The sequence below is a fragment of the Mesorhizobium sp. WSM4313 genome (genome assembly GCF_002294725.1).
Classification (GTDB): Bacteria; Pseudomonadota; Alphaproteobacteria; order Rhizobiales; family Rhizobiaceae; genus Mesorhizobium.
The window spans coordinates 168,899-214,471 of sequence record NZ_NSFT01000010.1; the positions used below are offsets into that span (position 1 = coordinate 168,899).

Sequence of the window (45,573 nt, forward strand, 5' to 3'; positions counted from 1 at the left end):
ATGCCGGCGGACCCATCTCGGAGTTCTCGGGGCCCTTCCCCGAACAACCAAAGATGGAGCCTGAAAGGACAAATCATGGGAAAGCTCGACGGTAAGGTTGCAGTCGTCACGGGTGGATCGAGCGGCATGGCGCTGGCGAGCGCCAAGCGGTTCGTTGAAGAAGGCGCCTATGTCTTCATCACGGGTCGGAAACAACAGGCGCTCGATGAGGCTGTCAAGGCGATTGGCCGGAACGTAACCGGCGTGCGCGGCGACGCGGCCAATCTCGACGATCTCGACCGCCTGTTCGACACGGTGAAACGGGAAAAGGGCAAGATCGACGTCCTGTATGCGAGCGCCGGCATGGGCGAAGCCGTCCCGCTGGGCGAGATTACCGAGCAGCATTTCGATGCGACCTTCGGCCTGAATACGCGCGGCACGCTGTTCACGGTGCAAAAGGCGTTGCCGCTGTTCAACGATGGCGGCTCTATCTTCATGACCGGATCAGTTGCTTCGCTGAAAGGTTTCCCCGGCTACAGCGTGTATGCGGCGAGCAAGGCAGCGTTGCATGCATTCGCCCGCGGGTGGCTCAACGAGCTGAAGGGCAGGAATATCCGGGTGAACGTGCTGCACCCGGGGCCGATCGCCACACCGATGCAGGACCAAGTTCTCACCGAGGAGGCGAAGCGGATGTTCGAGTCCCTGATCCCGCGGGGAAAGATGGGGCGTCCTGAGGAAATTGCGGCGGCCGCGCTGTTTCTGGCGTCAGACGATTCGAGCTTCGTGAATGGGCTGGAGCTGTCTGTCGACGGCGGCTTCTCGGCGATCTGAAAGGCCGGGAAATCCAATATCAACACGGATCGGAGAAGCATTGTGAGCTATGCAATTGTAGGATTCGGTGCGGTAGGCCAGGCCCTCGCCCGCGCCTTCGCCCGCAAGAACATCGGCGTGACCGTCGCGAGCCGCCAGCCGCCCGAGGCATTGGCGCCGCAGGCTCGAGCGATTGGACCCACGGTAGTCGCCAAGTCGCTGCGGGAAGCACTCGAGGCCGACACAATCATCTTGGCGGTCCCTTTCGGGGAGCATCGCGAGGTTGCGAAGGGCCTGCCGAGCTGGAACGGCAAGACGGTCATCGACGCGATGAATGCGTTTCCTGTACCTGAAGAGCTGGACAGCCTCCCGTCCTCCGCCTTCGTGGCGAAGTCATTCACCGGCGCCAAGTTCGTGAAAGGCTTCAATCACCTCATTGCGGCCACCCTGGCTGCCGATCCGGTCGTCGAGGGCGGCCACCGGGTGGTCTTCCTGTCGAGCGACGACGAGGACGCGACCGCTCCCGTAGCGGCCTTGGCCAAACAACTCGGGTTCGCACCGGTCAAGCTGGGAAGGCTCAACGAGGGCGGCGCGCTGGTGCACGCACGCGGCCGCATCTGGGGCCGGCTCATCTTCCAGGATTTGTTCAAGAAGGAGCAGTAATCGGTGTACGACCGTGTGATTTGGCCCGAGAAGCACGACCCCAAAACGTCGGCGATCTATGCGCTCAACGACATCGACGTGAAAGCGCCCCCAGAAGTGGTATGGAAGCTGCTGGTCGATGCTGAGAACTGGTCGAGCTACTTTCCTCCTGAAGACCAGGTCAAAATCCTGAGCGGCGAAAGGGAATTGGCGCGCGGGACCAATACAGCCGAGTGACCGTCGGATTCCCGATGAGCCTGGTTGTTACGGAGTGCGAGCCCTTCCGCCGACTTGCGTGGGCAACGACTGTCGATGGTGATGACACCGGCTCGAGCGCGTACCATGGCTGGGTCATCACTCCCACGGATGATGGCTGCCACGTGCTGACCGAGGAAACGCAACAGGGGCCTTGGTTCCTTGAAGAACTCGGGCGCAAGCATCCTGGTGGGCTCTATCGCTATCACCAGGAATGGATCGAACGCCTCGCCGGCGCGGCGGAGGCGAAAGTAGAAGTCAAGGCAGGTTAACCTGCGGGTCCTTAGGCTTGGGCTGCCCAGCGCCTCAGCACATTGAGCGGACAGAGAAACATTGTGCGCCTTCGAGCGCTTCATCCGCTCCTTGGGGACTGTCCACACCGCGGGCCCTTCCAAGGAAGGCAGCCAGTTCGACGAGGTCTAGCCCGGTCACCAAGTCGCTGGCCGGCTCAGATCTCGAGCAGCGCATAGGGCCGGCCCGTCGGCTTCGCGACGTGCATGGCGACATTGTAGACTTTCGCGCCGCCGGGAGTTTGACCTTCGAAGGTGCCTCGATGCGCGTGACCGTGCACGACGGCGCTCACCTTGAACCGGTCGATCGTTTCGGCCAGCCGGGAAGAGCCGAGGAACGGGAAGATTTCAGGCGGCTCGCCAGCGACCGTTTCCACGATCGGGGCGTAGTGAAGCACAACAAGTGTCCGCTTGGCGCGGACTTGCCGCATGGCATTTTCCAGCCGCATCGCCTCGCTGACGCTCTCGGCCACCATGGCCTTGATTGCCGGCTCACCGAAGGACCCGAGCATCCTCGAGCCGAACCCGCCAACAAAACCTTTGACGCCGACAAAGCCAACTTCCATCAGTTCTGTCGCCTGTCCGTCGAGGAGGTAAACGCCGGCCTGGCGAAGTGTCGCCGCTATCTGCTCGGCGCAACCAGATTCGTAGTCGTGGTTGCCGAGCACCGCGACCACGGGAATCGAGCAGGCCCGGAGATCCTCCGCCAAAAGCTCGGCCTCCTTCGGCTTACCGAGATTGGTGAGGTCGCCGGTAAGCACCAGGACGTCGGCTTCGCGCGAAACCTCGCCGAACAGGTCGCGATGGGAGGTCTGGGCATCTTCCTGAACGTGCAGATCGCCCACCGCGGCGACTTTGATTTTGCCGTTTCCGCTCGTTTTGCTTGCCCTGCTTTGTTCAGCCATCGTGAAATTCTCCAACGCCGCCGACACCGGCAAAGCCCCATTCCTTGACATCGATCTCGTAGTCGACCTGCGACAGCAGTCGACCGCGGCAGATCTTCATCCTCGGTGAAGGCAATTGCCGCTGCCTGGCGAGCCGGTCGAGCAGATCGTCAAGCAACCAGTCGGGAATGCGGTCGCGTTCGCTGGGATAGATCCAGCGGAAATTCAGCAACTGCATCAGCAGCACCTCCCAGTGAATGTCGAGATAAGACAGCAGCCTTTGCCAGTCGATCTGCTCATGTGCCTTGAGGATGGTATGGGCGATATCGGCGCCGTCGTGCCGTCCCCTGTCCTGGATGAAGCATTTCGACCAGATAAGTTCCGTAGGTCCGATGATCCTGACGCGGCTGCCCAGCAGCTCGACCTGCCGGGCATGCTCCAGCCACTGGTCCTCGACCTGCATGGTGCCGTTGGCGGAAGCAAAGATCACGTCGAAGAAATGCGGACCTTCGAAGACCTTCCCCAGCCAGCGATCGTCCTCGATCACGACGGCGTAGCCGATATCCTTGAAATGGGCGAGGATGCGCGGACAATCGCCTGCCTTGCAGAAGATATCGAGGTCCTTGGTCTGGCGCACGACGCCGGTATAGGCGCTCACCGCATATGTCCCGGCAACCAGAAAAGGAATGTCGGTGGCGGCGAGCTCGCGGATCGCGTGCGTATAGAAAGCTTCCGCCTCCGCGCTCTTCAGCGTCGGCTCCGCCTTGGCGTCGATCACAGGCAGCGTCGCCAGCACGCCCGGCAACTCGTCATCGGCCATCGACCGTTGCTCCGAGCTCAAATCTTCATCCGGGATGTAAACAGCAACCTGACCGGCTGGTTCCGTCGCCGGCGACTGTGGGTGAGCCTCACCTCAGTCCCCTTGCTTGCGGTATAGGCGCTCGGTTGCACGATCGCTCTCGCGGCGTTCGGCCGGTCCTCGGTGCCGGCGAGTCAAAAGAGCATAAACGAGCACGAGCAGGAGAATAATCGGCCCGCCGATCACGACGAAGGCCCACAGATCGATGCCGAACATGGCTTTTCCTTCCCGGTTGGAGGCGGTCGGTCGTCCGGCTAACCGAGTTGGCGGCCAAATGTTCCGCCCGCCGTCCCTGCGAGGCGACAGTCAAGCCGATCTCGTTTCACGGCCGTACCCTTGCTCGACGAGACGGAACGTAGCGGTCGCGTCCATGTTTACTGAAGAAGCGCGCTTTCCATGGAGAATGGGATCGCTAAAGGCCTTCCGCAGGCATTGCGGAGCCAATTGAAAGCCCGGTCTGCTTATCCTCGTTGGTGACACAGGAGCGCAGACCGGGCCTGCCTCGGTGAGGGAACTAAGGCCGCCGCAGTCTGCGCCACGATCGGTCGCGCCGCCTTAACATAGGTTGTTGTCGCAAACGCCGATTGAAGGATGATGCCGTGTCCGATCACCGTTTCAGCGGCAAAGCGGCCATGCGCTATCGCAGCAAACGTTTTCGCAAACCGGTCGTGGTGCAGCCAGGTCGCATCGACCGTGACCGCGTCGTCGTGTCGGTGCTGGATGCGGCTGACGTGCTTTTGCACGATTGGCCCAAGCCTCATTTGAGGACACGGCACCGCGCGATCCAGGCCTGCCTTGCGGTGTTGCGCAATCAGGAGCCGCCAAGGGTCACACGCCAGGCTTTCATCGCTGCTGCCGAGGACGCCAGAATATTGCTTGGCGACCAGAGCTGAGATCAGACGCATCCCGGGTCCGCCATGGGCGAGCCGAGATTTTGCCCGCCCCGATCTGAGCCAGCAGCCCAGCGGGATCGTTCCAGCAAAAAGGCGGCTCCCCGCGATGGCCATGCCGTTTCTCCGATCAGGCGCTCGGTACGCCGGCGGGTGCGAGGGGGGACTCCCGAACCGCACCGAGCCGCATGTTCCGTGCAGCGGCCGACGGAACGTTTACCGGCGGACGTTGTTCTTCAACCAGGAGGAACGGTGATGGCCGACGACAAGAACAAGCGCGATTTCCGCGACCGCGACCGCGTATCGGGCGATGAGGAATATGAGGTCGCGTATTTCGCACGGAAATTCCAGCTGACGATGCCCGAAGCCCGGGAGCTTATTCGCAAACACGGCAATGACCGCGCGACGCTGGAGCGCGAAGCCAAGGCGCTTGGTTCCCGTTAAGCCGGAATCACCTGGCGCGGATGCGTCTGGCTGAAGCCGCCGGCGAAGGGAATGCGCGCGCAAAGCCAGTGTGATTGACCGAAGCGCCAACGCCTCCAGACGTGTCGTTGTAGCGCTTCAAAGAATTTCCACCTCCCTCTCATGGGTTAATGCGCGACCGCGAGACCGGGAGCATTCGTTGGCTGCAAGAGAAATAAAGCGCGGCTTAGGGAGGTGCGGCGTGATCAAATATCATCCTGTCCGTCTGAACGAACTCATCGAGCACTATATGGAAACGCGTTCCTCGCACCGCTCGCCGGTGTCGGTGGCCGCGGCCACGCGGGCCATCCTGACTGTCATGCCGGATTGCTCGATAGAGTCTCCTCAATTGAGCAACATGATCGCGCGGTCGGCCGTCAAGCACGGACACGCCGTCAGCTTCGATTGATGTCGGTCTAATCCGGCGAGGATCTCTCAAGGGGCCGCAAGGCCGGCGCGCCATGTCCAGCGGGTGACGCGCCGGATTGGTCGGCAGTGGGCTTGTCCAGCTGGGATTGGCAACACGAGAGGGGCGCGGCTGCGTCGTAGCCGGTGGCGGACACGCGCGGCAGCCGCTTCTCAGCGCTTGGCTCACGACGCATGATCAATCGGCGGCTCCGGCCGTCGAGATCGGTCATGCCCATTTCGACGCGATCTTGACCAGGCGCTTCCAAGGCCTCGTGGCTGGCCGCGACGGGATCAATAGCCGTGAAACCGAGCGCGAAAATCGCGGCTGTGGTATCCTGCTCAGGAAAATACGCGTCTCCAGGATGGTGCGCGAGCATCGGCGACTTTCTCGTCGATATGCGCTTCCTGCGCGCAGTCGTCCGCGGCAAATGGAGATTAACATAGGTAAGGTCGTTGCCCGGTCGTTCTGTGTATCACGGACAAGAAGGATAAGGATGAGGCGGCCTCTGATCCGGAAGCTCGAGAAGTTCACGCGGCTCTCGCAAGCCGACAAGGACATGCTGCTCAGAATAGCGGCGCAACGGGTTCGGCGTTTCGCTGCCCGCGAGGATATCATCCACGAGGGCGAGAAGCCCGAATTCATCAATCTGATCAGTGAGGGCTGGGCCTGCCGCTACAAGACCCTCCAAGACGGCCGCAGGCAGATCATCGCATTTTTTCTGCCTGGGGACCTGTGCGATCTGAATGTCTTCGTCCTGAAGGAAATGGACCATTCTATCGGCGCCATCACGCCGGTCGTGGTGTCGGAAATTTCGCGCACGGCCTTCGACGAGATGATGATCGGGCATCCGCGCATCACCCAGGCACTGTGGTGGGAATCGCTCGTCGCAGCGGCGATACAGCGCGAGTGGACGGTCAACCTCGGGCAGCGCGATGCACTGGAACGCATGGCACATTTATTGTGCGAGCTGTTCATCCGGCTGGAGGCCGCCGGCTGCACGAGCAATAGCAGTTGCGAGTTCCCGTTGACGCAGACGGAACTGGGCGAGACGCTGGGCATGTCGACGGTTCATGTGAATCGCACGCTGCAGGAGCTGCGCGCCTCGAACCTCATCGTGCTGAAGGACAGGACGCTGACCATTCCCAACCTTAAGGCATTGCAGGACGTCGCGCTGTTCAATCCCAATTATCTGCATCTCGATCGCGAAGGCAGGCATCTCGATGCCAATGAAGAGTGATGTCAAAGGGTCCGCCCAAAGAGCCGCTTGAACGCAGCCTGGCCGAGGTCCAGACGGCCCTGCACGAGCATGCGAGTGCCGAAGCCGGGCTGCGCGCAAGCGAGGAGAACCTGCAGGATTTCGGAGAGGCCGCCTCGGACGTGCTTTGGATTCGCAACGCCGAGACGCTGCAGTGGGAATATCTGAGCCCGGCTTTCGACGCCATTTACGGCATGAGCCGTGAAAAGGCTCTGGCCGGCGACAACTTCGCCAGCTGGATCGACCTTGTCCTGCCTGAAGACCGCGAGCATGTGCTGGCCCAGATCGAGCGCATTCGCGACGGTGAAAGCGTCACCTTCGAATACCGGATATGCCGGCCGGCCGACAATGAGATACGCTGGCTGCGCAACGCCGATTTTCCGTTGCGCGATGAAGCGGGAAAGGTCGCCCAGATCGGGGGCATCGGTCACGACATCACGCGTCAGAAGGAATGCGAGGAACAACACCAGGCCCGCTTCGCCGAATTGCAGCATCACGTGCGCAACACGCTGGCCGTCATCCGCTCGATCGTGCGGCGCACGATGGAGAGGAGCGAATCCCTGGACGAAGCCGCGGCCCATCTGGAAGGCCGCATCAACGCCTTCGCCCGGGTCCAGGCGGCCATCACACGCCGCCCGTCGATCGGTATCAGTCTGGCATTGATGGTGGCGGAAGAATTGCGTGCTGCGGGCGGCCGGGAAGGCGAGAACCTGACGATCGACGGTCCGCCCGTGACGCTTGCGCCCAAGGCCGCCGAGACAATGGGACTGGCCATCCACGAGTTAGCGACCAACGCCCTGAAATACGGAGCACTGTCTAGCCGCGCGGGCCGTATCGACATCCAATGGCAGCTGGAAGAGGACCTGCTCCATTTCAAATGGATGGAGAGCGGATCCCACGATTTCAAACCCGTCGAGCGGCGCGGCTTCGGCTTGGAGGTTCTGGAGGGCACCTTGCCATACGAACTCGGAGCGACGGTGGACTTGCGGCTCGCTCCGAGCGGGCTCAATTTCACGGCTGCCATCCCGCTTGAGGCCATCGGCGGCCAGTAGCACGACCACCACGGCTGTCGGCGACATGGTTGCCGCCCTTTCGAGATTATGCGCGATGACCCGTCAGCTGCTTCTCAAAAAGCGAGCCTCGTCCTCGTCCCTTTGCCGGCCGCCAAGCACTCCCGCAACGGCCGCGATGAAGGCGCCGATCACCAGCGACAATGCGCCAACCAGAGCAGTGGTGGCGCTTGCCTTGCGGGCCTTGTCGGCGGCCGCCTTGGCTTTGTTCTTGGCTTCCTCGACGCTAGCGAGGACCTCGTCCACCCGCTTCTGCGCATCGGCCTGTGGAAGGCCCGTCCGCGATGCCACCAGGCGGGCGAGATATGCCTTGTCATTCGCGCTCATTTCGCCGTTCGCAGCGCTGATTGCCAGTATGCGTGTTGCCTGCCCAGCGGCATCGGCATTGTTCTGCGGCGTGCCGGCCGGTGGTGTTGCAGCGGCTGCGTTATCGGCCGGCCGGAACAACGCGTCGACGAAATATCCAGCCAAATCATTGGCGGATGGCGACTGCGCCGACGAGGCCTGCGAAGTTGCACCGGCTGCGGCGCCGCTCAACAAGCCGGTCGTCGCCTGGGCGCCAGTGCCGACAATTCCCGAGATCGCCGTACCAAGGACGGTGGCCACCAGCAAGGTGGCAAGCGCCCAGGCCAGGAACCCGTGCGCGGTATCGCGGAAATACACCTCATCGGTATGAACGTTGACCCACTTGGTGCGAAGCCGTCCGGCAACATAGCCGCCAAGCGCGGATGACAGCCACTGCACTATGACCAGCCAGACCGCGGTCGACACGGCGAAAGTCGTCAGCGAAGCGCCGCCCCAGGGCGACATCATCGTCAGACCAAGCCCGGAACCGACGAGCATGAGGACGAGCGTCAGAGTGGCCGCGGCAAAAGCGCCCGCCACGATGGGTCCCCAATTGACGGCAGACGAAGATGTTTCGACCGCGGCTTCGTCGACCGCGGAAAAGGCATTGGTCATTGTCCGCTCCTACCGCGCGAAAAGCATCAAAAGGATAATGATCGGAATCGGAACGCCGAGCAGCCAGAGTAGAATACCTCGTCCCATTTGTTCCTCCTGCAAGTAATCTTCAGTGCTTGTAGGTAATTCCCGGATTCGGCTTTCGTTCCACCCGCGAGCAGAGCTCCGCGGCAAAGGCCGGTTTCGCCTCGACTCCGAGCTCTTGATTGAAGCAAAGGCCCGTCTCCGTTGTAAAAAAGGGCCGATCCTCATCGACGAATTCACCGGCTCCTCTCTTGCCCGCTGACCGGGCTCGCCATGGTCGATCGATCAGAAACCCGCCCGGCCAGAGCTGGCGGATTCCATTTTGGCCTTTTGAAACGCCACAAAGTCTGTCGCGGAACAAAGGCCGGGAATAGCGGTTCGGGCCCCATCAAACAGCAGGGAGCCTTCAGCCATGAGCTTGCGTATGTTGCTCGTTCCATCGACGGCCGTCGCGTTGATGCTTGCCTTTCCGGCCTTCGCGGCCGACGACGCGCAGACCTTCGTCGACAAGGCTGCCATCGGCGGGATGTTCGAAGTGGATTCCAGCAAGATCGCGCAAGACAATGCGAGGGATCAGCAGATCAAGGATTTCGCCAAGCGGATGATCACCGACCACGGCGCGGCGAACGCCAAACTGCAGAAGATCGCCGCCGAGCAGAAATTGCAGGTACCGACGCGATCCGATGCGGAGCATAAGAGCGATCTGGAACGGTTGCAGAGCACGACAGCCTCGCTGGATCAGCCTTACGTGGAGATGCAGCGCAAGGCACATGCGGACGCGGTCGGCCTGTTCGAGGCCTACGCCAAGGATGGAGACAATCCCGCGCTCAAATCTTTCGCGGCGGAAACCCTGCCGACACTGAAAATGCATCAGGACATGATCGAGAAGATCGCCCGCGCCAGCGCGAGCATGCCGGCGGTCAAATCGGCATCGACACCCAAACCACCCGCTCCGGTTCCCGGCGCAAACAGCTTCACCGAGGCGCAGGCGAAGAAGCGCATCCAGGATGCCGGCTATGCGGACGTGTCAGCGCTCGCCAAGGACGAGCAGGGCATCTGGCGTGGCCAGGCGACGAAGGACGGCAAGGGCACCTCCGTTGCACTCGACTATCAGGGCAACGTCTTCGCCGGCCAATAATAGACAGGAGAACCGACATGCAAACGATCACCGCGCTGTTCGACGACTATGACGACGCCGCTGACGCGGTAGGCGTGCTGGAATCCATCGGCGTCCCGTCATCTGACATCAGCATCATGGCCAACAATGCCCGCGGCTGGTATCGAAACACGCAATCGCCAGCCGCCGAGGATGCCGCCAGCGGCGCCGGTATCGGCGCGGTCGTGGGCGGCGCCGGAGGCTTGGCAACAGGCCTGGGCGCCATGGCGATACCGGGCGTCGGGCCGGTCGTCGCGGCCGGCTGGCTGGCGTCGACAGCCGCGGGCGCCGTCGCCGGAGCGATTGTGGGCGGCGCGGCTGGCGGCATTATCGGCAGCCTGACCGATGCCGGCGTGCCGGAGGAAGACGCGCATGTCTATGCCGAAGGCGTCCGCCGCGGCGGCACGCTGGTGACGGCTCGCGTCGAGGACGACCTCGCTTCGGAAGCCCGGGAAGTCCTTCACAGCTCCGCGTCGGTCAACGTCGCCGACCGCCGCAGCGAATATGAAGCGGGCGGGTGGGCAGCCTTCGATCCGGCTGCCGGCAGTTATTCGGCTGAGGATGTCGAGCGGGAAGCGGCGCGCCGAAGGACGACCTAACCTCGCCGTCGGCGGCCACAACAGACGCAAAGCCAGCCAGGAGTTCGACATGAGACGGGTGCTTCTGCCACTGATATTGGCTGCGGTGGTCCTGGTGCTCTGTTATTGGGCCTTCGTCTATGTCGGCACAGGCTGGCAAACAGCGCCAGTCAAACGGGCACCCGAGCAAAACCAGGGCGGGAACGCGCCGCAGGATACCTCGCCGGCCGCCGGCATCACGAAGAATCCGCAGGATGCCAGCAAGATGCCGGGGGCTCAGTGACAGTTCGAGCGCGATATCCGTTCTTTCCTGGAGGCCTATTCGCGCGCGATGAATTTGTTGAAGCGGCTGATGGTACCCTCCGCGGTCATGTCCTGGTGGACGAACGCCAAATTGTCGTCGTCCAGCACTTTGAAGAAGTCTTCCCATTCGATCGGTCTCAGATCTTCGTCGCCTGCGCCGAAATCGACCCGCAGGATCGCGCCCTTCCCCGCCCCGGCGACGACGGCAGGCCTGCCCTCGCGCGCCTCGATCCAAGCTCGGATCACTTCGTGATTTGAGGTCGTCATAGCCTCGCTCATTGCGGCCTCCTGGTTGACAGTTCCCGCTATCTCAGAGGAACCCGAAGATATCCCGCTTGTTCCCCTGCGCCCGGTTCGGGAGCCACGCGGCGATCCAGACGAAGAAGGCCCGCTGCCTGCATGCGGCAACGGGCCATGGGCCTGATGGGACCCTGGATCGCTAGAGGGAGGGCGATCGGCTTTCGAACCGGCAGGCGACAGAAATGTTCCGGAGAAAGTTCCACGTTTCCAGGGCGTCGGGTACTGGGAAAACTTTCTTCGGCATTTTCGGTGTCGCCTCGCGCCCGCTGAAATGATGTTGCCGAACGGCAATCGGGATGAATGTTTCAGCCGGCGGAGCGGGCATGCCCTGGCTTGGCTATCTTGGACCTTCATCCGATTCTTCCCCTGCCCCGGTCGCTTGGGAACTGTCCGATTTTAGCCGCGAGAACGCACGAACCGGCGCTTGCCTCGGTGCCGGGGCTCGAGATTTTCGGCGCCACCATCGCGGCAGAAACTCGGCAATCAGGCTTTGAATTATGCCTTTCATCCGATCGCCTCATGGAAGGTTTGGAGACGAACAACTCCCGGCCATGATTGTTCCGCATCGTTGCGATCGGAACGTCCAGGTCGACAATCAATTCGGGCGGGCTTTGCGCGTCCGCAACGCTATCGCGGCGTCGAGCTTACGCGCCAGTGCCAACATTCGAGACGGTGCATTCTCGCATCTCAGCGCCTCCAACGCGACGCTCATCTCACGCTCCGGCGTCGTCATCTTGGAGGGTTCCTCCCCAGATCTGAGCACTTGACGAGCCTTGCGTGTCACGGCCGTTCCCCTAACATGGGTTAATGCCTGCCCCACTAACCCACTGATGGGAAAAAGGTTCCTGTCCCGCCAGTCTGCTGGACCGACGAGCTTTCCTCTCGGGGCAGCTGTCCCGAATATCGTCGGCGCAGCCTATTGCCTGCCGAAGCTTATCAGGAAGCTCGCCAGCGCCTCTCGGGTCTGCTCAGGCGCCTCGCGGGTCGGAAAGTGGCCGACGCCCGGCAGAAGCTCACGTTCGTAGCTTGCCGAGAAATACTCCTCCTTGCCTTCGGACGAACCCGGCAGAACGACGCGGTCGTCATCGCCATGAAGGACCAGTGTCGGCACCGAGATGACCTCCGCCTCAACCTGCTTGCGCGCGAGTTCAGCGTAGCGCGGATCGGGATCCGCCTCCCCCCAGCGCACGCGATAGGAATGCAGCGTCACATCCGGCCAGTCCGGATTTTTGAAGGACTTCGCCACACGGTCAAACAGCGCGTCGTCAAACCAGCGTGGCGGGCTCCAGCTGTCCCACTGGAATCGCGCGAAGGAGTGGCCGTGCTGTCGCACGAACTGCTCGCCACGCTCGGTCGCCATGAACCACTGGTACCAGAAGGCCCTCGCCTGCTCCAAAGGCGGCGTCGGAAGCGAGCCGGGTTGCCATCCCAGCGAAAGCGCCGCGCAGCATCTTATCCTCTGCGGAAAGACGGAGGCGAGCAGGTAGGCGATGCGTGCCCCCCAGTCGTGGCCGACAACCGCGAACCGTTCGAGGCCGATGGCATCGGCAAAGTCGAGCGCGTCCTGCGCCATGGCGACGATCTCGCCTGAGCGCATCGTTTCGCCGGAGTGGAACACGGTTCCTCCAAACCCGCGCAGCCATGGCGCGAAGGTGCGAAAGCCCGCGGCATGAAGAAATGGCGACACGTCCGCAAAAGTGGTTGCATCATCGGGCCAGCCATGAAGGAGCAGCACGGGCGCTCCGTCCACGGATCCGCCGCTCACATAGGCGACCCGCAGCAGCGGCGTGTCGCAGAAAACAGGCTCTTCCACAGATCCTCCTCAGAGCAGCACATGGCAGTGGCCGCCACAACCCCTTGCAATCGGGTTTGTTCCTTGTGACCGCCGGCCCGGCCCGATCCGACGAGGGAACCAACCGTGGTCTTGCCGGTTCGGAAGCCAACAGCGGAGCCTCGCCATGCCCAACGCAGCCGAAATCCTCGTCGACACCCTGATTGCCTGGAACGTCGAAGTCGTGTTCGGCCTGCCCGGCGACGGCATCAATGGCGTCATGGAGGCGCTGCGCAAAAACCGGGACAGGATATCCTTCGTCCAGGTGCGGCATGAGGAATCGGCCGCTTTCATGGCTTGCGCCTACGCCAAATGGACAGGCAAGCTCGGCGTATGCCTCGCAACGTCGGGGCCCGGCGGTACTCACCTTCTCACCGGCCTCTACGACGCCAAGCTCGACCAGGCGCCGGTGCTGGCAATTACCGGCATGCAGTTCCATGACCTGATCGAGACATTCACCCAACAGGATGTCGATCTCACCCGCGTCTTCAACGACGTCAGCGTCTACAACGTCCAGGTCTCGGACGCGGCGCATATGGAGAACGTGGCCAGCCTCGCCTGCCGCACCGCGCTCGCCCGCAGGGGCGTCGCCCATCTTTCAATCGCCAGCGATATCCAGGAACAGCCCGCCGACGCGGCCAAGCGATCCAAGCGCAACCGGCCGGCGCACACGCCGCAGGGCATGTTCGCTCCTCATTGCGTCGCGCAAGACAGGGAGTTGGACAAGGCCGCGGCCACTCTCAACGACGCAGCGCGCGTGGCGATCCTCGCGGGACGCGGAGCGATTGGCGCGGCAGCCGAGCTTGAAGAATCGGCGCGGCTGTTGCAGGCGCCGGTCGTCAAGGCGCTGCTGGGCAAGGCGGTGCTGCCGGACGACCATCCTTACACCACTGGCGGCATTGGCATTCTGGGCACCTTGCCATCGCAGGAGGCGATGGAAACATGCGACGCCGTCCTCATTGTCGGCTCGACCTTTCCCTACATCGAGTACTACCCCCGGCCGGGCAAGGCGCGTGGCGTCCAGATCGATTGCGATGCGCAGCGCATCGGCCTGCGCTTTCCGGTCGAAGCCGGTCTGGTCGGCGATGCGGCGGAGACCTTGCGCGCCCTCAACAAGCGGCTGAAGCAGAAAGCTGACGGCGAGTTCCTGGCGACGGCGCAAGGCTCGATGCGCAAATGGCGCGAGATGATGCGCCAGTCCGAAGACGACTTGGCTCATCCTCTCAAGCCACAACGCGTCGCGCGCGCCTTCGGCGAACGTCTTGCGGAGAATGCGATTCTGGCCACCGATTCCGGCCAGAACACCGAGCTTGCCGCCCGTCATGTCGATCTCCGCGCGGGGCAAGCCTTTGGCGTTTCCGGTGCGCTTGCCTCCATGTCCTGCGGCCTCAGCTATGCGATCGCCGCCGGCATAGCCTTTCCCGGCCGCCCTGTCGCGGCGATCGTCGGCGATGGCGGGCTCGCCATGCAACTGGGCGAGTTTTCGACGGCCGTGCGCTATGGCATTCCGCTGAAACTCCTGGTCATCAAGAACAACATGCTGAACCAGATCGCCTGGGAGCAGATGATGTTCCTCGGCAATCCCCAATTCGGCTGCGAGCTGCAGCCGATCGATTTTGCCAAGGCCGCCGAGGCGATGGGTGGAAAAGGGTTCAGCATCGAGCGGGCGGAGGAGGTCGAGCGCGTGCTCGACCAGGCTTTCGCCGCCAGCGGGCCGGTGATCATAGAAGCGCTCGTCGACGCCTATGAGCCGATGATGCCGCCGAAAATGCCGCCCGATTACGCCAAGAACTTCCGCAAGGCGCTGCCTCGGACTCCGGGCCGCGACCAGATCGAGGAAAACGTCGCACAGGAGCCAGCCAAGACGATGATGGAGGCCGGCGAATAGGCGGGAATTCTGACACTCGACCTTTCCCGCCAGCGCCGTCGAATGGTCGATGTTCATCTCGGCGGCGGCGGCACACATGAGCGGCGAATCCTGGCGGCGATGCGGAGGTTCCGCGTGAAGTCTGGGCTACGAGGAATGGTCATTGGGGGAAACCAGTGCCCGAAAATCCAAAAAATCCGAGCGACGCTGATATGGAACGATCCCGGCATCGGCACCTCTAAGGGCACTTTCAAGGAGCCATGGCGGGACACGGTCGAAGGCGATGTGAAACGACTCCAACATCGCGGCCGGGATCGACCCGAGGCAGAAAGTTCGAACAACAGATAAGCCTAGTTGTTCTATGACGCGCATTCGATATGGCAGCATTGTTGGTTTCATGTGTAATCGACAAGAAGTTATGGAATAGCACCTGCCAGTCTGGAACATCGACAGGGATTTCTTGTTTGAGACATATCGCAATCGGGCGATCAAACAGGAGACTTCCCCATGATTAGACTTCTCTCGGCTTCGGCTGTCGCAATTGTCCTGGCTACATCCGCAATGGCCCAATCCAGCGGCTCTGGAACCAGTGGCAACGGGTCTGGAACAGCCACCACGACCGGAACCAACGGCATGAACAACAACGGCAATGGCGGCACGGTCGATCCAAACGCCACAAACAGCACGACCACAGTACCGTCCGGCGGCATGGGCGACCGGTGCAAGGATGCGGCTGGCAACGATATCGACAACAATACCGCTAGCGGCAACACCACATCCAACATGCAGAATTGCAACAAGTAGCCGTTTCGCGCCTGTAGCTTTCGCACACCGAGAAGGTCCGCCTGTGTCGAGGACGGGCCTCCTTGGTCACGATTTGGGATCTAACCGCTCCGCCTCACATCCCGCGGTCCGGAACATAAAGGCAGAAGGAGTGCTGAGAACTGGTGTCGCCCCCGGGCTTGCACTCGTGAAAATATTCGTCGCGTGATCGCTTGATGCGGTGGTCGCTGTAGGGGATCAGCTCGCCGGTCGAGAGTTGGTAGCCGTATTTCGTCTCTTTCACGTCCGAAGGCGGGGCCTGATAGCAATCCACTCCGGCGCAGCAGGAAGGATCGTACTGCCAGCCCGCCGGCCGATGCCGGGGCACAAAGAGAACCTGCCAAGAGGCCTGCCGGCAAAACCAGCCAAGCCTTCGTTCGGGGCTGAACAGGCGGGCGACACGTCATCGCGCCCGCTCGTTTCCGGAAATGCATGCTGGGGGCTTTTCTGTTCATCGTCGGTCCGCCGTTTTACAGCAACCGGATGGTCTCGGAGCCTGGCTACTCGCCGCCTCGATGCCGGAACCGGCGGAGACGATTGCTACCGAACTTAGAATTCAAAGCTATGTTCCAGGGGGCGCGCCGCCGTTCATTCCTTTACATAGGCGCCGGGCTGACGGCCGCTCCTGGGCGCCTTGGCGTCCTTGGAATGCTCCGCGACAGCGCGACCGGCCCCTGAGCTCTTTTCCGTCGCCGCGCTTGGCGTCGGCTGTCGGGGCGGATTGCGGCCCTCAGATTGACGGGTCTTGTCCTCGACCTCGCCCTGCTTGCGGCTGAGGCCCGGATCGACATGGGGCCTTTCATTGCCGGCGGCGTCCTGGGAAAATTCGTCGCTCGGATCCGGATCGGTATTGGTGGGATATTTCGTGGCGCCGGTCTCGCGACGGTTCTGACTGTTCTTCATGACTCTGTCTCCGGTTGGATGAAAGATAACCCCGGCGCGAGAGCGGCGTTCCCAACTGCTGGGCAATCCATTTCAGGTCCGGTGGAACAAACCTCCAGGCATGCGATTAGGCGCAGACAATGCAGTTCAGCCGTGCGAGAGGAGCCAGGCATGGACAGGGAAGAACGCATCAGGCAACGCGCCCATGAGATCTGGGAGCGTGAGGGCCGTCCGGAGGGCCGCCAGCAGGAACACTGGGATCAAGCCGTCCAGGAGATCGAGTCGGAAGGTTCGGAAGTCGAGCGCGGGCCGGTGGCGCCCGATCCCGCGGTTGGCGCCGGCTCTGACCCCGCCGCCAACAGGCCAGGCGGCTGAAGCGCGTCGGCCCGCGGATGCGTATCCTAATTGCTCTCGGCATTCTGGTGATCGTTCTGGTCGCCATTTGGGTTTGGGCTGACCAAAACGGCGGCCGCCCGAGCGGCGGCGCCCAGCAGCCCTCGCCGCACGCTATCGACCAGAATGGCTGACAGGACAGCCAGCCTCAGGGCGTCGCCGTTTCGCCGGGCTCATGCCGCCTCGCCTTGTCAGGCACCAGCCGGCCCGAGTTGGCGCGCAGGCCTCTGAAGAACTCCTCCACATAGGGCAGCAGCTCGAACAGCGCGATCACGATCATCACGGCGGCAATGTATATCACCGGCAGTTGCTGTTCTTTCCAGGTCAAGTCGAAGCGAGCCCTTTCCGTTCCGGCGCCGAATAGCGCCAGGAACTGGCCCCAATGCAGCGCCACCACTATGACCAGCCCCATCAGCGGAATCATTTCCAGAAAGCTGTGCACGTGCTGCTCGACGGGGCTCACCGTGCGAGCCGTGGTCGCATAGCGCACGTCCCATATCGCCGTCGCTTCGTGAATGAAGAAGGTGACGATCATCACGGCGATGACCAGAGCGTTCACCTCCAGGAACATTGCCGCAAGCAGCGGGATTCCAACCTCGGCGAACATCAGCAAGTGAATGAGCGATTCCTTCGCACCGGTCGTCGATTCGATGTGGGTGGCGCGATGGCAGAGCCAGTCGGCAAAGCCCGCAACCAACCAGACCGGCAGGATGAAGTACATCAGGATGAGGACCATGGGATCGGCCAGCACGCCGCAGCTCCCTGTTTGCCGCCGTTCGCGTCGCGCCTGAACTTTGCAGCCTCGCGATCGAGCACGTTCGGCTCGTTGCGGTATTCAGGATCAGCGCCAGCGCCAACCCGCTTGGAATTCTCGTTCTTTCCGCAAGCTCGCGGACACGGGCGGCATTTTGGCGCTCGCTGTCTTCCCTGGCGTCATGGGTCATGGTCCCGGCCGACTCCCGCCGGGTGTCGAACCGCCGGCCGGCGGAATGGTTCCATGCCTGTCAGATCCGGCGCGGCGAACCGCCGGAACGGTTCACCCATCGCCGCGTTCTACCCGTTAGCTTCCCTGTGACCTCATGGACACACGCGCCGGTATCGACGCGAGATGCCCCGTGACTGAGGTCTCACCAACGTCAGAATATGAACTAAGGAGCTTCGTGTGCGAAATCTCAGGGGACTTCACCTCTTGATCGCGGAGGACGAGTGGCTGCTGGCCAGCGATCTGGCGAACTTCTTCGCTGGGATGGGCGCCATCATTCTCGGGCCGGCAGCGACAGTGGAGCAGGCCGGGCGACATGCAAAAGTGGCGGACGCAGCGATTCTGGATGTAAGCCTGCATGGTCGCCTCGTCTTCCCGGTCGCGGACGAATTGATGCGGCGCAACGTGCCCTTCGTCTTCTTCAGCGGGTATGACGAGATCGCCATCCCCGAGCGTTTGCGTTTCGCGAGCAGCCTGAGCAAGTCGTCGAACCGCGCCGTCGTGGTCGATGCGCTGTTCCCGCCGGAACCCTTTGCAGAGCCAGTGACCGTCGCGCGGCCGGCGCCCGCGGCGGAGGACGTCGTTGCGCTGCTCCCCAAGCTCCGGCTCACCGCACGTCTGCTGCTGTGCGATGCCGGCGCTTCCGACCGCCTTGTCGAGCACACTTTGGAGCAGGCGCTTGAAGATATCGACAAAAGGCCCGAGGGGTCATCGATCGCCGACTGGCTGAACACCATCATGCTCACGGTAGCGCGGCTACGCGGAGCTTGTCTGCTGCACTGATCGGAGGGCAGCCGCGCCGCCGGCGACCTGCGCTCGCCTGGCGACCAGCTTTCTCAATGCGTCAGGCGGCTTCTGAGCCAGGCAATGATCCGGTTGCCTTTTATGATCCGACGGACCCGCGCCGCAGCCCAGCTGGCCTGCATCGTCGCGCCGGCATGGCAGCTGCACACGACATCATGCAATTGCCAATCGGACAATTCGAAAAAGCGCTTCGCCTCGCCGTAGGTATCTGACCGCAAACCGGCCGCGCGCAGCAACGGATCATCGAAAGCAACCGCGAGCGGCGATCCGTCCGCCCGCACCTGTTCGCGAACCTCTGGATCGACATATTCGGTGCCCGTCAGCGCGGAGAGACACCTAAGCGGATTGCGGTCCAGCAGTTCCGCCCACCGCTCGATCCGCTGCGTTCTCGTGGCAAGGGGGATCAATCCAAGCCGGTCGACGACTGCCACCGATTGAAGTTCATATGAGGTCTGATGCTTCATTGCTGTCTCCTGTGGTTTTGGCGGCGACATCTGTACAGCGGCGCGGCAGGCCTGCCGGGCTTGAGGCCCACCCTGCGAGGAACAGGCGCGGGGCCGATCAGGTGTTGCCCACCGATCTTCGACAAACGCCTGGCATGGCGTCTGAAGCAAACCCGAACTGCCAGTCATCCGCTATGTTCCCGTCATCCATCGCGACGCGCCTGGGCCGGCACCGAATCGTGCAGATTGCAGGAACGGTTCTTACAGCCCGGTTTGGACGCTCGTAGCGGAATGGCCCGTCCCAAAGGCCTCTCCAACCACCACAACATCATCGTCATGGGCGCGTCGGCCGGCGGAATCGAGCCGTTGAAGCAGATCGTCGCCAACCTTCCGGTCGATCTGCCGGCGGCCATCTTTGTCGTGCTGCATATCTGTCACCGGCTACGACAGCGTCACCGTCTTCCCGACCGGTTTCGCGACAAGCCCAAGCTGTCGAAGCCGGTCGACTACAACCTTTTGATCGAAGCGGTGTCGCGGTTCCGCAAGAGCGATGCGCCGGACTGAGAAAGCCTGGCCTACGACATGGTGCGATCGCCTATCAACCGGCTCGCAAGCTCGACCAGATGCCGGATCGGCGCAGGCTTCAGCAGAAAAGGCGCGCCATGGAAGACAGGCGACTGGAAGGCCGGATCGTAGCCCGAATGCACGACGAAAGGCACACCCGCCTCCTTGAGGCGAGCGGCGGCGGTCCCCCTTTGGCCGTCGAGCAATTGGATGTCGATGATGGCCAGATCGGGCTGGTTGTCGTCCAGCCAGGTCGCGGCTGCCCGTTCCGAGGCCACGCAGGCCACCTCGTAACCGAGCGCCTTTAAGCCGTCCGCCACGTCGCAAGCGATCAGATATTCGTCTTCAATGATCAGTGCCAGGGGCGCTTGCATGACGATCTCCTCTGGCACGCTTACGTCCTCCTGGCAAACGGCTTGTTGTACTCCGCCGGCCCGGGAAGCGCACGACGTTTCGCCCGCAAACGGCTGCGCAGCTGCCGATAGGATTGGGGCCGGCTTGGTCCAAGCCTGCGTCCTCGCCCCGGCTGAGCTGGATCGCGTCGAGGTCTGACAAGGCCGCGCGGGCCTCGAACAGGCGAAGAAATTCCGGCCTCAGCCCATCGCCCCGTGCGGCGGCAATCGCGTGCAGGGGCATAAAGGTCTTTATCGTCCGATCTTTCACAGACTTGCCTCCATCACAATGCGGCGGCCTTTTCCCGCCTTGCCTCATCGAAATCGACCGACAAGATTACATCGCCGTCGCCGCCGCGAACCCGAACCGCCCAGCCCTCCCGCCGAGCTTCGGCAGCCGAATCGTCGAGAAGATCGATCGCCGAGCGCAACGCTTCATCATGAACAGCTTGGAGATTGGGCAATTCCACCCCTTCAAGCCGCCTCAAACTGCCACCCTCGCGATATTCGAATGTATAGAGATCCTGGCCCACGTCGATTGGCCTCTCGACGGCGGGCCGGACGGCATCCACGGACCTGTCCTGGCTGCCTTGCGCAGACCGGCCGCCGAATGCCGCGCACTGAATCATCAACTCTTTGGCGCGATCGACAAGCGCGGCATCGCCGGGCAACGGGTCGGACACAACCATGGTGACAGCGATCTTTTCCCCGCCCTCGCCGAGAAATTCGACCGTCACGTTTCCAGGACCGGCATGTATCGCTGTGTCGAGAACTTGCATTCCTGCCTCTTCATCTCCCTGTCGGGAATACAAAGCTCCCCTGCTCCTGAAAGTTCCGCCGGAGTTCACGAATCGACTTGGATAGCAGCGCCCGACATCCCGCAACGCTCGCGATGAACTGCAAGGCAGCTTCCTGATCGATATCCATCTTAAAGGCGCGGTTGGAACAGCGGGGCCGGAAGCAGGTTTGAAAACAAAGGAGGCGCCGAATGTCACCCAACCAACGCACGCCCGCCGAAGCCCGCGGCGAAATCCAGGCCGGCAGGACGCAGGACAAGACCCCTGGGTTCGACCCTGCGGCGGCGCCGCAGGAGACGGATGCCGAGGCCGGCGATGTCCCGACTTCCGCGAAACCGGCCGAGCCTCACAAACCGAGCTTCACCAACCAGGCAAGCTTTGCCAACGCGATGCGGCCGCCAGAGAACGCACCCGGCCTGCAGCCGCGCAGGAACGGCCCGGTGCTGGTGATCGTGGCGCTGGTCGTCCTGGCCGCGGTTGTGTTTCTGCTCGCCGCGATCTTCCGCCAGGTATGAAAGGAACATCATTCCCCGTTCGAGGTTTGATAGCGCAAGGAGGTATTGCGATGCCGCGCTTGAGAAGTTTGTTTCGTCATCTATGGCGCTGGAAGGCACAGCCGACCACGGACCCGTCTCCGGTGGACGCTATCGTGCGGCTGCTCCGCGACGCCGAGAAGCAAGGCAGATCCCGGCGTTCGGGATAATGGCTGAAAGCGTCCCTCGGCTAGCGTCTCCGGCGGATCGAGCAATCGCCGCAGTCAGTCCTCGTCATAGATATGCTCGTGGATGATGCCGAGGATCTGCAGCTTCACCGTTTCGCGGGCCTCCGGCCGCACGAAGGGCATCAGAAGGTTGACCGTCTCCTCCACCCGCCGCGGCAGGTCGGCGCTCGGATCGCTCAGATAACTGCCATGGGCGTACAGGTTTTCGGTCAGCTTCTTGTTCAGGTCGGAAAAGAGTCCCATGATCATTGCTCCTTGCTGATCCAACAGCCGGAGCGCCCACGCGGTTCCCACTGCCGACGCCATTCGGGAACCCCGCGCCGGGGATGGCTACGATCTTGGAGCGACGCCCAGGCCGACGGACAGCCGCTCGATTGAGCTCAGCGGAAATGCGGCAGCCTGACCCCGCCTGCCGCGCGCCATTATCGGGCCTCCTCCCTCCAACGGCGCCAGGTTTTCGGCCTCTCAACCTTTCTGGTTGCGCTCGACGAATTTGTTGAAGCGGCTCGTTCCACCGCTGCCGGCTTTATCCTGATGCAGGAAGGCGAGATCGTTCTCGTCGAAGATGCGGAAGAATTCGTCCCATTCGATTGGCTCGAGCGTGTCTTCGGGCTCGCCGAAATCGATGCGCAGAATGCCGCCCTTGCCTTTCGTGCGAACGACAGCCGGCTGGCCATTCCGTTCTTCTACCCACTTGCGGATTTCGTCGTGGTTGGTGGTCGTCTTGGCCTCGGACATGGACTTTCCTTTCTGCAGCGGGGACCGATGAGCGGTCCTAACGGCAGCCAACAGGCAATGTTCCAGATGATGGAACTGCTCCCTGTCGAAGCTGCGGCACCTCCTGCGACGGGAACTTTGTTGAAGCAGGGAACAAACCTTTTGTCGCGCAGTTCGGGGCGCCGAAGCCAAGTCCACAAGGGAGTCATCGTGAAACGTGTATTGGTTACGGGAGGTTGCGGCTTCATCGGCCGCCACGTCGCCCAGGAACTCACCGACCATGGTTATCAGGTGCGCCTGCTCGATGCGCTTGTCGATCAGGTGCACGGCGCCGAAGCCATCAACCTCCCTGCGGGGGCCGAACTGATCAAGGGCGACGTGCGCGACCGCGACGCTGTCGCCGAAGCGGTTTCCGACGCCGATGCCGTGATCCATCTGGCGGCCGAGGTTGGCGTCGGCCAGTCCATGTACGAGATCGCCCGCTATGTCGGCGCGAACGATCTCGGCACCGCGGTGCTGCTGGAGACATTGATCAAGCATCCGGTCGAGCGGATCATCGTGGCGTCTTCCATGAGCATCTATGGCGAAGGCCTCTATCAGACTCCGGACGGCGAGCGGATCGACAATGCGCGCCGAAAGCCTGCCGATATAAAGGAGGGCCGCTGGGATTTGGTATCGGCGACCGGCCAAGCACTGTCGCCTCTTCCGACGGACGAGGAGAAGCGGCCCGATCTCGCCTCGATCTACGCGCTGACCAAATATGCGCAGGAACGCGCGGTGCTGATCTTCGGCCAGGCCTACGGCGTCGATGCCGTTGCACTGCGCCTGTTCAACGTGTTCGGCGCCGGACAGGCGCTTTCCAATCCCTATACCGGGGTCCTCGCCAATTTCGCTTCGCGCCTCGCCAATGGCAAACAGCCGACGATCTTCGAGGACGGCGAGCAGAAGCGCGATTTCGTCCATGTGCGCGATGTCGCCACCGCGTTCCGCCTGGCGCTGGAGCAACGCCAGGCAGCCGGCCACGCCATTAACATCGGCAGCGGCCGAGCCTATTCGATCAGCGAGGTGGCCCGGCTGCTTGCCAAGGCCATGGGCGTTCCGAAGCGCCCCGCCGAAATTCTCGGCAAGGCGCGCTCCGGCGATATACGCAACTGCTTCGCCGACATTTCCAAGGCGCGCGAATTGCTCGGCTTTGAGCCGAAGCATCGACTGGAAGATTCGCTTGGCGAATTCGCGGCATGGGTTCGCAACAGCGTCGTTATCGACCGCGGCGCGGACATGCGGCGCGAGCTGGAAGAGCGGGGATTGGTCTCATGACCCAGGGCCACCGGCATCCGCGCAAGGCACCGATAGCCGTCATTGGCGGCAGCGGCTTCATCGGCTCCAACCTGGCCGACAGCCTGCTATCCGACGGCGAGGCCGTGCTGGTCGTCGACAATCTCAGCCGCCCGGGCGTCGAGCAGAATCTCGACTGGCTGGCGCAAAAGCACGGCGACCGGCTGAGCGCCAAAATCGTCGACATACGCGATGCCGGCGCACTGGCAGCGGCGCTGGCGCCGGCAAAGGCGATCTTTCACCTCGCCGCCCAGACCGCCGTGACGACCAGCCTGACCGATCCCGCGCAGGATTTCGACATCAACCTCAAAGGCACGTTCAACGTGCTGGAGACCGCTCGCAGCACCGGCGCCCCGGTAGTCTTCGCCAGCACCAACAAGGTCTATGGCAGCCTACCCCAGATCGCGGTGCGGCAAGCCGATGATCACTACGAACCGCTCGACGAGAAGGTGCGTGCGAGCGGGGTCGATGAGAAGGTAGGCCTTGATTTCTGCACGCCCTATGGCTGCTCGAAGGGCGCGGCCGATCAGTATGTGCTCGACTATTCCAAATCCTACGGACTGCCGACAGCAGTGCTGCGCATGAGCTGCATCTACGGGCCGCGCCAGTTCGGCACAGAGGACCAGGGCTGGGTCGCGCATTTTCTTCTCAGCGTCTTGTCCGGCCGGCCGATTACCGTTTACGGCGACGGCAGGCAGGTGCGCGACATCCTGCATGTGTCCGATGCCGTAGCTGCCTATCGCGGCGTGTTGACCAGGATTGAGGCCCTCAAGGGCCAGGCGTTCAACCTGGGCGGCGGCCCGAGCAATGCGGTCAGCCTGCGCGTGCTGCTGGCGGAGATCGCCGATATGACGGGCAGCGACGTCGCGCTTCGCCACGACCGCGAGCGCGTTGGCGACCAACCCTTCTTCGTCGCCGACACGCGCAAGCTGCAAGCAGCGATCGGCTGGCAGGCGCGTGTCCCATGGCGCGAAGGCGTCAGCGATCTCGCCAGCTGGCTGCTTCGGCATCGGCTCCAACCGCACCCCGAAGCCACGAGGTACGTCGCATGAAGGTAGCGCTGGTCAATCCTCATTGGACATACGAGCACAGCATCTATTTCGGCTGCCGCCAGCCGCATCTGCCGCTGGAGCTCGGCTACTCGAAGGCGATGCTGGAAGCCGAAGGGCACGACGTGCTGATGCTGGACGGCTTGCTGCAAGGACTGGACAACGCCGCCCTTGCGAAAAGCGTTGCGGCTTTCGCACCGGACATGACCGTCGTGACAACCGCGCCGACCTATCTGTTCTGGCGCTGCGCGCCGCCCGAGCTGCGCGTGCCGGCAGAATTCCTCAATCATCTCGCCGGGCGCGGCGGACGCACGGTGGCGGTCGGACCGCATGGCTCGGCGACGCCGGCGCCGACCCTGCGCAAGCTCGGCGTCGATGTCGTCGTGCGCGGTGAATGCGAGGAGGTCGTGACGGAGCTTGCACAGCATAGCGACTGGAGCAAGGTTGCGCATACGGCCCGGCTCCAGGACGACTTTCCAGTGTGCAATGGCGGGGTCCATGCCAGCCCGTTCGTCGATCATCCTGCGCTCGCTTGGCCATCCGACTGGATCGCCGCGCATGGCCACCACCACCACAGGTTCGATGCCCACCAGAAGGGCGCCGGCGCCGAGGTGGAAGCGTCGCGCGGCTGCCCCTATAATTGCAGCTTCTGCGCCAAGATCGATTTCCGCGATGCGTATCGGCGCAGGAAGCACGATGCCGTCATGGCCGAGATCGACGGTTTGATCGCTCAAGGGGTCGGCTACATCTATTTCATCGATGAAATCTTCCTGCCGCAGAAGGCGTTGCTGGAAGCGCTGGTCGACCGCGATATCCAGTTCGGTGTCCAGACCCGCATCGACCTGTGGAAGCCGGACCTGCTCAAGCTGCTCGGCGAGGCCGGCTGCGTCTCGATCGAAGCCGGCCTTGAAAGCCTGACCGTAGAGGGCCGTGCGATGCTCGCCAAGCGATGCCGGCTCGACACGGAGGATCTGGCCGCGCTTTTGGTCGATGCCCGTCGCCACGTGCCTTTCGTTCAGGCCAATCTGATCGGCGTGGTCGAGGACGACCCGGCGCTGGTGGACCATTGGCGCAAGCACCTCATCGATCACGGCGTTTGGGCGAACGAGCCCGTGCCGCTCTATCCCTATCCGAGCTCGCCCAGCTACCGCGAACTCTGGGGCGAGCCCGACGATATTGCCTGGGAGCGAGCGCATGAGCACTACCTCGCCTCCTTCCGATCCTTCAGCGACATCCAGGACCAGCGTCCGCATGCGCTGGCTGAGTTGGAGTCCTCATGCTGCAATCACTGACCCATCGTCCGCGGCGCATTCTGATGACGACCGACGCCGTCGGCGGAGTCTGGCGCTATTCGCTCGATCTGGCGCGAGAGCTGGCGGCCAGCGGCGACAGCATTGTGCTTGCCGGGCTGGGACCCGAGCCTTCCCCCGAACAGGCCCGGGAGGCGCGGTCCTTCGCCACGCTGGTTTGGCTGAAATGCCCGCCGGATTGGATGACGCGCGACACGAAAGATCTCGACCGGTTGCCCAGCGAATTGCAGGAGCTTGCGTCGGACTATGCAATCAATCTCATACACCTCAATGCGCCGGCGCAGGCAGCCGGTCTCGAACTGACTTGTCCGATCGTCGCGGTATCGCATTCCTGCGTGGTCACATGGCTGCATGCAGTGCGGGCGCAAGCGCCCGAGGGCGATTGGGCTTGGCAACGAGAGCGCAACCGGGCCGGATTCGACCGCGCCGAAGCCATTGTCGCACCGAGCCGAAGCCATGCCGCCATGCTCGGAGCCTGCTACGGCCCGATCGCGGGCTTGAGCGTCGTCCACAATGGCGCGCTCCCCGGGCCGGCAGGCGCGCATCGCGAGTCCTTCGTTCTCGCTGCCGCCCGCTGGTGGGATGAGGGTAAAAACGGGTTGGCGCTCGATGCCGCGGCTGCCTTGTGCGGCCCTCCCGTTTTCGCCGCAGGCGAAACGGAAGGCCCGGACGGACAGCGCCTGTTCTTCGACAATTGCATCTCGCTCGGCTCGATCAGCCATTCAGAGGTTCGGCAATTGATGGCGCGGGCCAGCATGTTTGTCTCGCCGTCCATCTACGAGCCTTTCGGGCTGGCCGCTCTGGAGGCAGCCTCTGCGGGCACTCCCCTGGTGCTGGCGGACATCGCGACCTACCGCGAGATCTGGGACGGAGCAGCGACGTTCTTCGACGCGCGCGATCCCCACGCGCTTGCCGGCTGCATCGCCAGGCTCTCGCATGACGAAAGCTTGCGGCGCCATTTCGGTCAGCGCGCCGCCCGAAGGGCGCGCAAATTCTCGCTCAGCGCCCAGACGACGCGGATGCGAGAGGTCTACGATCGGGCGGCGACGGCCATGGCAGGGCTTTGACCATGCGCTTCCTGTTTTACACCCACTCCGCCGTTTCCGACTGGAATCACGGCAACGCGCATTTCCAGCGCGGCATCATGCGCGAGCTCGTCGCGCGCGGACATGAGGCGGTCGCGCTGGAACCCGCCGACGGCTGGAGCCGATCGAATCTGCTCGCCGAGCAAGGCCCTTTCGCTGTCGAGCGTTTCCGCAAGGATTTCCCGGAGCTGATGGCGCTGACCTATGGCCCTGGCTTCGCCCATGAAGCCTGGCTCGCCGGCGCGGATGTCGTGATCGTTCACGAATGGACGGACAAGGATCTTGTCGCGCGCATCGGACAGGCGCGAGCCTATGGCAATTTCACGCTCCTGTTCCACGACACCCATCACCGGGCCGTATCGGCGACGCAGGCGATAGCGGCACTTCAGCTCGAGCATTATGACGGAGTGCTGGTCTTCGGCGAGGTGCTGCGCGAGAGCTATCTTCGCGCCGGCTGGGGCAAGCGGGTCTTCACCTGGCATGAGGCGGCGGACGACCGGCTGTTCAAGCCGTGCCCGGATGTCGAGCCCGTCTCCGACCTCGTCTGGATCGGCAATTGGGGCGACGACGAACGCAGCGCCGAGATCGCCGAGTTCCTGATCGAGCCGGCGAGCGCTCTCGCGCTGTCGGGAACCGTGCACGGCGTGCGCTATCCGACTGACGCCCGAGCCGCGCTTGCCGAGGCAGGGCTGCGCTATGATGGCTGGATTGCCAATGCCGACGTGCCGAAGAGCTTCGCCAGGCATCGCGTCACCATGCACATCCCCCGCCGACCTTATCGGGAGAGCCTGCCCGGCATTCCGACCATACGCATGTTCGAGGCGATGGCCTGCGGCATTCCGCTGGTCTCGGCGCCATGGTCGGATGTCGAAGGACTGTTCCGTGCCGGCACGGATTTCCTGTTCGCCCGGAACGGCGCCGAGATGCGGGATCACCTTCGCGACGTGCTGAACGACAGCCAGCGTGCGGAGGCGCTGGCTGCGTCCGGCCGGGAAACCATCCTTGCGCGCCACACATGCCGGCACCGCGTCGACGAGTTGTTCGACATCCTCGCCGCATGCGGCAATCGCGAGGTCGCTGAAATTAAACCTGCAAGGGAGGCCGTTGCATGAAGATCGCCTTTTACGGATCGAGCCTTCTGTCGTCCTACTGGAACGGCGCGGCCACCTATTATCGGGGCTTGCTCAAGGCGTTGTCGAAGCGCGGCTATGACATCGTCTTCTATGAACCCGATGTCTACGATCGCCAGAAGCATCGCGATATCGAGGCGCCGGACTGGTGCAGCGTCGTCGTCTATGAGCCGACAGCGCATGCGCTGATGCAGGTCGCCTCGCGCGCCGCGCAGGCAGACGTCGTGGTCAAGGCAAGCGGCGTCGGCTTCGAGGACGAGGCGCTGCTGCATGCGGTTCTCGACAACGCTCGCCCGGATGCGCTGACCGTGTTCTGGGACGTCGATGCGCCGGCGACCCTAAGCGAGCTGCGCAATCATGCCGAACACCCGCTGCATGAGGCGTTGAAGAGGATCGGCCTTGTGCTGACCTATGGCGGCGGCGATCCTGTGGTTTGGGACTATCGCGCGCTCGGCGCCGCGGAATGCGTGCCGATCTACAACGCGCTCGATCCTGAGACACATCATCCGGTCGCCGCGAATCCGCGCTTTGCCTGCGACCTGGCTTTCCTCGGCAATCGGCTGCCCGACCGCGAGGCGCGCGTCGACGCCTTCTTCCTCGATCCGGCCCGTGTGCTTGGCAGCCAACGCTTCCTGCTCGGCGGATCCGGCTGGGGCGACAAGCCCTTGCCGGCGAACGTTTCGTGGCTCGGCCATGTCGGTACGCGCGATCACAACGCTTTCAACGTGACGCCGAAGGCGGTGCTCAACATCAGCCGCGACAGCATGGCGGCCAACGGGTTTTCGCCCGCCACACGTGTCTTCGAAGCGGCGGGCGCGGGCGCATGCCTAATCACCGACGCTTGGCTCGGCGTCGAGTTGTTCCTAACCCCAGGCAAAGAGATCCTGGTCGCGCGGGACGGTGCCGACGTCGCCGAGATCCTGCGCACGCTGACCCCGAAACAGGCGAAGGCGATCGGCGCCGCAGCGCTGCGGCGCGTTCTGGCCGAGCATACCTACACGCTAAGAGCCCGGCTGGTGGACGACATCTTCAAGGCGCATTTCGAGCGCCGGGCAATGGAGGCCGCGGAATGACGAAACCGCTCGACATCGTTTTCCTCGGACTTTCGTTATCCTCATCCTGGGGCAACGGCCACGCGACGACTTTCCGGGGACTGCTGCGCGCGCTCAACGAGCTCGGCGATCGCGTCACCTTCCTCGAACGCGACGTGCCCTGGTATGCGCATCACCGGGACCTGCGCGATCCCGATTTCTGCGACTTGCGCTACTACCAGACAGTCTCCGAGCTGCCCCGCAATCACCGGCAGGAGCTGCAGCGGGCCGACGCGGTGGTGATAGGCTCCTTCGTGCCGGAAGGCAGGGCCATCATCGACGACCTCGCTTCGCTGTGCACTGGACAGTTCTGCTTTTACGACATCGACACGCCGGTGACGCTGGCGCGGGTTGCCGAGGACGATTGCGATTACCTTGCCCGCAGGCAGATCCCCTATTTCGACGTCTACTTCTCCTTCACCGGCGGACCGACGTTGCAGCGCCTCAGATCGGAGTTCGGCGCCCGCCGAACGGAGCCGCTCTACTGCTCGGTCGATCCAAAGCGACACCATCGCACCAGAGACGCGATCGAATGGGATCTCGGCTATCTTGGAACATACAGCGCCGACCGGCAGCTCGCCCTCGAAACGCTGCTGCTGGAGCCGGCGCGGCGCCTGCCGGAGCGCCGCTTCGTCGTCGCCGGCTCGCAATATCCGTCCGATATCGCCTGGCCGGACAATGTCGAGCGGATCGAGCACCTGCCGCCCGCCGAACATGCCGCCTTCTACAGCCGCCAGCGTTACACGCTGAACCTTACGCGCGCGTCGATGATCGCGGCCGGATGGTCGCCCAGCGTGCGGCTCTTCGAGGCCGCTGCCTGCGGCACACCGATCATCAGCGACCGCTGGCCCGGTCTCGATAGCTTCTTCCCGGAATCGACGATCGAGACCGCAGCCAGTGCCGGCGACGTGCAGGAAATCCTCACAGCCAAATCGGAGCGGGCCAGACTCGATATGGCCCGTTCGGCACGCGAGGCGGTGCTTGCAAGCCACACCGGCGGCGCTCGGGCGCGTGAATTCGTTCAGGCTTTGACCCAGTCTGTCCATGCGCGCGCGGCGATCGATCTGAACGTGGAAAGTGCAGCATGAATAGCAGACAGGAGACTTTGCAGATGCGGCGATCAAGAAGGGTTCAGCAGACACAGACGGCGCTTGTCGCCGGCGGTGCCGGTTTCCTCGGTTCGCATTTATGCGAGGCCTTGCTTCACGAAGGGTATCGCGTCATATGCGTCGACAACTTTCTTACCGGCCGAATGGAGAATGTCAGCTCGCTGATCGGCCAAGCCCGGTTCCGGCTGATCGAGCAGGACGTTTGCGTCCCGCTGGAACTCGGCGAGACTGTCGACCGCGTTTTCAACCTGGCCTGCGCGGCATCGCCGCCCCGCTACCAGGCCGATCCGGTCCACACCACGCGCACCTGTGTGATCGGAACGCTCAATCTGCTCGAGCTCGCCGCAAGCAACGGCGCCCGCTTCGTGCAGGCGTCGACCAGCGAAGTCTACGGCGATCCGGAACAGCACCCACAGCGCGAGGACTATGTCGGCCACGTCAACTGCACAGGGCCGCGCGCCTGTTATGATGAAGGCAAGCGCACCGCGGAGACGCTCTGCTTCGATTATCTGCGGGCCGAGATGGCCGATATTCGCATCGCCCGCATCTTCAACACCTATGGTCCCAGAATGGACCCGGCCGACGGCCGCATCGTGTCCAACCTGATCATGCAAGCGATCGAGAAACGACCGCTGACGATATTCGGCGACGGCCGGCAAACCCGGTCATTCTGCTATGTCAGCGACATGATCGAAGGATTGCGACGCCTTATGGATGTCGATCCCAATCCGCGACAGCCGGTCAATCTGGGCAATCCCGGCGAGTTTTCGATCCTCGAACTGGCAAGGCTGGTTCGGGAACTGACCGGCACCAAATCGCCCGTGAAATTCCTGCCCTTGCCGCAGGACGACCCGCGCCGCCGGCGGCCCGACATAGGCCGCGCAAGGGCGCTTCTCGGCTGGTCGCCCAAGGTGCCTCTCAGGCAAGGCCTGCTGCAAACCATCGCCTTTTTCTCGAGCCTCGACGACCTCGCGATGGAGCCCATCGCTCCGGTCAACAGGACTGAGGCCGGAAAAGTTCGGAACCTTCAGCTCTGAGGCGGTGGCTTCTTTCGCCGTAGCGGAACAACCGACCGGGATTGCGGTTGGACATGACAACCGTCATGGAGAAGAACTGTGCAGCCGAAGCGACCAATCAAGGACATCGACCAGATGGCGGCCGCCGAAACCGCCGCGTTCCTGCGGCGAGCCTCCATCACCTATCTCGAATGTTGCGTCAGCCTCATGATGACACATCTGCAGCGCGAGGAAGTGGCCACAATTCTGGAGCAGGAAGCGGACATGCTGCGCAGGCTGGACTGATCAGCTCCTCGCGCGCTCGATAAAACGCGAAAGCCCGGTTTCGTAGCGGTCGGCGGCGCGCGTGGCCCTTACCCGCTCATCGCCGTGTGTCGACTGTCCGGCCATCGTCCATAGCCCAAGCTGGAAGGCGAGATAACAGGGCTCCATGTAGTCCACCAAAGAACGATCGACGGCACGCGACATTTCTGCCTCGATGCCTTGGATGAGCCGCGAAAGCTCGGCGTCGGAAAGCTGATATTCCACTGTCGCGCCTGCAATGTCCCAGGCTATGTCCTGACAGCCGACAATGTCATGCGAGCGGCAATGGTCGACGGCGTCCGTCTTGAGCAGGGTTCCGTCCGGCCGAACCAGAAATTCCCACGCGTGCAGGCGTCCGTCGATCTCGATCCTCCGCAGGAAGGGATGTGAGGAGTGGCGGGCGAACCAACCCTTTAATGTTTCGGTCGGCCCTTCCCCCAAGGCTTCCCTGCAGTTTTGCACGGCCATGTCCGCAAGCACATCCAGCGACGCGCCGGCCTCTTCGGTCTGCAACGCGGCAGCGCGCCAGCCGAGATAGCGTCCAAGCCATTCGACCAGCAGGTCCCTGTCCAGCTCTGTCCGATCCAGCCTGTCCACCTCTGTCCAACGCTCGATCAGGAAGCCGTAGCAGAGTCCGGCGGGCTGCGTTCCAAAACCGACCCTGTGCACCGACCTCGCCGTGTGCAGCTTGTGCTGCCCGGTCCCGCCGAGACCGGCGAACTTGACCAACCAACGCTCCGTGCCCGCCAGTGCCATGAATTTTCGCCGCTCAAAGCCGGCAAACACCGGAGGCCAATGCTCCGGTGGCGTGGAAATATGCTTGCGCCATTCGCCGCCGGAAATCTCGCTCAGTTCGACATCGGGCTTGCCGAGCAGGTTCGCCACCCAGTGGCGAAGGTTCGGCGCGACGCATCCATCGAAGGCCGCTTCGAAATCCGCGACATGGCGTGAGCAGTGGCTCCAAATAGCCTGCATTTCTGCCGAAGCTTGCACGCCCGGCCCGCCGCGGTGGCTCGGGAACAGATGAATGCGCTCCTGATCGATGCCCTGCCGGCGCAGCCAGGCAACGACAGCATGAAAGGAACTGCCGGAGAGCCCCGGACCTTCATCAATGATGGCAAATTTGGCATGAGGTCTGTCGCGCCAGCCGCCAAGGAGCTCGGGCGCGGCGCATATGTGGCGGCTAAACGGGTGCCCGATCGGCCGCACACTGACGGGCGGCGGCGCATGCAGCGCGGCGGCGACCATCGCCGCGAGGCCTAGACCGATGCCGCGGATCCCGATGACGCAGGTGTTTGCGTCGAGGCCCGACTGCAGCGCCGCAAGCAGATAGGTTTCCGGATATAGCGCATAAAGCGCGTAGCCCTCGGCCGGGCCCGTGATTATTTCGCTGCTACAATCGATGGTGGCAAGCTTCGCAAGCAGTAACGGGTCGAGCGCTCCGGTCCGGACAAATCCTTGTTGCCAGGATCGCAGCACTTCCTCCGACAACTCGACGAGAATTTCCGACCCCAGCTTCTGTGTCGACGAATTGCAGTCGGCACCCCTGGTGTCGAATTCCGCATCGGCAAGGCCTTGCACAAGTTCGGAGGCGCTGACGAAAAGATCGACCACGGCGGCGTGACGTTCGATACCGGCGGGCAGATCGCCGATTGCTGCCGCTGCGGCCAAGGCAGCTTCCCTGAGCTGTTGTGCGCTGCGCGTTCGCTTGTGGTCGCCGAAGACGATCATGCGGCTCCTATCCCGCTGTCTGGCCGCCAACGCGAAGCGGCGCCTCTTTGATCCGAGATCCGGCTCAGCAATTTTTCGCGGCGCGAAGGAACATTCGAGGTCGCTCCCGGTTCGGCGCGAGGAACTTACCTTCAGCAAAGAGGCAGCGGTTTCGTGACATCGAAGAAAGTTCGCATCGGCATCGTTGGCGTGGGCAATTGCGCGTCATCTCTTGTGCAAGGTCTCTCCTACTATCGCCACGCCAACGGCAACGAGCCTATCCCCGGGCTGATGCATGCCGACCTCGGCGGCTATCATGTCGACGACATTGAGGTCGTCTGCGCCTTCGATGTCGCGAAAAACAAGGTTGGGCGCGATGTGGCGGAAGCGATCTACACCGCGCCCAACAACACCTTCCGTTTTGCTGATGTCGCGCCGACCGGCGTCCGTGTGGAGCGCGGCCCAACACTCGACGGCATCGGCAAATATCTCCGAGACGAGATCGAAGAGTCGAATGAACCGGTCGCAGACGTAACCGCCCGGCTCCGGCGAAGCGGGGTCGAGGTGCTGATATCCTATCTTCCGGTCGGCTCCGAACAGGCGACGCGCTTCTATGCGGAATGCGCGCTTGAGGCCGGCTGCGCCTTCGTCAATTGCATTCCTGTCTTCATCGCCTCGCGGCCGGAATGGCGCCAGCGCTTCGAGGAGCGTGGTCTTCCCCTCGTCGGCGACGATATCAAGAGCCAGGTCGGCGCAACAATCGTGCACCGGCTGCTCGCCAATCTCTTCCGGGAGCGCGGTGTGCGCATCGATCGCACTTATCAGCTCAACTTCGGCGGCAACACCGACTTCCTCAACATGCTTGAGCGCGAGCGGTTGGAATCGAAAAAGATTTCCAAGACGCAATCCGTCACCAGCCAGATCGATGTCCCGCTCGAGGCCGGCAACATCCATGTCGGCCCCAGTGACCATGTCCCGTGGCTGACTGACCGCAAATGGGCCTATATACGGGTCGAAGGCACCACCTTCGGCGGCGTGCCGCTCAATGCCGAGCTCAAGCTGGAGGTCTGGGATTCGCCCAATTCCGCGGGCGTGGTTATAGACGCCGTCCGCTGCGCAAAGCTGGCCCTCGACCGTGGCATTGCCGGCGCGCTCACAGGCCCCAGCAGCTACTTCATGAAGTCGCCGCCCCAGCAGTTCACCGACGCCGAGGCGCGCCTGCGCACATTGGCCTTCATCGCCGGCGGGGACGAGCCGTTGCTCGATGCCGCCGAATGACCACGACTTTCTTTCTCATCCGCCACGCGGCTCATGATCATGTCGGGTGCTACTTGGCCGGGCGGCTCGAAGGCGTTCGCCTCGGCGAGGCCGGACAGGCGCAGGCGCTGCATCTCGCGCGCCGCATGGCGCGCGAGCCGCTCGCCGCCATCTTGAGCAGTCCGCGCGAACGCACGCTGGAGACCGCGAAGCCGATCGCGATCGCCTGCGGGGTCGAGAAGATCGCGATTCGCAAAGAACTCGATGAGATCGACTTCGGCGAGTGGTCCGGCAAGACCTTCGAAGAACTGAACGGCGATGCAAGCTGGCGGCTTTGGAACGACCAGCGCCAGAGCGCCCGTACGCCGAGCGGCGAGACGATGCTGGATGTCCAACACAGGATCGTCGGCCTGATGGACGCGTTGCGCGAGAATGGGCAGGGTCAGTGCATCGCCCTTATCAGCCATGCCGACGTCATCAAGGCAGCCGTCTGCGCGATTCTCGGCCTGCAGCTCGGCGACTGCTTCCGCTTCGATATTGCGCCGGCCTCGGTCACCACAGTCGTTCATGGCGACTGGGGTTCCAAGCTCATTCGCCTCAACGAACTCCCCTGACGGAGCGGCTGGCGATGCGCATGGTCATATTCGGTCTCACCGTCACGTCCTCATGGGGCAACGGCCATGCCACGCTCTGGCGCGGGCTGATAGGCGCTCTGGCCCCATTTGGCTGGTCGATCAGCTTCTTCGAGCGCGACACGCCCTATTACGCCGGTGCCAGGGACCTCGACCGGCTCGACGCTTGCAACATCATTCTCTACCCGGACTGGGAGAGTATCCGCCATGAGGCTGAGGCCGCGATACGGCAGGCCGACGTGGTCATAGTCACCTCTTATTGTCCGGACGCCGTGAGGGCCTCGCGGCTCGCCAACGAGAGCTGTCGCGGGCTGAAGGTGTTCTACGATCTCGATACACCGGTAACGCTGGCGAGAATCGAGCAAGGTGACTATCCGGCCTATTTCGAGCCGGATGGCCTGCGCGATTTCGACCTGATCCTGAGCTATACCGGAGGACCGGCGATCGATGCGCTGAAGGGTATTCTCGGCGTGCGCCATGTCCTGCCGCTATACGGACATGTCGACCCCAACCGGCACCGGCCAGCCTCGCCACGGTCCGAGTTCGCCGGCGATCTCTCCTATCTCGGAACCTATGCCGAGGACCGGCAGGCCGCCGTGGAAAGACTGCTCGTAGCTCCAGCGGCCCAACTGCCGAACCGCCGCTTCATCATCGGCGGCGCACAATATCCAGCGGACTTTCCATGGAGCGGCAATATCTTCTTCGTCAGGCACCTGCCGCCGGCGGATCATCCCGCCTTCTTTTCCTCCTCGCGCCTGACGCTGAACGTCACTCGCGAGGCGATGGCTCGCAAGGGCTGGTGCCCGTCAGGCCGGCTGTTCGAGGCAGCTGCCTGCGGTGCCGCGATCATCTCCGACGATTGGGCCGGCCTCGACAGCTTCTTCACGCCCGGCAGCGAGATTCTGTTGGCACACACTACCGGCGATGTCGTCGCCGCGCTTGGCCTGTCGGACAACGAAATCGAGGCGCTTGGCCGCCGCGCCCGTGAACGCGTCCTCGACGAGCACACGTCCGCGCACCGCGCCGCCGAACTCGATCGCATCTTGAACGCCGCCGCGTCCATGGCAGGTGGAGCAATGGAGGAAGCCGTCTGATGTTGGGGATCGTGCCTGCCGCAGGCCGCGGCAGCCGCATTCAGCCGCTGGGTTTTTCCAAGGAGCTGTTGCCGGTCGGCAGCCGGCTGGACGGGCAGACCGAGCGCCCCTGCGCGGTGAGCGAATATCTGGTGCGGCGGATGGTCCGAAACGGCGTCGACCGCATCTGCTTCATCATAGGTTCCGGCAAGTCGGACATTCTCGAATATTATGCCGCGGGTTATGACACCGCCGCAGCAATCTTCGTCGCGCAGCCCTCCCCGATCGGACTGTGCGATGCGATCTTCCGTGCCGAGCCGCTGGTCACGCCGGAAGAAACGGTCCTGATCGGCCTGCCGGACACGATCTGGTTCCCCGAGGACGGCTTCTGCCGGCTGGCCGACGACCGGCTGTCCTTTCTGATGTTTCCGGTGGATCGCCCGGAACTGTTCGACGCCGTCGTCCTGGATCAGAGCGGACGTGTCGAGCAAATCCAGGTCAAGCAAGCTGATGCCGCAACAAACTGGGTCTGGGGCGCCTTCAAGATGCCTGGCCGTATCTTCCACCAGCTCGCGGCACTGTGGCGCCAGCGCGACGGCTTCGACGAGTATTTCGGCACGCTGATCAACGCCTATCTCGCAGCCGGAGGCGAGGCTTACGGCGTCAAGGCCGGAACGGCCTATGTCGACGTCGGCACTTTCGATGGATATCGCACGGCGCTCAGGCTGCTCGAAAGCAACGATGTCGTTGAAGATGAGACCCCGCCGATGTTCGCATCGCAAGATCTCTCAACGGTGCCAACCCTTCCAGGCGAAGGAGCTTAGCCATGCTGCATTCCAGCACGGAAATACGCCGCCGCATCGACGCACTGGGACCGTGGTTCCACAATATGGAGCTTGCGGGCGTGGAAACCGCGCCGGATCATTTCCTCGGCAATTATCCGCTGATCAAATGGCGCAAATTCGCGGATGCCATTCCGACTGACCTTTCGGGCATGTCCGTGCTCGATATCGGCTGCAACGCCGGCTTCTATTCGATCGAGATGAAGAAGCGCGGCGCCGATCGCGTGCTCGGCATCGATTTCGACCAGGCCTACCTCGCCCAGGCGCGCTTCGCCGCCGAGATCGCCGGCTGCGATATCGAATTCCGGGAAATGTCCGTCTACGACGTCGGGGCGCTTGGCGAGCGCTTCGACATCGTGCTGTTCATGGGTGTGCTCTACCACCTGCGCCATCCGCTGCTGGCGCTCGACCTGATCCGCGCGCATGTCGCAGGCGACCTGATGATCTTCCAGTCGATGCAGAGGGGCAGCGGGGACGTCCTGCCGCTCGAACAGAACTACCATTTCTGGACACGCGACCTCTTCGATCAACCTGAATTTCCGAAACTGCACTTCATCGAGCATCGCTATGCGGACGACCCGACCAACTGGTGGATTCCAAACCGCGCCTGCACCGAAGCGATGCTGCGCAGCGCCGGCTTCGAAATCGTGCTCCACCCCGAGGACGAGGTCTATTTCTGCCGTGCGGCCGGCAATCCGGCCGACGGCGCCGCCGTCTATCCCGCGAAAGGAGAGGCCGATGATTGAAGCCGCGATGATCTGGAACGAGCCCAACAACAAATCGCATTGGGATCCCGAGCTCGATCCGGACTGGAGCCGTTTTGCCTCGATGGCAATCCTGGCCGCCGATGCGATCGACCGGGAAAACCCGGCCGTCACAAAGGTGCTGGGCGGTATTTCGCCGATCGATGCCGGCTTCATGAAACGCATGAAGGATTTCGGCGTGCTCGACCATGTCGACGCCGTCGCGGTTCATGGCTTCCCGCTCGACTGGAATCTCTGGCAAATCGACGAATGGCCGCAGAAGCTCGGCGAGATCGCCGCCATCACCGATCTGCCGATCTGGGTCAGCGAAGTCGGCGTATCGACCTTCGGCGCCGAGGAGATCCAGCTCTGGGGTCTGCGCCGCACGGCCGAGCTGCTGCTTGGCATCGCGCCGCGGGTGCAGTGGTACAGCCTCTATGACCTGCCGCGTTCATGGGAGGCGACGACGCGCCATCGCGAGGCGGAAGGCTCGTCCTATTACAGGCACTTCTACATGGGCCTGCTGCGCGAGGACGGCACGCCCAAGCCGGCGCTCGAGGAGTTCGTGCGCCACACCCCGCAAATGGGCCTGGTACAGTGGTTCCATTTCGAGGACCATCGGCTGGATGATGCCGTTGCCTGGATGCACCGACTGGGCGTGACGCATCTGCGCACTGGCCTGTCTTGGGCGGACAGCTTCCGGCCGAATGCGCTGGACTGGTTCGATCGCCAGATGGAAGCGCTCGCCGACTTCAACATCACGGTGACCTTCTGCTTCACGCCCGAGCATCGCGGTCTCCAGCCCCACCACACAAGTCCGCCGCACGTGCCCGAGGAATTCGCCGAATTCTGCGCGGCGATGATCCGCCGCTACGCTCCTGCGATCAGCGACGACATGACACGAACGCGGCGCGTGTCGGCGGCATGGTGAATTCCGGCTCGATCGGCGATGACACTGACTGTCCTCAACGTCGCCTACCCCCTCGCGCCTGTCGGGCCGGATGCGGTCGGCGGCGCCGAGCAGGTGCTGTCGGCGCTGGACCGGGCGCTGGTTGAGAAAGGCCACCGGTCGGTTGTCGTCGCCTGCCATGGGTCAAAGACGGCCGGCGTCCTGGTCGAAACACCGGCCGAAGCAGGCGTGCTCGACAAGGCGGCTAAGGACCGGGCCCAGCAGGCGCATCGCGACGCGATCGCGGCCGCCCGGGCGCGCTGGCCTATCGACGTCGTTCACCTCCACGGTATCGACTTCGACGCCTATCTGCCCACCGACGGCCCAACCCTGGTGACGTTGCACCTGCCGCTGGGCTGGTATCCCTCCGAAGTGCTTGCGCCGTCGCGCGAGGACCTGTGGCTACACGCGGTCTCGGAGGCGCAGCACAGGACGGCGCCCGCAGGGTCGAGGCTTGCGAAGCCTATTCCGAACGGCGTCGATATCGATGCACTGAACAAGCCCCGGTTACGGCGCGATTTCGCTTTGGTGCTCAGCCGCATCTGCCCCGAAAAGGGCATCCATCTCGCAATCGAGGCAGCCAAGTGCGCCGGCACTCCCCTGGCGATCGCCGGCCAGATCTATCCCTATGAGACCCATTTGCGCTATTTCGCCGACGAAGTCCGTCCTCGCCTCGATCGGCAGCGGCGTTTTCTCGGGCCGCTGGGGTTTCGCGCCAAACGGCGGCTGCTCAACGCCGCCCGCTGCCTGGTCGTCCCCAGCCTTGCCGCCGAAACAAGCTCGCTTGTCGCAATGGAGGCGCTTGCCTGCGGCACGCCGGTCATCGCTTTCCCGAATGGCGCCCTTCCCGACGTCGTCCAGCATGGCAGAACCGGATTTCTGGTCAATGACGTCGAGGAGATGGCTAAGGCCATCGTCCATTCTGGAGCGCTGGACCATGAGACCTGCCGGGCCGAGGCGCGCCGCCGCTTCTCGCTTGAGCGCATGGTCACATCCTACATGGATGCTTACGAAGCGCTGGCCAAGCTTGGCACCCGCCGCACCTTGCTGGGAATCGCCTGATGGGCGGTCTGCGCACCGAGATCATTCGCGATCCAGGGGCGTTCGAGGACCTCGAGCCGTGCTGGTGGCAACTCTGGGGGCGGAGCATCTCGGCCACGCCGTTCCAGTCTCCTGCCTGGCTCATCCCCTGGTGGCGTACGTTCGCGCCGGGCGATCTCACGGCGATTGCCGTGTGGAGCGGAGACGAACTCGCCGGACTGGCGCCGCTCTATATCGAAAGGCATGGTTGCGGTCAGCGCCTGCTCCCCATCGGGATTTCGCTGAGCGACTATCTCGACATCTTGTGCGCGCCGGAACTGGAGGCCGAGACTGAGGCCGCCATAGCCGAAGCGGCGCTGTCGCTGGAATGGTCGCAGTGGATTCTGCCCGATCTCTCGGCCGATGCCATATCGCTGAGCCTTGAGCTGCCGAATGCCGAAGAGCGCCGATCGATGGCGCACGCGGCCTGTCCTGTGCTGTTGCTCGACGGCGATCGGACTCTGGCCCGCTCGGTTCCGGCGAGACGGAGGCGTCAGTTGCGCCGCGCCGAGAGAGCTGCCCGGCGAAGAGGAGCCGTCATTGTCAGCCGCGGCGAATCCGATCCGCAGACATTTCTCGACAGGCTCATCCGACTGCATGGCGCGCGCTGGACCGGCCATGGCGGTGGCGTCCTGTCCGACACGGTTGTGGAATTTCATCGCCGGGCCCTGCCGCGGCTTGTCGATAACGGCATGGCGCGATGCTTGACGATCCAGATCGACGATGCCGTCGTCGGCGCCTATTACGGTTTTCATTACCGCGACCGGGCCTATGCCTATCTTGGCGGTTTCGATCCGGCCTATGCCGACGAAAGCCCCGGCGCGATTCTGATCGGGCATGCCATCACCGGAGCCGCCAGCGAGGGCGCGCTGGAGTTCGATTTCCTGCGCGGCAGGGAAGGTTACAAATATGGCTGGGGCGCAAAGGACCGCTGGACGGCGCAGAAGGTCTGGACCAGGAGCGCCTCGCCGTGAACATCGCGAGCCAACCCGGCGCGATTGCCAGACGCCTGCTCGAGGATTGCATGACGGACGGCCTTTCCGTCGACAACGCGCTGGCCAGATTGGCCGTTTACACCGACAAGACGACCAGCGCGGTGCAACTGGCGGATATCGCGCTGGACATGCGTCCAAGCCATGCTCTCCGGCGATGCTGGCTGGAGGAGGTCGCCACGATGCTTCGTGGCAAGGAGGACGCCTTCGACAAGGTCCGCAGAGCGGCTGCCTGCGTGTCGCATGACCGGCCGGATAGCGAACCGACCGCCATGACCGTCAAACGGCTGGCCGGCAGCTTCGATCGGGCGGCCGCCATATCTCCCGCGGCCAGCGTCCAGTTGTCCTCGCTTGGCGACGAGCACAGGCTGTCGACCACCACCGCCGAGATTGTCGCATGGCTGCAACAGCAGGGCTTCGTTGGTGCCCACAAGCACATACTCGACATCGGCTGCGGCATCGGGCGTCTCGAATATGCGCTCGGCACCCACGCAGGATATGTCGTCGGCATCGATATCTCGTCGCGAATGATCGAAATCGCGCGCCGGCGATGCGCCGGCCTTGCCAATGTGGAATTTCACCTGACCTCAGGCCTTGATCTCGGTGATTTCGCCGATGCAAGCTTTGACGGCGTGCTGGCCCTGGACAGTTTTCCTTACCTGGTGCTCGCCGGGGTTGCCGAGCGGCATTTCATCGAGATCGCGCGCGTGCTGCGGCGGGGAGGAATGGCAGCGATCCTCAACTATTCCTATCGGACATCACCGGGTATCGATTCCGGCGACATGAGCCGTCTTTCTCATGCATGCGGCATGGACCTCGTGGTCGACGGCGAAATGCCGTTCGGCAGTTGGGACGGCATGGTCTTTCTTGTCCGTCGTGACGGCGGAACATAACGCACCGGCGGCAGTTCGGTCACCGAACAGTTCCAGGCCAGCAGAACAGGAGAAGCAGATGGCATCCGGCGGTAAGAAACAGATGGGCCGCGGCAGCCAGGGCAAGGGTTCCGGAACCGGAGCCAAGACGACGCTTGCAAAGGACATGGTCGGCGAGAACGACGTACTGTCCAACCGGGACAAGAAGCAGCACACCGAGCAACGAGGTCTGGACGGCAACCGGATCAAATCCGATCAGTATCAGGATCACGCTGCGAACCGCCTTCCCAAGGATTGAGCTGATGTTTCCAGATCACCTCTTGCCGCGAAATCCGGGGACAACGGACCGGAAACCCTACAGCCTGCGGCAAGCGCCTTGCATAGGCCGGTCGGCTATGCCTCTGTGAGATTTGAAGGGGCCTCTGTTTGTTAAGAGAATGCCATGTCTCACAGGAGTCAGCGCGACCTTTGCGCCCAGGTAATCCAGAGCTTGGACCAGGAGATCGCATCGCTGCTGAACGCTATCGAGCGGGAGGAGGTCCCTGACCGGCTGACAAGGCTTGCGCTCGAACTGCAGAACGCTCTGATCGAAAAGCGCAAAGGCGACATGACGGGTGAGCGCAGTTGAAGATGTCACCAGCAAGGATGCGGCATTCCTCGGAGACGGGAAGGCATCGATATCGCCCGCTGTCGCGTGATCGGTGGAACCTTAACATAAACTAACCGTTGTAGCCGCTTGGGGATCATCCCGATGGCTGGCAGAACTCCGGAAGTGGACGAACTCGTTCGGCGGCTCGTCGCGCAGACGGGCATCACCGAAGCGCAAGCGCTCGAACTTGTTTCTCTGCTCGGCCTGAATTGGGCCTCGTTGATGAGAGAGGCCAAAGTCATGACAGCAGCCCAGCGCCGGTAGGATTTGGCCGGGCTTAGCGCCTTGCGCCCTCTGTATCCCAATGATTATCCGAAAGTTGACGGCGTGGCTCGATCAGCGCTTGCGGCGAGCTTTCTCCGAGGAATTCCAGAACGCCGGCACGGGCGCGGTTGAGGCGGCTTTTGACGGTGCCAACGGCGCACCCGCATATTTCCGCGGTTTCTTCGTAGCTTACGCCCAGTACGCCGATCAGCATCAAGACCTCACGCTGATGGGACGGCAGCTTCTGGATAGCTTGATGCACTTCCCTGCTTTGCACGGACCAATCCTGGGACGGTTCCGAAATCGGCCGGCTGGAGGCGCAGTCGAGCAGCCCGGGGGCCTCCCTGGCCGCCGCTTTGACACGCGTGTAGTGCGTGTTGCGCATGATGGTGAAGAGCCAGGACTTCAGGCGCGTGCCGGGCTCGAATTTGTCCAGGTTGGAGAGCCCCTTGGTCAACGTTTCCTGCACAAGATCGTCGGCATCGTCGGGCACGCGACAGAAGGTCCGCGCAAAAGCCCGCAAGGCAGGAATGAGGTTGACGATGGAGATCTCCTCGGTGCTGGGGTTCGGCAGATTATGCTCTCTGAATGACAATGTTCCGGCCCCAGCAAGTAGGAATTACGCAGTGCAGACTAGGGAGAATGTTTGAGAAATCGGAACGTTCCTGTTTTCCATCGCTCGGCCAAACTTTTGGTGAGGTGGCGTGATCGAAGGGAGCGGCAACATTCAACGGGTCCCCTAGATCTTCGGTTCCTCGATATACCAAGGCATGGAAATGATCACGATGTCCGATCCGCCGAACTCGAGCAGTTTGGCGTGCAATCGGCGAGCGCGCTGCGTATGCAGCATATATTGCCACCAATTGGGCGGCACGACCTCTGGGAGTAGCACGGCAATGGTGCGGCCGTCGAACTCGCCGCGCAGCGCCTTGATCTCCTTCAATAACGCCTCGTACATCAGCCGGTAGTCGGCGTTGAGGAGAAGCAGGCGTGGCGGGCGCAGGCCAGCCGCCCTCGCCGGCGCTTCCACATCCTGCGACCACCTCCCGCGAATTGCGCGCTCTTCGTCGCTCTCTTCACCCGACAGCCGCGCCACATGGACGGCGATGACATCTTCGGACAGGTGAAAGGCAAAGCTGAGCGCCTTGTCCGCCATCCTGTTCCATTGCTGGGTCACGACAAGAACGACAGGGGGCTCGGTGCTGCTCAAATCGACTTTCCCGGGCTCGCGCAGACTTGCCTCGAGCTGGTCGTAATAGCGCCTCACCAGCCGCAGCAGGAGGATCACAACCGGGATGACGATCACCGTGATCCAGGCGCCTTCCCTGAATTTGGCGACGACAATCACGATGAGCGCCAGCGCGGTGACTATGCCGCCGAACGCGTTGATCGCCAGATGCATCTGGTTGCCCGTCCGGCTCGTGTCCTTGCTTGTGCGAAGCGCCCTTACCCAGTGCATCACCATCCCGGTCTGCGACAGTGTGAACGTCAGAAAGGCGCCGATGGCGAAAAGCGGGATCAGACGGTCGGTGATGCCGCCGAACACGACCAGCAGCAGTCCCGTCGACGAGGCGAGGTAAAGGATGCCGATGGAGAAAACGAGCCGGCGGCCAACCATGGCGAAGGGCTTGGGAAGATACCCGTCTTCCGCCACCATGCGGCAAAGGCGCGGGAAATCGACGAAGCTTGTATTGGCCGAAAGCGCCAGAACGCAAAGCAGGCTACCGATGGCGACATAGTAGAAGACCCCGTCGCCAACGACGGCATGCGCAAGCTGCGACAGCACGCTCTGATAGCCGTCCTTCTCCTGATCCATCGCACCGATGCGGTAGCGTGCCGACAGGAAGGCGATGCCGCCGAGCAGCAGTCCAAGGGTCAGACAGATCGCCGCCAGCGTGCGCCGGCCGTGCCTGACGGGCGGATCCTTGAATGCGGTCATGCCGTTGCTGACCGCCTCTACGCCGGTCATCGCCGTGCAGCCGCTGGCAAAGGCGTGCATCAAGAGAAGCAGGCTTGCCGTTTCGGATGGCTGCTGCAGGGGCGGCGGTGGAATTGCCGGCACCGGCTGACCGCCGGAGGCAAGCGTCTTCGAGACGCCGATCGCCAGGATTGCCAGGAAGCTCGCAACGAACAGATAGGTCGGCAAGGCAAACAAACGGCCGGCATCGAGCGTGCCGCGCAGGTTGACGACGGTTACCAAGAGCAGGATCCCCAGGCAGATCCAAAGCGTGTAGGCATGCAGCGAAGGCAGCGCCGACACCAGCGCGCCGACGCCGGCAGAGATGCCTACGGCGACATTGAGCACGTAGTCGACCATCAGCGCGGCGGCGGCGAGCAGGCTGGCATTGCGGCCAAGATTTTCGCGCGAGACGATATAAGCGCCGCCATTGCCGGGGTAAGCGGCGATGGTCTGGCGGTAGGAAAGATAAAGGACCGCAAGCAAACCGACTATGGCGCCCATGATCGGACCGATATAGCCGAGACCCGCTGCGCCGAGCGGAATCAGGATCGTAAGCGCCGCTTCCGGCCCATAGGCCGACGAACCCAGCCCATCGAGGCCCATTGCCGGCACGCCCTCGAACACGCCGATCTTGCGTTGCGACTGTTCCTGATTTGCCAGGCGGCGGCCGAGAATCCAGCCCATTATCGACATGTCGTTGTCCCGAGAAACTTCTCCCGAATAGCGCGGGGAGAAGAATGTTCCTCGACTGCGCCTTCCGATTCTGAGGGCGGGCGGGAAT

55 protein-coding genes are annotated in these 45,573 nt (G+C 62.9%); 39 read left to right on the forward strand and 16 right to left on the reverse strand.

What is annotated here, in order from left to right:
- Window positions 1-75 precede the first annotated feature (75 nt).
- Genes CK219_RS21985 through CK219_RS32260 form a run of 4 tightly spaced genes read left to right on the forward strand, consistent with a single transcriptional unit; the run spans window position 76 to window position 1,958 of the window.
- Window positions 76-810, forward strand: a complete 735-nt coding sequence (locus tag CK219_RS21985) for an SDR family oxidoreductase (RefSeq protein ID WP_095768835.1) — start codon at window positions 76-78, stop codon at window positions 808-810.
- Window positions 811-852: 42 nt separating this feature from the next.
- Complete coding sequence (locus CK219_RS21990) at window positions 853-1,452, forward strand: NAD(P)-binding domain-containing protein (protein WP_095768836.1); 600 nt, start codon at window positions 853-855, stop codon at window positions 1,450-1,452.
- Between the two features lie 3 nt (window positions 1,453-1,455).
- On the forward strand, window positions 1,456-1,668 hold the full coding sequence (locus CK219_RS32255; protein WP_245340576.1) for an SRPBCC family protein: 213 nt from the start codon (window positions 1,456-1,458) through the stop codon (window positions 1,666-1,668).
- A 14-nt stretch (window positions 1,669-1,682) separates the two neighbouring features.
- Window positions 1,683-1,958 carry a hypothetical protein gene (locus tag CK219_RS32260; RefSeq protein WP_245340577.1) on the forward strand — a complete coding sequence of 92 codons (276 nt, stop codon included), beginning with the start codon at window positions 1,683-1,685 and terminating at the stop codon, window positions 1,956-1,958.
- Between the two features lie 176 nt (window positions 1,959-2,134).
- Here CK219_RS32260 and CK219_RS22000 read toward each other — a convergent pair whose 3' ends face one another.
- The 3 genes from CK219_RS22000 to CK219_RS31785 form a co-directional block, all read right to left on the reverse strand.
- Window positions 2,135-2,881 carry a metallophosphoesterase gene (locus CK219_RS22000; protein WP_095768837.1) on the reverse strand — a complete coding sequence of 249 codons (747 nt, stop codon included), beginning with the start codon at window positions 2,879-2,881 and terminating at the stop codon, window positions 2,135-2,137.
- Window positions 2,874-3,680, reverse strand: coding sequence for a hypothetical protein (locus CK219_RS22005; RefSeq protein ID WP_095768838.1), 807 nt, complete (start codon window positions 3,678-3,680; stop codon window positions 2,874-2,876). The genes CK219_RS22000 and CK219_RS22005 overlap by 8 nt, the downstream gene beginning before the upstream one ends.
- A 93-nt stretch (window positions 3,681-3,773) precedes the next feature.
- On the reverse strand, window positions 3,774-3,935 hold the full coding sequence (locus CK219_RS31785; RefSeq protein ID WP_095768839.1) for a hypothetical protein: 162 nt from the start codon (window positions 3,933-3,935) through the stop codon (window positions 3,774-3,776).
- Window positions 3,936-4,318: 383 nt separating this feature from the next.
- Here CK219_RS31785 and CK219_RS22015 point away from each other — a divergent pair, with 383 nt between their 5' ends.
- The 5 genes from CK219_RS22015 to CK219_RS22040 all read left to right on the forward strand — a co-directional run bounded on the left by CK219_RS22015 (window position 4,319) and on the right by CK219_RS22040 (window position 7,787).
- Window positions 4,319-4,612, forward strand: coding sequence for a DUF982 domain-containing protein (locus tag CK219_RS22015; RefSeq protein ID WP_245340578.1), 294 nt, complete (start codon window positions 4,319-4,321; stop codon window positions 4,610-4,612).
- A gap of 252 nt (window positions 4,613-4,864) precedes the next feature.
- Window positions 4,865-5,053 carry a DUF3606 domain-containing protein gene (locus CK219_RS22020; RefSeq protein WP_095768840.1) on the forward strand — a complete coding sequence of 63 codons (189 nt, stop codon included), beginning with the start codon at window positions 4,865-4,867 and terminating at the stop codon, window positions 5,051-5,053.
- Between the two features lie 220 nt (window positions 5,054-5,273).
- Window positions 5,274-5,480 (forward strand): hypothetical protein, encoded by a 207-nt coding sequence (locus CK219_RS22025; protein WP_095768841.1) that lies wholly within the window; start codon window positions 5,274-5,276, stop codon window positions 5,478-5,480.
- Window positions 5,481-5,973: 493 nt separating this feature from the next.
- The gene (locus CK219_RS22035) at window positions 5,974-6,717 is read left to right on the forward strand and encodes a Crp/Fnr family transcriptional regulator (RefSeq protein WP_095768843.1); all 744 of its coding nucleotides are present in this window, start codon (window positions 5,974-5,976) and stop codon (window positions 6,715-6,717) included.
- Window positions 6,717-7,787 (forward strand): HWE histidine kinase domain-containing protein, encoded by a 1,071-nt coding sequence (locus CK219_RS22040; protein ID WP_095768844.1) that lies wholly within the window; start codon window positions 6,717-6,719, stop codon window positions 7,785-7,787. Before CK219_RS22035 ends, CK219_RS22040 begins: the two co-directional genes overlap by 1 nt.
- A 63-nt stretch (window positions 7,788-7,850) precedes the next feature.
- Here CK219_RS22040 and CK219_RS22045 read toward each other — a convergent pair whose 3' ends face one another.
- A complete protein-coding gene (locus CK219_RS22045; RefSeq protein WP_095768845.1) occupies window positions 7,851-8,765 on the reverse strand; it encodes a hypothetical protein in 915 nt (304 codons plus the stop codon).
- 436 nt (window positions 8,766-9,201) lie between these two features.
- Between CK219_RS22045 and CK219_RS22050 the strand changes: the two genes are divergently transcribed.
- From CK219_RS22050 to CK219_RS22060, 3 genes are read left to right on the forward strand one after another with little or no spacing between them, the layout of a single operon-like run.
- Complete coding sequence (locus tag CK219_RS22050; protein ID WP_095768846.1) at window positions 9,202-9,927, forward strand: DUF4142 domain-containing protein; 726 nt, start codon at window positions 9,202-9,204, stop codon at window positions 9,925-9,927.
- Window positions 9,928-9,944: 17 nt separating this feature from the next.
- Entirely contained in the window at window positions 9,945-10,544 is a 600-nt protein-coding gene (locus tag CK219_RS22055; RefSeq protein WP_095768847.1) for a hypothetical protein, read from the forward strand.
- A gap of 49 nt (window positions 10,545-10,593) precedes the next feature.
- Entirely contained in the window at window positions 10,594-10,806 is a 213-nt protein-coding gene (locus tag CK219_RS22060; RefSeq protein WP_095768904.1) for a hypothetical protein, read from the forward strand.
- A gap of 35 nt (window positions 10,807-10,841) precedes the next feature.
- Here the strand turns inward: CK219_RS22060 and CK219_RS22065 are convergent, their stop codons facing one another.
- Together CK219_RS22065 and CK219_RS22070 are read right to left on the reverse strand one after the other, a co-directional pair.
- The gene (locus CK219_RS22065; protein ID WP_095768848.1) at window positions 10,842-11,105 is read right to left on the reverse strand and encodes a hypothetical protein; all 264 of its coding nucleotides are present in this window, start codon (window positions 11,103-11,105) and stop codon (window positions 10,842-10,844) included.
- A 937-nt stretch (window positions 11,106-12,042) separates the two neighbouring features.
- Complete coding sequence (locus tag CK219_RS22070; RefSeq protein WP_095768849.1) at window positions 12,043-12,939, reverse strand: alpha/beta hydrolase; 897 nt, start codon at window positions 12,937-12,939, stop codon at window positions 12,043-12,045.
- Window positions 12,940-13,084: 145 nt separating this feature from the next.
- Between CK219_RS22070 and CK219_RS22075 the strand changes: the two genes are divergently transcribed.
- Both CK219_RS22075 and CK219_RS22085 read left to right on the forward strand, forming a co-directional pair.
- Window positions 13,085-14,845 (forward strand): thiamine pyrophosphate-dependent enzyme, encoded by a 1,761-nt coding sequence (locus CK219_RS22075; protein WP_095768850.1) that lies wholly within the window; start codon window positions 13,085-13,087, stop codon window positions 14,843-14,845.
- Between the two features lie 486 nt (window positions 14,846-15,331).
- Window positions 15,332-15,628: a hypothetical protein gene (locus tag CK219_RS22085; protein ID WP_095768852.1), complete on the forward strand. Its 297-nt coding sequence runs from the start codon at window positions 15,332-15,334 to the stop codon at window positions 15,626-15,628.
- A 606-nt stretch (window positions 15,629-16,234) separates the two neighbouring features.
- On the opposite strand, the gene CK219_RS22090 is transcribed toward CK219_RS22085, so the two are convergent.
- Window positions 16,235-16,549 (reverse strand): hypothetical protein, encoded by a 315-nt coding sequence (locus CK219_RS22090; RefSeq protein ID WP_095768853.1) that lies wholly within the window; start codon window positions 16,547-16,549, stop codon window positions 16,235-16,237.
- A 150-nt stretch (window positions 16,550-16,699) separates the two neighbouring features.
- On the opposite strand from CK219_RS22090, the gene CK219_RS22095 reads away from it, so the two are divergent.
- The gene (locus CK219_RS22095; RefSeq protein WP_095768854.1) at window positions 16,700-16,903 is read left to right on the forward strand and encodes a DUF2934 domain-containing protein; all 204 of its coding nucleotides are present in this window, start codon (window positions 16,700-16,702) and stop codon (window positions 16,901-16,903) included.
- 166 nt (window positions 16,904-17,069) lie between these two features.
- Here CK219_RS22095 and CK219_RS22100 read toward each other — a convergent pair whose 3' ends face one another.
- On the reverse strand, window positions 17,070-17,672 hold the full coding sequence (locus tag CK219_RS22100; RefSeq protein WP_095768855.1) for a diguanylate cyclase: 603 nt from the start codon (window positions 17,670-17,672) through the stop codon (window positions 17,070-17,072).
- 438 nt (window positions 17,673-18,110) lie between these two features.
- On the opposite strand from CK219_RS22100, the gene CK219_RS22105 reads away from it, so the two are divergent.
- Window positions 18,111-18,686 carry a response regulator gene (locus CK219_RS22105; protein ID WP_245340579.1) on the forward strand — a complete coding sequence of 192 codons (576 nt, stop codon included), beginning with the start codon at window positions 18,111-18,113 and terminating at the stop codon, window positions 18,684-18,686.
- 53 nt (window positions 18,687-18,739) lie between these two features.
- Here CK219_RS22105 and CK219_RS22110 read toward each other — a convergent pair whose 3' ends face one another.
- Window positions 18,740-19,171, reverse strand: coding sequence for a hypothetical protein (locus tag CK219_RS22110; RefSeq protein ID WP_095768857.1), 432 nt, complete (start codon window positions 19,169-19,171; stop codon window positions 18,740-18,742).
- A 270-nt stretch (window positions 19,172-19,441) separates the two neighbouring features.
- On the opposite strand from CK219_RS22110, the gene CK219_RS22115 reads away from it, so the two are divergent.
- Window positions 19,442-19,714, forward strand: a complete 273-nt coding sequence (locus CK219_RS22115) for a chemotaxis protein CheB (RefSeq protein WP_095768858.1) — start codon at window positions 19,442-19,444, stop codon at window positions 19,712-19,714.
- An 11-nt stretch (window positions 19,715-19,725) separates the two neighbouring features.
- Here CK219_RS22115 and CK219_RS22120 read toward each other — a convergent pair whose 3' ends face one another.
- Window positions 19,726-20,088 (reverse strand): response regulator, encoded by a 363-nt coding sequence (locus tag CK219_RS22120; RefSeq protein ID WP_095768859.1) that lies wholly within the window; start codon window positions 20,086-20,088, stop codon window positions 19,726-19,728.
- A 302-nt stretch (window positions 20,089-20,390) separates the two neighbouring features.
- The gene (locus CK219_RS22125; protein WP_141245397.1) at window positions 20,391-20,885 is read right to left on the reverse strand and encodes a hypothetical protein; all 495 of its coding nucleotides are present in this window, start codon (window positions 20,883-20,885) and stop codon (window positions 20,391-20,393) included.
- 209 nt (window positions 20,886-21,094) lie between these two features.
- Between CK219_RS22125 and CK219_RS22130 the strand changes: the two genes are divergently transcribed.
- Window positions 21,095-21,418, forward strand: a complete 324-nt coding sequence (locus CK219_RS22130) for a hypothetical protein (protein ID WP_095768861.1) — start codon at window positions 21,095-21,097, stop codon at window positions 21,416-21,418.
- Between the two features lie 242 nt (window positions 21,419-21,660).
- On the opposite strand, the gene CK219_RS22135 is transcribed toward CK219_RS22130, so the two are convergent.
- Window positions 21,661-21,867, reverse strand: coding sequence for a hypothetical protein (locus CK219_RS22135; protein ID WP_095768905.1), 207 nt, complete (start codon window positions 21,865-21,867; stop codon window positions 21,661-21,663).
- A 222-nt stretch (window positions 21,868-22,089) separates the two neighbouring features.
- Window positions 22,090-22,362: a hypothetical protein gene (locus CK219_RS22140; RefSeq protein ID WP_095768862.1), complete on the reverse strand. Its 273-nt coding sequence runs from the start codon at window positions 22,360-22,362 to the stop codon at window positions 22,090-22,092.
- A gap of 189 nt (window positions 22,363-22,551) precedes the next feature.
- On the opposite strand from CK219_RS22140, the gene CK219_RS22145 reads away from it, so the two are divergent.
- From CK219_RS22145 to CK219_RS22185, 9 genes are all read left to right on the forward strand, one after another.
- Window positions 22,552-23,658, forward strand: coding sequence for an SDR family NAD(P)-dependent oxidoreductase (locus CK219_RS22145; protein ID WP_095768863.1), 1,107 nt, complete (start codon window positions 22,552-22,554; stop codon window positions 23,656-23,658).
- Window positions 23,655-24,728 (forward strand): NAD-dependent epimerase/dehydratase family protein, encoded by a 1,074-nt coding sequence (locus CK219_RS22150; protein WP_095768864.1) that lies wholly within the window; start codon window positions 23,655-23,657, stop codon window positions 24,726-24,728. Before CK219_RS22145 ends, CK219_RS22150 begins: the two co-directional genes overlap by 4 nt.
- Window positions 24,725-26,017: a TIGR04295 family B12-binding domain-containing radical SAM protein gene (locus tag CK219_RS22155; RefSeq protein WP_095768865.1), complete on the forward strand. Its 1,293-nt coding sequence runs from the start codon at window positions 24,725-24,727 to the stop codon at window positions 26,015-26,017. Before CK219_RS22150 ends, CK219_RS22155 begins: the two co-directional genes overlap by 4 nt.
- Window positions 26,002-27,102 carry a glycosyltransferase family 4 protein gene (locus CK219_RS22160; protein ID WP_095768866.1) on the forward strand — a complete coding sequence of 367 codons (1,101 nt, stop codon included), beginning with the start codon at window positions 26,002-26,004 and terminating at the stop codon, window positions 27,100-27,102. Before CK219_RS22155 ends, CK219_RS22160 begins: the two co-directional genes overlap by 16 nt.
- 2 nt (window positions 27,103-27,104) lie before the next feature.
- Window positions 27,105-28,232, forward strand: a complete 1,128-nt coding sequence (locus tag CK219_RS22165; protein WP_095768867.1) for a glycosyltransferase — start codon at window positions 27,105-27,107, stop codon at window positions 28,230-28,232.
- Entirely contained in the window at window positions 28,229-29,323 is a 1,095-nt protein-coding gene (locus tag CK219_RS22170) for a glycosyltransferase (protein WP_095768868.1), read from the forward strand. The genes CK219_RS22165 and CK219_RS22170 overlap by 4 nt, the downstream gene beginning before the upstream one ends.
- Window positions 29,320-30,429 (forward strand): glycosyltransferase, encoded by a 1,110-nt coding sequence (locus CK219_RS22175; protein WP_095768869.1) that lies wholly within the window; start codon window positions 29,320-29,322, stop codon window positions 30,427-30,429. Before CK219_RS22170 ends, CK219_RS22175 begins: the two co-directional genes overlap by 4 nt.
- 23 nt (window positions 30,430-30,452) lie before the next feature.
- Window positions 30,453-31,487, forward strand: a complete 1,035-nt coding sequence (locus CK219_RS22180; RefSeq protein ID WP_095768870.1) for a UDP-glucuronic acid decarboxylase family protein — start codon at window positions 30,453-30,455, stop codon at window positions 31,485-31,487.
- Window positions 31,488-31,565: 78 nt separating this feature from the next.
- Complete coding sequence (locus tag CK219_RS22185; protein ID WP_095768871.1) at window positions 31,566-31,751, forward strand: hypothetical protein; 186 nt, start codon at window positions 31,566-31,568, stop codon at window positions 31,749-31,751.
- On the opposite strand, the gene CK219_RS22190 is transcribed toward CK219_RS22185, so the two are convergent.
- The gene (locus CK219_RS22190) at window positions 31,752-33,500 is read right to left on the reverse strand and encodes a hypothetical protein (RefSeq protein WP_095768872.1); all 1,749 of its coding nucleotides are present in this window, start codon (window positions 33,498-33,500) and stop codon (window positions 31,752-31,754) included.
- A gap of 153 nt (window positions 33,501-33,653) precedes the next feature.
- On the opposite strand from CK219_RS22190, the gene CK219_RS22195 reads away from it, so the two are divergent.
- From CK219_RS22195 to CK219_RS31790, 12 genes are all read left to right on the forward strand, one after another.
- Entirely contained in the window at window positions 33,654-34,757 is a 1,104-nt protein-coding gene (locus tag CK219_RS22195; RefSeq protein ID WP_095768873.1) for an inositol-3-phosphate synthase, read from the forward strand.
- Complete coding sequence (locus CK219_RS22200; RefSeq protein WP_095768874.1) at window positions 34,754-35,350, forward strand: histidine phosphatase family protein; 597 nt, start codon at window positions 34,754-34,756, stop codon at window positions 35,348-35,350. Before CK219_RS22195 ends, CK219_RS22200 begins: the two co-directional genes overlap by 4 nt.
- Before the next feature lie 14 nt (window positions 35,351-35,364).
- The gene (locus CK219_RS22205; protein WP_095768875.1) at window positions 35,365-36,462 is read left to right on the forward strand and encodes a glycosyltransferase; all 1,098 of its coding nucleotides are present in this window, start codon (window positions 35,365-35,367) and stop codon (window positions 36,460-36,462) included.
- The gene (locus tag CK219_RS22210) at window positions 36,462-37,265 is read left to right on the forward strand and encodes a nucleotidyltransferase family protein (RefSeq protein WP_095768876.1); all 804 of its coding nucleotides are present in this window, start codon (window positions 36,462-36,464) and stop codon (window positions 37,263-37,265) included. Before CK219_RS22205 ends, CK219_RS22210 begins: the two co-directional genes overlap by 1 nt.
- Before the next feature lie 2 nt (window positions 37,266-37,267).
- Window positions 37,268-38,029, forward strand: coding sequence for a TIGR04290 family methyltransferase (locus CK219_RS22215; protein ID WP_095768877.1), 762 nt, complete (start codon window positions 37,268-37,270; stop codon window positions 38,027-38,029).
- Window positions 38,022-38,957, forward strand: coding sequence for a beta-xylosidase (locus tag CK219_RS22220; protein WP_095768878.1), 936 nt, complete (start codon window positions 38,022-38,024; stop codon window positions 38,955-38,957). The genes CK219_RS22215 and CK219_RS22220 overlap by 8 nt, the downstream gene beginning before the upstream one ends.
- Before the next feature lie 18 nt (window positions 38,958-38,975).
- Window positions 38,976-40,037, forward strand: coding sequence for a glycosyltransferase family 4 protein (locus CK219_RS22225; protein ID WP_095768879.1), 1,062 nt, complete (start codon window positions 38,976-38,978; stop codon window positions 40,035-40,037).
- Complete coding sequence (locus tag CK219_RS22230) at window positions 40,037-41,029, forward strand: GNAT family N-acetyltransferase (protein WP_095768880.1); 993 nt, start codon at window positions 40,037-40,039, stop codon at window positions 41,027-41,029. The genes CK219_RS22225 and CK219_RS22230 overlap by 1 nt, the downstream gene beginning before the upstream one ends.
- A complete protein-coding gene (locus tag CK219_RS22235; protein WP_245340580.1) occupies window positions 41,026-41,940 on the forward strand; it encodes a class I SAM-dependent methyltransferase in 915 nt (304 codons plus the stop codon). The genes CK219_RS22230 and CK219_RS22235 overlap by 4 nt, the downstream gene beginning before the upstream one ends.
- Before the next feature lie 58 nt (window positions 41,941-41,998).
- Window positions 41,999-42,217: a hypothetical protein gene (locus CK219_RS22240; RefSeq protein WP_095768881.1), complete on the forward strand. Its 219-nt coding sequence runs from the start codon at window positions 41,999-42,001 to the stop codon at window positions 42,215-42,217.
- 192 nt (window positions 42,218-42,409) lie between these two features.
- Entirely contained in the window at window positions 42,410-42,547 is a 138-nt protein-coding gene (locus CK219_RS22245; RefSeq protein ID WP_245340581.1) for a hypothetical protein, read from the forward strand.
- 123 nt (window positions 42,548-42,670) lie between these two features.
- Window positions 42,671-42,832 (forward strand): hypothetical protein, encoded by a 162-nt coding sequence (locus CK219_RS31790; protein WP_176477115.1) that lies wholly within the window; start codon window positions 42,671-42,673, stop codon window positions 42,830-42,832.
- Window positions 42,833-42,845: 13 nt separating this feature from the next.
- On the opposite strand, the gene CK219_RS22250 is transcribed toward CK219_RS31790, so the two are convergent.
- Together CK219_RS22250 and CK219_RS22255 are read right to left on the reverse strand one after the other, a co-directional pair.
- Window positions 42,846-43,427 (reverse strand): sigma-70 family RNA polymerase sigma factor, encoded by a 582-nt coding sequence (locus CK219_RS22250; protein WP_245340582.1) that lies wholly within the window; start codon window positions 43,425-43,427, stop codon window positions 42,846-42,848.
- A 144-nt stretch (window positions 43,428-43,571) separates the two neighbouring features.
- Complete coding sequence (locus tag CK219_RS22255; protein WP_095768883.1) at window positions 43,572-45,485, reverse strand: APC family permease; 1,914 nt, start codon at window positions 45,483-45,485, stop codon at window positions 43,572-43,574.
- Window positions 45,486-45,573 lie beyond the last annotated feature (88 nt).

Coding starts and splice junctions, on each gene's coding strand:
- CK219_RS31790 (WP_176477115.1), top strand. CDS start 42,671: ATGGCTGGCAGAACTCCGGAAGTGGACGAACTCGTTCGGCGGCTCGTC.
- CK219_RS22160 (WP_095768866.1), top strand. CDS start 26,002: ATGCTGCAATCACTGACCCATCGTCCGCGGCGCATTCTGATGACGACC.
- CK219_RS22005 (WP_095768838.1), bottom strand. CDS start 3,680: ATGGCCGATGACGAGTTGCCGGGCGTGCTGGCGACGCTGCCTGTGATC.
- CK219_RS22050 (WP_095768846.1), top strand. CDS start 9,202: ATGAGCTTGCGTATGTTGCTCGTTCCATCGACGGCCGTCGCGTTGATG.
- CK219_RS22170 (WP_095768868.1), top strand. CDS start 28,229: ATGAAGATCGCCTTTTACGGATCGAGCCTTCTGTCGTCCTACTGGAAC.
- CK219_RS22110 (WP_095768857.1), bottom strand. CDS start 19,171: ATGAAGCATCAGACCTCATATGAACTTCAATCGGTGGCAGTCGTCGAC.
- CK219_RS22180 (WP_095768870.1), top strand. CDS start 30,453: ATGCGGCGATCAAGAAGGGTTCAGCAGACACAGACGGCGCTTGTCGCC.
- CK219_RS22175 (WP_095768869.1), top strand. CDS start 29,320: ATGACGAAACCGCTCGACATCGTTTTCCTCGGACTTTCGTTATCCTCA.
- CK219_RS32260 (WP_245340577.1), top strand. CDS start 1,683: ATGAGCCTGGTTGTTACGGAGTGCGAGCCCTTCCGCCGACTTGCGTGG.
- CK219_RS22095 (WP_095768854.1), top strand. CDS start 16,700: ATGGACAGGGAAGAACGCATCAGGCAACGCGCCCATGAGATCTGGGAG.
- CK219_RS22045 (WP_095768845.1), bottom strand. CDS start 8,765: ATGACCAATGCCTTTTCCGCGGTCGACGAAGCCGCGGTCGAAACATCT.
- CK219_RS21985 (WP_095768835.1), top strand. CDS start 76: ATGGGAAAGCTCGACGGTAAGGTTGCAGTCGTCACGGGTGGATCGAGC.
- CK219_RS22085 (WP_095768852.1), top strand. CDS start 15,332: ATGATTAGACTTCTCTCGGCTTCGGCTGTCGCAATTGTCCTGGCTACA.
- CK219_RS22120 (WP_095768859.1), bottom strand. CDS start 20,088: ATGCAAGCGCCCCTGGCACTGATCATTGAAGACGAATATCTGATCGCT.
- CK219_RS22150 (WP_095768864.1), top strand. CDS start 23,655: ATGACCCAGGGCCACCGGCATCCGCGCAAGGCACCGATAGCCGTCATT.
- CK219_RS31785 (WP_095768839.1), bottom strand. CDS start 3,935: ATGTTCGGCATCGATCTGTGGGCCTTCGTCGTGATCGGCGGGCCGATT.
- CK219_RS22220 (WP_095768878.1), top strand. CDS start 38,022: ATGATTGAAGCCGCGATGATCTGGAACGAGCCCAACAACAAATCGCAT.
- CK219_RS22190 (WP_095768872.1), bottom strand. CDS start 33,500: ATGATCGTCTTCGGCGACCACAAGCGAACGCGCAGCGCACAACAGCTC.
- CK219_RS22125 (WP_141245397.1), bottom strand. CDS start 20,885: ATGCAAGTTCTCGACACAGCGATACATGCCGGTCCTGGAAACGTGACG.
- CK219_RS22000 (WP_095768837.1), bottom strand. CDS start 2,881: ATGGCTGAACAAAGCAGGGCAAGCAAAACGAGCGGAAACGGCAAAATC.
- CK219_RS22255 (WP_095768883.1), bottom strand. CDS start 45,485: ATGTCGATAATGGGCTGGATTCTCGGCCGCCGCCTGGCAAATCAGGAA.
- CK219_RS22230 (WP_095768880.1), top strand. CDS start 40,037: ATGGGCGGTCTGCGCACCGAGATCATTCGCGATCCAGGGGCGTTCGAG.
- CK219_RS22200 (WP_095768874.1), top strand. CDS start 34,754: ATGACCACGACTTTCTTTCTCATCCGCCACGCGGCTCATGATCATGTC.
- CK219_RS22020 (WP_095768840.1), top strand. CDS start 4,865: ATGGCCGACGACAAGAACAAGCGCGATTTCCGCGACCGCGACCGCGTA.
- CK219_RS22225 (WP_095768879.1), top strand. CDS start 38,976: ATGACACTGACTGTCCTCAACGTCGCCTACCCCCTCGCGCCTGTCGGG.
- CK219_RS22210 (WP_095768876.1), top strand. CDS start 36,462: ATGTTGGGGATCGTGCCTGCCGCAGGCCGCGGCAGCCGCATTCAGCCG.
- CK219_RS22130 (WP_095768861.1), top strand. CDS start 21,095: ATGTCACCCAACCAACGCACGCCCGCCGAAGCCCGCGGCGAAATCCAG.
- CK219_RS22205 (WP_095768875.1), top strand. CDS start 35,365: ATGCGCATGGTCATATTCGGTCTCACCGTCACGTCCTCATGGGGCAAC.
- CK219_RS22140 (WP_095768862.1), bottom strand. CDS start 22,362: ATGTCCGAGGCCAAGACGACCACCAACCACGACGAAATCCGCAAGTGG.
- CK219_RS22055 (WP_095768847.1), top strand. CDS start 9,945: ATGCAAACGATCACCGCGCTGTTCGACGACTATGACGACGCCGCTGAC.
- CK219_RS22075 (WP_095768850.1), top strand. CDS start 13,085: ATGCCCAACGCAGCCGAAATCCTCGTCGACACCCTGATTGCCTGGAAC.
- CK219_RS22115 (WP_095768858.1), top strand. CDS start 19,442: ATGGCCCGTCCCAAAGGCCTCTCCAACCACCACAACATCATCGTCATG.
- CK219_RS22035 (WP_095768843.1), top strand. CDS start 5,974: ATGAGGCGGCCTCTGATCCGGAAGCTCGAGAAGTTCACGCGGCTCTCG.
- CK219_RS22155 (WP_095768865.1), top strand. CDS start 24,725: ATGAAGGTAGCGCTGGTCAATCCTCATTGGACATACGAGCACAGCATC.
- CK219_RS22135 (WP_095768905.1), bottom strand. CDS start 21,867: ATGGGACTCTTTTCCGACCTGAACAAGAAGCTGACCGAAAACCTGTAC.
- CK219_RS22090 (WP_095768853.1), bottom strand. CDS start 16,549: ATGAAGAACAGTCAGAACCGTCGCGAGACCGGCGCCACGAAATATCCC.
- CK219_RS22240 (WP_095768881.1), top strand. CDS start 41,999: ATGGCATCCGGCGGTAAGAAACAGATGGGCCGCGGCAGCCAGGGCAAG.
- CK219_RS22165 (WP_095768867.1), top strand. CDS start 27,105: ATGCGCTTCCTGTTTTACACCCACTCCGCCGTTTCCGACTGGAATCAC.
- CK219_RS22040 (WP_095768844.1), top strand. CDS start 6,717: ATGTCAAAGGGTCCGCCCAAAGAGCCGCTTGAACGCAGCCTGGCCGAG.
- CK219_RS22065 (WP_095768848.1), bottom strand. CDS start 11,105: ATGAGCGAGGCTATGACGACCTCAAATCACGAAGTGATCCGAGCTTGG.
- CK219_RS22060 (WP_095768904.1), top strand. CDS start 10,594: ATGAGACGGGTGCTTCTGCCACTGATATTGGCTGCGGTGGTCCTGGTG.
- CK219_RS22215 (WP_095768877.1), top strand. CDS start 37,268: ATGCTGCATTCCAGCACGGAAATACGCCGCCGCATCGACGCACTGGGA.